Raw genomic sequence first — 49,512 nt, forward strand, 5'->3', positions numbered from 1 at the left:
GCATCTTCCGCCCATGCCAGCAGCTACGCCGCCAGAGCGTCATCCGCAGCCTGCTTGATCAGCCATTCGATGTGATTTGACCACATCTGCAACACCTCGCGCTTCTCCTTGACGTTGCTATAGAGATTGTAGATTTCGCCAATGTCTGTCAAGGACGCCGCCTTGTGATTCAGTATGTGCTCGATGACGTGTGGCAATACCTGCCGCCTGCCGAGATTTGTCGCGAGCGTCCTGCGCAGATCGTGAAGGGTCCAGTTCTCCAAAGCCACCCCGTCAGTATTGACCTTGCCGTCTAGAGCCTTCTTGCCCTTCGCGTAGCCTGAGAAGTGGCTTCTTTCGTTGCCCCTCGCAGGGAAAAAAACGTGTCATTGGTCTTCGGTACCGTCTGGGGGACCGACACCGCCAGTGTGGACAGCGGAATAAGCGTAGGCTCTTCGTTCTTCGTGCGGTCACCCGATAGTTCCATGTTCCGGCTTCAAGGTTGAGGACCAACGCATCGCGGCAACTTCCGTACGCCTCTGTCCGGTCAGAATGAGCAGCTTGACGATGGAGCCGAACGAATAGCCGATATCGCCCGGTTCGGGCTCACAGCCCGTTCATATAGCCGCCAGTTCGGCATCGTTCACCACTCGCTTGCGCTTGACGATCGGGGCCGGATCCGGATTTTCCAATCCCTCGCGGGGAAACCGCGGATGAGCCGTTGCGGCGGTTTGCGACACCAGTTGAAAAATGCCCGCATACACCAGAAGGCCGTGTTAGCCGCTTGCGGGTGACCCCCGGCGACGATCTTCTTGGTGATGTTAGCAATGTCGGTGTCGATCACATGGTGGATAGAGCGACTCCCGAGGGCAGGCACAAGATACCGGTTCAGGCTGGCCTCGACCAGTGCGGTGTTTTGAGGGTCGTTACTCGGCGGCCTGGAGGTGACCGCCATCGCCGTCCTCGGTATCGTCAGCGCTGATATGCGCCTGATCGGCAAGGAAGGCTGGCAGTTCCGATGGAGCTATGCTGGAATTTGGGTGACGAGGCTGATCAAGCGGCGCTCTGCGGCTTCGTTTCGATGACCTGGATTCCGTCCAGGAACCTGGCACCTGCGATGAGTTTCGGCAACTGATTTTGTCCTTTCAATCGTCGCCACTTCCTGGCCGCGGCCAACAGCTTGAAGACCATCAGCTGGGCGGTTTTCGAGGATAGCGAGCCCTTGGTACGCACCGTGCGATAGCGAACGGTTGCAAAGACGCTTTCGATGGGATTGGACGTTCGCAGATGATCCCAGTGTTGGGCGGGGAAATCGTAGAGCGCCAGCGACGCAATATGATCTTTCGTCAGGCAGTCGACCGCCTTGGCATACGCCTCGGCCTCCATCTCGATCGCATGCGCAAGCAATTTGCGCGCGCCGCTGCGAAGTACATCCGTCAGGGTATCATCGATTTCGTCGGGCTGACGAAGGCGAACAATGTGTTGATAGTCTCGTTCATGGCGTATCACTCTCCTTGAGAGGTACTGGCAGGCTTCATCACCCGCCTCGATACGCCGCTCTCCTCAAGCCGCCATCATCCAGTTTCCGCCATGGCTCCCCCTGATTGATCCGCTTCACCTGTGCAACTGCACAGGCTGCCCTAGCGGGGAGATTGGCCTCCAATGGCGAAAGCTTGCCGCAGGAGACCCTCCGATGACCGTGCCTATGGCGCCGCCGCTACGACAACTTGCCGACAAGCAGCGTGCGATCCACTGCCGCGCTACTGCGCCTTCAAGGGACGTCTGGATCGCGACGCAGGAGCCGATGACCGTTACGGGATCAATTCCAGGTCGCGCTGGCCGTCGCTGTGCCAGTTCGACGGTCTGGTGGCAATTTGGGCACATCTTCTGTCGCCGACAGTGGCGATGGCTGACGCTTCAACGAAACGGGGTCTTCGACGTCTGCTGCCTTCGCCGATGCTTTGCGAAGTGGCATAATGTTTCGACGCACGCAGGCGCGGGCAGGGGATGTCAGTCATGAATCTCCTGACTGGCGCGGATCAGGCCGATTGGCGGGATGAAAGATCATACGACTACACCGCTGGCCTGACGCTGCGGGAGTGGGCTTGGGAGTTCTTACGCCGCAATCCAGCGTTCCAGCGCGATCTGACCGCTGCGCGCCAGCATTGCAAGACTTGGTCTCTCCAATCCTTTCTCGATATGGTCGCGTCGGCCGGCGACCTGTCACGCTGGGGTGTTCTGTTTCGCGGAGTCTTGTGGCCGCGCTTCGGTCGTATTCTGGTGTCCGCTCTGGTGCGTCCATGTGCTGCCGGTCATTGCGGAACGGTTGCCTGCCTCGTCGCCGACACCGCCGTTCGAACTCTCGGCATTGCCCTGTCGTGCAATCGTCCTGCTGGCGCCCGACAAGAGCCAGCATGTTCTTCTTCGCAATGCGGACCACGCGCTGCAGCTCGCCGTCTCGGGCGCGAATATCCTCCACCCTGTTTGCCTGCATACGCAAGCCATCTGGCCCGCGGTGCTTTTAAAGCATCGACTGAGGGGACTGGAGTGCCTCAATGCTCTCAGTCTAGGGCAACAGTTGCCCCCCCGCTTGTTTGCGCCGGAAAAGCGCGGCGTTCGTTTGTCCTTCGTTCTTCGTGCGCTCGACGGTTCGCTCGCCGGAGCACCTCATCGCGAGCTCGCCGAAGTTCTCATCGGTCAACGGCGCGTCCATGCCGACTGGGCGGATCCTCGCGATCATCTGCGCGACCGCATCCGTCGGGCCGTCTCGCGTGGCCGCGCGCTCATGAATGGTGGCTACAGAGATTTCCTAATTTGAAAAGCGACAGTCCGCGCTGTGCGTCGGTGGATGAACGTTCGCTCGCAGCTGTACCCGTCACCAACAGTTCGCCCGCCGACAGGACTGCATGGCGCCTTGCAAGTGCGCTCTGGTCTAGCTTGTCGATGCCGAAATGAGATGGGCGAGGGTGCCAAGGCGGTGGTTCATTAGGGCCGGCCTCGACCTGGACGCACATCATTGGTCGGAAAGCGGCGTGCACCGCAATGTCGCCATAGCAGCCAAGATCCTTTGAGGCCGGACCTGCAGTCCTGTTGGACCGGCGGGTGCAACAATATGGAGGGATCTGAGGCCTCACACCGTTCCCTGGTCGACAGCTCGGTCAACATAGCACCCACCGCTTGATTATGGAAATGGTGTGCCTGGAGTGCAGCGAGTAGCGGCTTGCTGCGCACTGTCCTAAGAATAGCAGTCATGACCCGTCTGGGGTTCTGCAACACGACGATTCAACCGCTTGGGCATTGTCGCATATCCCACAATGTAGAATGCGCAACAGGGCAAAAGCTGATCCATCGGCGGTTTATCAATGCTTTTTGGCTTGGCACGGCACATGCAACGCAATCGGCAAAAGGCGCACGAACTGAGTGGCCCATCGGCCCTAGGAGCGCTGACTTATGCCCTCCCAAGGCATGTCCGGCCCGACAGCGAGCTCAGTCTCCTGCCGGGCATCCGTGTTTCAGGTCAACGGCGTTTGGAACTTCCAATTAGGTGGCGGCATTGACCGCAGGCCGCCCCCCGGTGGGGCGGAGAGACAGTGCAGCAGGTTTCAAATCCCGCCCATGCAAAGATATTTCATTTCCAGATAGTCCTCGAGGCCATGACGGGAACCCTCCCGCCCGATGCCGGATTGTTTGATCCCGCCAAACGGTGCCGCCTCCGAGGACATGCGTCCCGTGTTGATGCCAACCATGCCATATTCCAGAGCCTCTGCCACACGCCAGACCCGCTTCAGGTTTGAGGCATAGAAGTATGCGGCGAGGCCGTATATCGTGTCATTGGCCTCGCGCACGACCTGATCCGCATCGTTGAAGCGAATGATCGGCGCGAGCGGCCCGAATGTCTCCTCTTGCGCGACTGCCATGACGCTGGAAATCTCGGTGAGGACCGTGGGTTCGAAAAACGTGCCATTCTTGCCGATACGCTGGCCCCCGCATCGTATTGTGCCGCCTTTCGCAATGGCATCTGCGACGTGAGACTCGATCTTGGCCAGAGCATGCTTGTCGATGAGCGGTCCGATGTCCACTCCGGCATCGAATCCGTCGCCAACCGACAAGTGCCGGATTCTTTCCACGAATTTCTTGACGAACTCATCGTGAACGCTCGATTGGACGTAAATGCGGTTCGCGGAAACGCAGGTCTGGCCGGCATTGCGGAACTTCGCCTGGACCGCACCGTCAACAGCACCGTCAATGTCGGCATCATCGAAGATGATGAAAGGTGCATTGCCGCCGAGTTCAAGGCTGACCTTCTTGATCTGGTCAGAGCACTGACGCATCAGCAGCCGTCCGACCTCGGTCGAACCGGTGAAGCTGATCTTTCGAATCTTGGAATTGGTGCAGAGTTCACGGCCCACGCGATCACCTTCGGACGCATAGATCAGGTTGACCACGCCATCGGGAAAGCCGGCCTGATGGGCGAGGGCGAACATTGCGCCAGCCACGAGCGGCGTCTGTTCAGCGGGCTTGAGCACGATTGTGCAGCCCGCAGCCAAGGCCGGCGAGATTTTGCGCGCCACCATGGAGGCCGGGAAATTCCATGGCGTGATCGTGCCAACAACGCCGATGGGCTGCTTGATCACTAGCATTCGGCGGTCTGTCGAGGGTGCCGAGATCGTCTCGCCATAGACGCGATTGGCCTCCTCGGCATACCATTGCAGATACGCCGCCGCATGCGATACCTCTGAAATGGCTTCGGCAAGCGGCTTGCCCATTTCCGCAGTCAGAATCGCGGCGAGATCGCCTGCATGGTCGATGATCAGCTGATGCCATCGCCAAAGAACGTCGCTACGTTCTCGGGCCGTCAACGCGGCCCATCCCGACTGCGCAACATAGGCCTTGTCTACCGCAGCACGTGTCTCCTCCACGCCCATATCGGGAAGCTCTGCCAAAACTTCGCCGGTCGACGGATTGACGACCTCGAACGTCTTATTGCCAACTGGTCTGCCGAGTGCCGGCAGGCGGTCGATGGCTCCAAACAGGTGCGGGGATTTCAGACGGCGGATCATCGGCAGGCACAGGGGCAATACCGGATTCCTCCTCAACGCAGCGAACATCCAGGTCGACAGGCCGTCAGTGTGTATTCTGCACCAGTGGGTTCGTCGTAGGGCCTCGGCAAAGCAGCTGGTAGACCACGCTAGCCCGATGAAAAGACAGCAGTTTCGTTAGTTTGAGTGCCCGCGGTTCATCAATTGATGGATTAAGCAGTCGGATGTTTGCTTCATCCACCATGCCTGCTGGTGGCATGCGACTGAATTCTGCAAAAAGGCGGCATACATGCTGAGGAGCGCCATTTCGGCGAGAGGCCGCCGGACCGCCAATGCCGCGCAAGGTCGGCGAAAACGACTCCGCGCGTCTGCATGATCTGCTTGGCCCACGGGCCTCCACATTCGCTCTTCCCACGAGAAGCCCCGATGAAGAAGGAAGGTGAGATGAGTTTCTTTACTCATCCTTGCCGCCCAGCGGCGGGCCGACCACCAAAATGGCGGGCTCGGCCGAAAGCAGCTTTTTGGCCGCCGCCTTGACCTGTTTGAGCGTCACCCGACCGATGCTGCGGGCGCGACGCTGGTTGTAGTCGACGTCGGCCTTGTGAATCTGCAAATCCAGGAGCCGGTCTGCAATCGAGCGGGTCGAGCCCAGTTGGTCGATGGCATAGGCGCCGATCAGGTGCTTCTTCGACGCCTTGAGCTCGGCCCCGGTCGGTCCTTGCTGCGCCATCTGCTTTACCACATCTCGCACGATGCTCAGTGTTTGGGCAGCGCAGTCCGAGCGTGTCTCTGTCGTAACCAGAAGCGAGTCAAGGGTTAGTTCAGAGCTGACGTGATAGGCAAGGCCGCGTTTTTGACGTACCTCCTCGTAAAGGCGGGAAGTCAAGTATGAGCCGCCAAGGATGTCGTTCAGCAGCACGGCCGCGTAGAAATCCGGCGCGCTAGGCTTCACGCCAGGCCAGGCCAACGTCAGCGAAGTCTGCGGCAGGTCGTAGTTCTCCTCCACCAGTTGACCGAGTTTCGGCGCGACATCGTAGACGGGGACGAGGGTTTGTTGCTCAGGCAAATCACCAAACAGCTGGTCAAGCCTTTCCCTCAACGTGTTCGCGTCAATGTCACCCACCACGGCAATATGGAGCCCGTCGCGAGCGAAAATGGCCTGGTGGAAGGCGCGGAGGTCGGACGGCGTGATGCCGGGCAGGCTCTCTTTTGTGCCTTCTCCCAGCCTTGAACAAGGATGCGCGCCATAGATCGCGCGCAGCCATTTGCGCTGAGCGATGGCGTTAGGGTCTCGCTCGCTGCCGACGATGCGGGAGACAATCTCGGCGCGGACGCGATCGATCGGCCCCTGCTCGAAGCGCGGCGCGTTCAGCGCGAGCCGAAGCAGGCCGAACGCCGCGTCCTGCTTTTTGGAAAGCATGCACATCGATCCGTAGATGTCGTCGCTTTGCGCGTCCAAACTCATTTCGGCGCCGGCATGGTCGAGCTTCACCTGGAAGGCACCGCTGTCGTAATGGCCAGCGCCTTCGATGAACAGGCCGGCCATCAGTTTGGCCATCCCCTCCTTCCCGACCGGGTCCTGCTTGGTGCCGCCCTTGAAGGCAAAGCCGATGTTGACGATTTCCACTGTGTGGTCCTCCACCAGCCAGGCGATGATGCCCTTTTCGGACTTCACCTCCTGGATGTTCATCGCAGCATGGGGCCGAGCGCCGAGCGTCATCTCTTGATTCTCCGTCTTGGGCAAGAGATAGCCCGTGGTCGAACGGTCGAACGCGAGATAGCGGGCGGCAACTGCTTTGATTTGCTCGGGGGTAACCTTGCGGATGCGATTCGGCCGTTCCTCGACATCCTTCACGGTACCGCCGGTGGCCAGCGTCGAGCCGTAGATGCTGGCGAGCCAGTCCAGGTTGTCTTCCGCAAAGATCATATTGAGCAAATAGTGGTCCTTGGCCTTGCCTAGTTCCTCGTTGCTGACACCATCCTCGGCAATGCGGGCAACTTCGGCAGCGGCCGCCGCTTCGAGATCAGCCAGCTTGGCATCGCCGCGCGGTGCGCCATAGATGGCGAACTTGGTGTCGTCGAGCATAGTGCCCTGGAAATAGACGCGGGCGCTGGAAGCGATACCTTGCTGGACAGCGAGCGCCTGGTAGAGCCGGCCGCGGTTACCGCCGCCGAGAATTTCGGCCAGCAGGTCGAGCGCTTCGGCCTCGCCCGGCTTGGCGGTGTGGTAGGACGGCACCACCCACTGCGTCGAAAAACTGGGCACGCTGACGCGGGCGTCTGAGAGCGTGACGGTGCGCCTGGTGTTCTGCTCGGGCTCAACCGGCCGGATGCGCGGCGGCAGGTCAGGTCCGCGCGCCACCTTGCCATAGGTCTTTTCGGCCAGCGCCCGCACCGTGTCCGGTTCGACATCGCCGGCCACGATCAGCACGGAGTTGTTGGGCCAGTAGTACTTTTCATAGAAGACGGTGGCGTCGACGCGGTTCAGCTGCTCGATCTCCTGCATCCAGCCGATGATCGGGATGCGATAGGGGTGGTTCTGCCACAGCGTCGCGTCGATCTCCTCATGGAGAACGTCCTGCGGGTTGGTGTCGGTGCTTGAGCGGCGCTCCTCGATGACCACATCGCGCTCGGTCTTGACGACATCGTCGGTCAGGATGAGGTTTCGCATTCGGTCGGCCTCGAAGCTCATCATCAGCTCGAGCGCCGACGGCGCCACTGTCTGATAGAAGGCGGTGTAGTCGGAGGAGGTGAAGGCGTTGTTGGAGCCGCCGATCTCGAACACTGCGCGGTCGAATTCGCCGCCCGCATGGTTGGTCGTCGCCTTGAACATCAGATGCTCGAAGAAATGGGCGATGCCGGATTTGCCCGGCGGCTCGTCGGCGCTGCCGATCTTGTACCACACCATGTGGGTGACGATCGGCGCCCGGTGGTTGGGAATGACGACCACCTCCATGCCGTTGTCGAGCACGAAATCCCTCGCCTTGCCGTCCTCCCATGCGACGGGGATCGGAGCCGGCCCCGCGCCGACCAACTCGGACGCAACGGACGTCCTGCGAAGCCCATGAGTGCGGGGCTTGCTTGGTAGTTCTGGTAGGGAGAGTGGGGTTATGGGCTGCGTTCCTGGCAAAGTGATCTGTTCCTCATTTTGAAGGATCTATGTCTCCCGAACGCCTATTGGGAGAAAGTGGATCGGCACGCGACGCCGAGCCACATGAGCCGTCAGCGTGTTGCTGGGCCTGACGCGAGCCTCATCTTTGGATGCGTCCGGGAAACTTTCGGCATGGTGAGGCCATGGGAAGTCTGCTCGTTATCCATTGGGTGTTTGCGGATACCTGAGCATGCCCCGTGCCAAGTAAGAAAGCCCCGATTCGCAAGGTTTGATCCAACCTTGATACTTGCGATATCCGACATTGTCGGGCATCCGACAGAAAGCGCCTTTCGCCGGCGCGCCGGCTATGACGCTCGCCTCCTCCGGCGTGACGACGATCCTTTGGCGGGCGCCGCGCACACCGATCTGCCCGCCTATCAGCACCGCGACATCGAAGGACAGCGCGATCGTGACTGGATGGGTCTTACGCAAACATGCAGCAGTGCCACCGCGATCAGGACTTCATCCGCCCCACAAAGACCCGAGCGCGAGGGACGACGTGTAAGGCAACATGTCATCCTCGATAATGATGCCGCGCATAAAGAGGTAAGGTCCCTCGTCGTACCGGCGAGCCCCTTCGCTGGGTCTCGCGAGGGTCTGGTTTGCGAACGTCGACCGACAGCATCACGGCATGGGCGGCCCCATCGGTAGGCAAGCATTGACCGTGCCATCAGCGTTGAGGCAGCGCAGAGCCCAATTTCCCGGTGCCAGCCGGTACGTTGGAGCTTCAACTGTGGCCAGCCAAGCGGGCCGAGGCCGTGAAACTCCTGATACCCTGGACCGTCCGGATTGCAACGCACGACGCCTTGGTCTCGCGCCAACGTCCATTGACGCTCAGCGAAGCATCATGCGGACGAGCTGGGAAAGCTTGGCCGGGCCGGCGCCTTCCCAGGCGCATGGGACGCGCGACGACCCATGTGGACCTTGGATTTCACTACGCACTTACGCTGCTTTGGCCTTGTCAGCAGCCTGAGCATAAAGCGTGCTCAGCTTTCAGGGCGAGCCTCTTTCATGTTGATAGCATCTGTCGTCATTCAGGATCGCCCCATTTTCGCATGCCGCTTGCAGCTTTCAGACTGTTGTCAGCCAGGGCCGCCATAAAGGGTCTCGTTTAACGCATTCGGGAGGCTTCATCACTCGACCACATTAATTTCGGGCCGTTCGCCGGCGCTCCGAATGGCACTTAACACCAGATCCTCTCCAAACCCGTGATGATCCAAGAGGAAAACGAAAAATCCCTAAATCATAAAAAAGCACCGATACGGTCGGCTCCAGGCTGATGAAATTGCGGTCTCACTGGCCACGCACGATACTTGCGATGGCGATGGCCATTGCAAAGGCCGGTCAAGCACCCAAGACGCTGACAAGCACGCCTCCGACCAAAGCTCGATCGTTGGCAGCCTTTCTAGCCGTATACTTGGGGCATTTTGGGACGGCGATCCGGACGCCGATTAAAACCTGCCGGTCGTCTAAATGGAATGGTTGGTCCGGGTCCTTACTGGACCTGCGCCAACCCGATCGGGCCGGCGCACAGGGGCACCCAGACAATTGGACACGTCGCCTTTGCGCGGCGGCTTGCACTTTCTCGGATGGCCTTTTTTCTCCCCGGGCGAAATCGAGCGAGCGGTGAGGCGGAGCCTTCGATTTTGCCGATCATGTCGTGTCGCTTCGATCGAACTGCTCAGACGATGATAGCGGCATTGATTGCCGCGGCCGAAATGCGTTGTGTGAAGTACGATTTCTACGCCGTATACATACTGCCGTACAGTTCGCCCTGTCAGCAGCCTTGCCAGCAATCCGCCCTGTGTCCAACTGTCGTCGAATTCACCGGTGTCATTGAGGAATTCGTATGATCGCCTCGAAACCATCATTGCGACCGCGGGCGGGCGACGCAAGCTCTAGACTGCCACCGATCCGCTGGATAACCATGTTAGCGATATGTAGACCAAGGCCTGAGCCCGCAGCAGGAGTAGCACCACGACTAAATCGCTTTGTAAGCCCTTCGAGGTCGGGGAGGGGCACCACCGGTCCGGCGTTTGCAATAGCGATGGTTCCATCAGTTTGGACGGAAACTGTTGTCGGAACAGTGGGCAGTCCATGTATCAGCGCATTCTCGATCAGGTTACGAAGGAGGATCCCAAACGCATCGACATCCACTTTGCGCATCAAAGTGGGGCAGCCGTCGACGTTAAGATGCAGGCGTCCGGCATATTGCGGCTTTTTCCTCAGGTCATCGATTTCCAGCCGAACCGATCGGACAAGATCGATCGCGTGATCCGCCATGCCAACCCCCGATTCGGCTTGAGCGAGCTGAAGCACTTTTTCGACAAGGCGGCCAAGGCTCGACAGCGCTTGCTCGATGCCGCGCGCACGCATTTTGGCCGACCCATTGGGAAGCTCGGCCACTAATCTCTGCATCTGAGCGATTGAACCTGCGATCGGCGTGCGCAGTTCATGCGCACTGTTTGCGGCGAACTCGCGTTCGGCCTCGAGAGCCGCCCGCAGACGATCGAGAAGCCGATTGACGGATGCCGCGATTGGAGCCAACTCTGCCGGGAAATCGCCCAAGTCCATTGGTGACAGATTGCCGCCGTCGCGCGATCCGATCTGCTGTCGCAGTACCTCGATTGGCCGCAGCGAGCGCCGGATCACGATCCACCAAACAGCTAAGCTAAAGGGCAGGAGCACGAGTGTCGGAAGGAAGACAAAAAGTGCGCCCTTCGCGATTGTGGTACGGCGGCCATCAAGCGGTTCGGCCAACTGATGATACACGCCGTCTTGGATCTCCTCTGTGTAGACGCGGTAATCAGCGTTTCGCCAAAAGCCGTTACTCAGGGGAGCATCAGGGAAGGGCTGCTGACCCTCTTCCGGTTCAGAAATAAGCACTACCCCGTACTTATTAATAACCTGCTCACGATAGGTCCAGTACTTTTCATAAGTTGGCAAGTGGTTATTGTATTGATCAACGTGTTTTCCATTCAAGACCTTGATCAGCTCTGGTTCTCTGTACTCTGCGCTCCCCTGGAGCAAGTCATCCGAACTTTCGTTTACATTATTGCAAAAAATGAACGCAGCAATGGTTGGGGCGGCGATCCAAACCAGGAGCGTTGCCCCGCCTAACCACGATATCAGCTTTCTCGTCATGCTGTTCGAGTTCGTCATGTGACCACGAGCCTGTATCCGGAGCCACGCACGGTTGCTATTCTATCCCCGCCGATCTTCTTGCGGAGCCGGCTGACATAAACCTCCACTGTGTTGCTCTCGAACTCCGAATTGAATGAATAAAGCGCGTGCTCGATCCTCCCCTTTGAAACGACCGAACCGGGCCGGCGTAGAAGGCAGTCGAGCACCGCCCATTCGCGTCCAGACAGGTGGACCTCCTGCCCGTCGCGGAAGAGGCGTCGCTCGGCTGCCTGTATGGAAAGCGTCCCAACCGAAAATTGCGGCTCCGGAAAATGCCCTTGGCGACGTGCCACTGCACGGATGCGTGCCGAGAGTTCCCCCAGATCGAACGGCTTGACCAAATAGTCGTCGGCGCCAGCGTTGAGCCCCTCGATGCGATGCGAAATCCGATCGCGGGCTGTCAGAATGATGACCGGCGTTGTATCAAGCCCCTTGATCAGCTCCCGCAGATAGTCGATGCCATTGCCGTCCGGCAGGTGAACGTCGAGCAAAATAACGTCGTAGCCGGCCACAGCTGCATGACCGCGCGCTCCGGACAGGCCCTCGGCCCAGTCGACCGCGTGGCCACCAGCCACCAAATGATCGTGCACAGCACTTCTAAGGTCGTCGTCGTCTTCAATGAGCAGTATTCGCATCAGGCTGCCGAGCTCCGGTATGAGGGCAAGGCTCCTGCCTTATTGATCGAAGCTGACAGTAGGCTGAACCGGCGCCAGCGAATATCTGGGGGCTTTCAGGCTGCTGTCAGCTACAATTGCAAGAAAGGGGTCGTTAACAAAGCCAAACGAAGAGGCCTTATGAAACCCCTCCTGATCTCGGCACTTTTGCTCAATGTGACCACCGGCGGCTGTACACTGGTTGGCGGGCAATTCGACGTGGCGGTCAACGAATGGCAGCCGCGCCACGCGTCAATGTCCAGGCTTGAAACTGACAGGTGTCTTAAATACGAGGGCACCGTAGCGGGTGCCTCCAGTTATCGAACAGTGCCTAGCAGGTCAGAAGTGCACTTTGACCATAGGGGTCGTCCGTATTTTCGGCGCTCGCGAACAGAGTCGACGGTCAATCGATGCGCCACTGCCAGAGTCTGGAACGGTCAAGTGTTTGTTATCCCCCGTCCGGGCCATATTCTCTGCCGAGGACCAAGAAGGCCCTATTTTCGGTGCCCACGAACAGAGCCAACGGTCAATCGATGCGCCACTGCCAGGGTCTGGAACGGTCAAGTGTTTGTGATCCCCTGTCCCGGCCGTGTTCTCTGCCGAACTCGCCCTTGTAGTCGGCACACCAAAGATCGTTAGGGCGACAGCCGTTTGAAAGTGGTGTCCCCGTCGCCCTGTTGCGCCTGCGCTTGCGGCGCTCGACCATGCCGTGGCGGTCGAGCACGGCATGCACGGCCGAGATCGCGGGCCGGTGCACATCCGGATACAGCCGGGCCAGCCGCTCGCGTATCTTCGGCGCACCCCATGTCGGCTTGTCTTGCTTGAGGCGCACAATCAGCTTCTCGATTTGAAACGGAAGCTGATTGGCGTGGCGATAGGGCCGCCGCGATCGGTCCGTCAGCCCTCCAGGCCGCTGTCGTTGTAGCGCGTGAGGATCTTGTAGCCGGTCTTGCGCGAGATATCGAACTCCCGGCAAAGCACCGCCATCTTCTCGCGTCCAGCAGCCGGGCGACGAACTTCAGCCGCTCTTCCATGACGTTACACTCCTTCCAAGGCACCTTGCTCTCCTTGCAAAGGGCCGAAAGTGTAACCCATCTATCCGGAATGAACTGTCACCCATCTCTCGGGAAGGAAAGTCATGGCCAAGGCAACTGGAAGCCGAATTTTCTTTTAGAGTATGAATCAGCGCCGTCTGCCGAAAAGCGCGTCCACGATCTTCCCTTTTGAAACGACCGTGCAGGGCTGGGGCAGACGGTAGTCGAGCACCGCCCATCCGCGTCAAGTCAGGTAGACCTCCTGCCCGTCGCGGAAGAGGCGTCGCTCGGCTGCCTGTATGGAAAGCGTCCCAACCGAAAATTGCGGCTCCGGAAAATGCCCATGGCGACGTGCCACTGCATGGATACGCGCTGAGAGTTCCCCCAGATCGAACGGCTTGACCAAATAGTCGTCGGCTCCAGCGTTGAAGCCCTCGATGCGATGCGAAATCCGATCGCAGGCTGTCAGAATGATGACCGGTGCCGATTCAAGTTCCTTGATCAGCTCCCGCAGATAGTCGATCCCATTGCCGTCCGGCAGGTGAACGTCGAGCAAAATAAGGTCGTAGCCGACCACAGCTGCATAATCGCGCGCTTCGGACAGGTTCTTGGCCCAGTCGACCGCGTGGCCACCAGCCACCAAATGATCGTGCATAGCACTTCCAAGGTCCTTATCGTCTTCAGTGAGCAGTATTCGCATCATGCTGCCGAGCTCCGGTATGAGGGCAAGGCTCCCATCTTATTGGTCGAAGCTGACAATAGGCTGAACCGGCGGCAGCGAATTATTTGGGGAGCTTTCAGGCTGCTGTCAGCTACAACTTGCAAGAAAGGGGTCGTTAACAAAGCCAAACGAAGAGCCCCTATGAAACCCGTCCTGAACTCGGCACTTTTGCTCAATGTGACCCCCGGCGGCTGCATCAGCAAATTGATTTGGGAAACAGGCGCGCCGGTTCTAATGACCGACGCAGGCCGAGGTCTGGAGCTGGACCAGCGAACGGCGTCTTCGGTTTTTCAGGCAACAGCCACATGGAAGAATATGATTGGCTCGACCATGCGCCGAGCTTTGTCGAACGGATTGGTCGCGGGCGCACTACCACAGATTATGGCAGGTTTACGCCCTGGCCTTGACACCCGGGGTGATCGTCACCGGCGGAGCCGCGGCGTACTGATCGGATATCTAACGTCGCTGAGTCTCTCGTCGGTGCAGTGGATCTCTCGGCTTAGCCATCATGCAAAAAACGACGGTTCCGCGACACCACTTTTCAGGTCCGTGACACAGGCTTTGTGAGCCGATCTGTTGTTCTTACCCCAGGCTAATGGCTGAACAGCTCTGTCGCCGGCTCGATGCGCCAGATGGCGCGATGTTTTGAACCCTTTCACGAGGCGACGGCAGCAGCCGACCGGCTCTCCTATCGCGGCTCCCGCGATCCACACACCCAACAAGGGAATCTACCATGGTAATGAAGGCACCGGTTGCCGACGCTAGGAATGGGTCGGTAGTAGATCGGCTGGTCGGCATCGACCTCGCTCGGGGCCTGGCTGTCTTCGGGATGTATGCCGCCCATCTCGGTCCCGACCCCGGCGAAGGAGGACTAGTCGGGTTTCTGATGGAACTAACCCATGGGCGGCCGTCGGCCCTGTTTGCCGTATTGGCCGGTTTTTCAATCCTCCTGATTACAGGTCGCAAGGCGCCGAAGTCGGGGATAGCCGGTAGACAGGCCATCGCCAGAGTCGCAATTCGTGCCCTTGTTTTGCTCGCGCTTGGCTCAATCCTGGGCTGCCTCGGTACCCAGGTCGAAGTCATCCTAGAATACTACGGAATTTGCTTCTTGTTGGTATTGCCGCTCCATCGGCTCAGCGCATATCAGCTGGGCTTGATCGCTGCCGCTACGGCATTAGTTCTCCCGCAAGTCCGTTCCTCCCTTCTGTCGGTTGCCCCCAACCTCCTCGACCCGGTCTTCAACCTCATGGTCAACGGCTACTATCCCGCGGTGACCTGGGTTCCTTTCCTCATCGCTGGCATGGCCATCGCGCGCCTTAATCTTAATACGCTAGCAGCGCATTGGCGCCTTGGTCTGGCGGGGGTCGCGCTGGCCGTGTTGGGCCATGGGGGATCCTTGCTCGCGCTGAGTTCCCGCGCTTTGACTGAAACCTCCTTGTGGTGGTCTGACGTTGACGGCGCTTTTGAGCCTTCCAAGTCGTCATTTATAGTCAAGTCGTCATGGATAGCCGCACCTCATAGCGAAACGACGCTTTCGATCGTGGGCAGCACCGGTTGCGCAATGATCATCTTGGCGGCTTGCATGCTCGCTGTGGATGCGCTCCCGCGTCTGCGAAAGCTGGTCTGGCCAATAATCGCAGTCGGCTCGATGTCTTTGACGGCCTATGTGCTGCACATTGCGGGAATAGCCTATCTTATGAAGATAAACATTTTCAAAGACGAGAGCCTGTCCACGCTCTTTGGCTTCGTTGTGGTTATCAGCACTTTTGCGGTGCTTTGGCTGCGCATCTTCCAGCGAGGACCGATGGAAGTGCTGATGGGTAGGGTCGCAGATCTCGCGCGTCACATCCGCTGAGCACCGCCGCGCCCCGGCCTCCCGATCACATTACGGACAAGGTGGGGCTTTGTCCAAAGCTTGTTCGCGGCAGGGGAGGGTACTTCCTCCCAGCCTGCCGCCTTGTTGATGGAAGCTAAAACGGTCGCGCAGGCGCTAGAGTTGCATCGGCATAATCAGCTTAAACTCGCGAAGTTAAACCCGCGGTTGGTCTATCTCGGCCCGCCTCACCTGAAAGGCTAAGGTATCCGTTTCGGTCAAGGGTTTTAGGGGCCATTTTCGCTGCGCCTTGAGGAGAGCGTTTGCTAGGATGAGGAGCTTTCGCAACAAGATGATGACCTTTGCGGGTTTGCCTGCCGCCTTTAGCGCCTGGTATTTTGCCTTGAGGTCGGGGTTGAAGCGCAGGGCGAAGGGCCGGGCATGTAGAGGGCCTGGCGAACATTGGCCCGGCCGCCCCGGATGAAGGCGCGGCCGCTCCATTTTGCCGAGGCCGGCGAGGCTTGCGGCCTTTGGTTCCGAGTTCCGGCATGTCGATGGTGAGTGTGCAGGCGGTGGCATCCGATGCGCCATATGCTGGTCAGGATTTCGCGGCGCTGGACAGCGTCGGGATCGGCTTTCATGAGGGTAAGCATCGTCTGATCGATATCGCTGAGTTCACGTGGATCTGCTTCCAGCCACTCGTTGTTGTGGCGCCTGAGCAAGGCAAGCGGTCAAGGTCTGGCTCTGGTGCTGGCTGCGGTGCGATCCCCGCACGGGCCAGGTGCCGATCGTGTCGACGATCCACCTCGCCGCGACCAGAGAGCTGCTACTCTCTTCCGCTGTTCATTCTGGCCTCTTCGCAATGAATGTCATAAAATCACCTGTCGCAATTAATGGTTTTTGATTTGGCTCCTACAGCTGGCAGATATCGCCGAGAGTTCCGCAGAGAGCGTCGAAAGTTTTGGCCGCCTTCTTCCGCAGCCGCGCCTTGAGTTTTGAGCAGACCTGTCTTGATCGGGTTGAGATCGGGCGAGCATGGCGGCAGGATCAGGAGCCAGTGCCCCTTTGGCCAACCAGTGGGCGGCGCGTACCTTGCCGACAATCTGGGGTTCCGAACCCGACAGTTGGTTTTCAACCCGACAGTGGCCCGCCTCAGAGCAGGCTACCGCCCTTCGGAGCAGGCAGAAGCTAATCGAGGTTCGCGGGTTCCGGTTTGAATGTGCAGGTCGCTGCGCGCCTGATCTTTCGGTCTGGCGGCACATGACAAAAACTCTCATTTTGGCCGACGATACCCGGTCAGGAGCGGGTATCGCAGTCGAGAAGCGACCCGAGCACGTCCACAAGATGTGCCGAGTTTGCAAGGTGTGTCATTGTTTCTGTCAACGTTCGAGCGACAGCGCACGACGAAACGTCTGGCATACGCCTCGTCTGGCACGCGCCTCGCATATGTTGCAGTTGCTGCTGGAGATCAGGCGATCGAGTGGGCCTTGCAATTTTCCGATTTTGATGCGCCTAAAGTCTCGTGTACAAATCAGGCTGGCGTGAATGGCCTGCCTAAGTTGCGACTTATTACAAAGGAATGGATATGGCGACTGGAACGGTGAAGTGGTTCAACAGCACGAAGGGTTTTGGTTTTATTCAGCCTGACAACGGCGGTCAGGATGTCTTTGTCCACATTTCCGCTGTTGAACGAGCGGGCCTGTCGACCCTTAATGAGGGCCAGAAGATCAACTACGAGGTGGAACAGGATCGCCGCACGGGAAAGTCCTCTGCAGGCAGCCTCAGCAAGGCTGGCTAACGGTCCGGGAAAGCCTTGGCAAGGTTCGTCATCGCCGGAACGCATTGACGGCTCGAAACCCGGGCCGGAGCATGCAAGTTAATGCCGCGGCAGGGATTGCTGGAGCCATCATGAATTACTCTGGAAATGAGGCTCTTGGACGGGAAAGGCGGGGCTCATCCCCGCCCTTTGATTCCGCGCAGATTGGGCCAACGGCTGCTGCGCGTCCGAACGACTGTTGATACGGATTTAGGCTGCGACCTTCTTGCGGGTCCGTTTCGCCGGCGCCGTGGCTGGGGCTTCCGGCTCTTTCGGTTTGCGGCCGAGTCCCATGGTCTTGGCCAAGGCGGAGCGCGCAGCGGCGTAATTCGGCGCCACCATGGGATAATCCGACGGCAGACCCCATTTGGCGCGATATTCGTCTGGGGTCAGACCATAGTGCGTCGCCAGATGGCGCTTTAGCGATTTGAATTTCTTGCCGTCTTCAAGGCTAATGATGTAGTCCGGTTCGATCGACTTTTTGATCGGGACAGCAGGTTTTTTTACAGGCACAGGCTCTTCTGCCGGTATGAGTCCAGCCGTGCCGTTTAGAGCCCCGTGCACTTGGGCGATCAGGGCAGGAAGCTCCCCCGCCGGGACGGGGTTGTTGGAGACGTAGGCTGATACAACATCGGCAGTGAGCTCGATGAGGATGTCGGTCTTGTGGGGTTCTTCTGTCATAAACTTCTCCGGGCAGCTTGAAACACAGTTGGGCGAAGTGTCGCTTCATAGTGGCGGTTGCCGCTGAAAGCAAATGGATCGACGGGTGCGCTGCTCCTCCACCATTGAAGTCTCGGCGACGCATCCCGTCATCGTCCATCGCTAAAGGCAGCGTATTGAATTATGGGAGCGGTCGCGCCCGCCCCACCATAGCGATACAGCAAGACAATCAAAAAAGCCGGTCTTTGCTTGGCCCCAAATCTTTTCTCCTTTCGTGAACGCTGAGCTGCCAAGCTGCTACAGTTCACCTCGCGGGGCAACCGTGCACAACACAGGAGTTGCCCGAGCGATACATTCTTCACTTGCCGCTTATCAGCGCTGGTGATTGCACTTTGCAGCCTGCCTCCGGACCCGCAGCGCTCACGCTGTTGGTTTTGCGCCTGCAGGCGTCGGAAGTCGGATCGCCGCAGCTAATTTCCTCAGGCGGACGAATTCAACAAATCGATTGTTTGGATCGAAGGCATCCACACCATCGATGCCTCTAGAATATGATCCAGCTACAATCACCGTGCTGTAATGGCAGGGACGGCCAGCACAAGCGCGACACGATCCGGCGGGTCCATCGCTGCGTTACGTATTCATGGCTACTGCATCGGGCGCTCGGTCGACCGCCTTAAGCCAGGTCGCCGCATTGCGAGACGGTGACCGGCGAGGGAGAGGGCGCTCTGGCAACGAAGCGAGGCGGGTGGCCTTGCGGGTGGCCGCGTGATGTCATCCGGCTCTCCTGCCGATCTCTGCCGGCCAGATCTGGAGCAACTGTTTTGCATAGATATGGCTCTCTTCAGGGGGCCATCTATGATGGGAGCCGAGCGCGTGTTCGAGCCGGGGAACAGGCTGCGCATGCACTGTGCCCACCTATTGCGATCGTGCTAACCTTGGTTGTTCGGACTTGCCGTTAAAGGCAAGCGACAGATTGAAGTTATGCTGCACCATCTGATTGCCTGGCTCGTTTTCGAGAGCTCGCCGATACAGGGCCTGTGCCGCGTCATGCCGCCCCTCAATGTCCAAAATCACGCCCTTCGCATTCAATGCACGTACGTTTCCTGGGGCTGCAACCAAGACGCTGTCGAGCACCTCAACCGCTTCGTGCGGGCGCTTCTGGCCCACCAAGGCATTTGTAAGTCGTATCGCCGCATCAACATTGTCCGGGTGCTGCTTCACCTCATCCCGCAAAGCCCGCTCTTGAACATCCTGACCAACTTCGCGCAAAATGCGTTCGCGCATAGCCGGATCGATTTGATCGGCGCTGAGCAACTCGGGGGAAGATGTCTCCTGCACGGAAAGAGCCGGCTTTTGCCAGCTGGCGCAACCGCCCAAAGGCAGAATGGCGAGTACGGCAAAAAGAAGTGAGTTCCGGCGCAGAAACATAGGCGATGGAGAAACTGTATTACTATTCATGTTATCTCTCAGTTATCGGGGAGGCGCGTGGCGTTCAGTTAGGAAAGGTGGGACTACTCTAACAATCCGCTGTTCGATCCGTGCGGGAGTGTGACGGATCCTGCGGGGCGAATTGTAAAGTCGGAGGCGAGGTCTTGATAAGACAGCACGGCGAGATCAACCCCGTTTCGCGTCAGAAAGCCGCGGACGAAACGTCGGACATCCATCGACGTCAACAGAATAGGGCGGGTTTGACCCGGTTCTGCGTTCGAAAGGACCTGACGTATCTGTGATAGCATCGCTTCGCTTTGCCGATCCTCCAGTGCGAGATAGGGGCCTGCATCCGAATCTCGAACCGCGCCACGCATCACATCCTCGCTCTCGCGCTCGACGACCAGGGCGGACACGATGCCCTCCGTGTTGGCATGGCGGTGGCAGATCTGTCGCTTCAAACCAGAACGGACATATTCCGTCAGCAGGGCAACGTTCTGCTCACGCTCGCTCCATTCGGCCAATGCCTCCAACACGAGACGGGTGTGGCGGATTGGGATACCTTCCTCCAGGAGGCGGCGCAGAACATCGGCAATCCGAGGAATCGGCGTCGTGCGTAGCACCTCTTTCACAAGCTCAGAATATTCCTGCTCCATTCGGCCCAGGAAATGTCGGGTCTCTTGGATGCCCACCAATCGCGGTGCGTAGCGGGTCAACGCTGCATGGACGCGCAAGGCGAGGAGTTCGCCGGGAGCCCTATGCTCCGTGCCGGCGCCCGTAAGGGCCTTTGCAGGGGTATGTTCAACCGGGAGTCTGTCCGTTTTCGGCTCACGTCTAAGGGGGACACCGCTCGAGTCGACGTGCGCTACATCGGCTCGGAGCGCCATCTGGTTTGGATCTAAGGCGTCCTGTTCGACTGGCACGCCCTCGACATCAATTCGGAATTGCGATTCAGGCAGCTGCTCGTCAACCAAGACAGGGATGCGAGGAACGATAATGCCCAGATCGGCTGTGACCAGGAGCGAAACGCGCCCAATATGTTTTTGCAATTCGGCTTGATCGACCGCCTGCATAAGATCTGGCGCTAGAAAAAATGCGATCGGGAATTCCTTCGCAGGCGCGGCTTGCTTAGGCTCCGCTGCAGTTCCACCTTTCGCATCGGCAGTGCCGGCGCCCAGCACATCAGCCTTGACAATGCTTACCGCAGCGAACACTGCGGCCAGCATCAGAAAGACGGGGAGGGGAAACCCAGGAACGAACCCCATTACAACCAGGACGCCGGCCGCCAGTCGCAAGGCTCGAGTGCTGGCCGTGAGCTGACTGACCATTTCTGTACCGAGGTTGATCCTCGCCGTCCCAGTCACACGGGTGACGATGGTCGCCGCAGTAATGGAGAGCAGAAGGGCCGGAATCTGCGATATCAATGCATCGCCTATCGTCAGCAGAGTGTAGTGATGCAGTACCTCGCCGAAGGACATGCCCTTGGAGAGCAGGCCGATCGAAATTCCACCCAGCATGTTGATGCAGATAACCACCAGCCCGGCGATGGAATCGCCCTTCACAAATTTCATCGCGCCGTCCATCGCGCCATAGAGTTGGCTTTCCTTCTCCAATTCGGCGCGCCGCCGGCGGGATTCGTTGGCATCGATGTGGCCGTTGCGTAGCTCTGCGTCGACCGCCATTTGCTTGCCCGGCAGAGCATCCAGCGTGAAACGCGCCGCCACTTCTGCCACCCGTTCGGCACCCTTCGCGAGGACCATGAATTGCACCATGGTGACGACCAGAAATATGACGAAACCCACCACGATATTGCCTGAAATGACGAAATCGCCAAAAGTATGAATAATGCTGCCGGCCTCCCCCTCGGCCAGGATCAGTCGCGTCGTTGCGACCGTGAGCGCGAGACGGAATACAGTGGAAATCAAAATAACGCCGGGCAAAGAGGAAAAATCAAGTGGAGTACTGACATACAGGGCAACCATCATCAGCAGTATGGCCAACCCCATATTGAATCCTATCAGGGCGTCGACCACCACGACCGGGATAGGCATGACCATCATCGCGACAGCCAGAAGCAGCATCAACGCAACCATTAAATCCGGGCTGGCCGGCGCACGCTTGATGAAGTCACGCAGGACGTTGGCCATCGAGACACCTTTGCAATCGGTTGAGACTTACTCTGCTGTTACGCCATGAAACGTGGCTTTCGAACTCCGAAGGCGCCTCAGCCTTGGCCAGCGCGTGACCCTGCATGAGAGCCACAAGCAGGCGCGAAATGGCTGGGCAGCAAATGTTTCCAACGCAGCCAGCTTGTCAGCACCGAGCGCGACAGGATGTTTGGCTGGCCATAGAGTGCTGCTTGATGGGGCCTGCGAGCTTTCAATATTGGAGAGCAGCAATGCGGCCATTCCTGCTCAGCAGCACACGGCTGTCCTCAATACGTTCGACCACCCATCCATCAGCCAAAATGGCGCCGACAAAATACTTCTCGCTGTCGATGACAATATATGGTTGGACCCCATGCCACACAGCTTCGACCGCGATTGCGGATGGCGCCTTCTCCTCTTTGATGAGCACTCCGTTCACCAGTGTTAGAGTACCCTTGGTGCGACGATCGAACGATTGCTGAAGCTTCTGCCAACTGATGACCGATTCAGACGTGACGGTGCCTTCGGCGGTCACAACACCCTTTGCCGACCCAATCTTGACGTCGAGAAGACCCGCTCGATCGACTTCCTCCTGCAGCTCTTGGGCCGCTGCCTCCGTAAGTTCATTGTCAGCGCGGTGACTGATCGTTCTGGACGCGACTTCAGCCCGAAGTGAATTGGGGCTCGATCCACTTGCATTGCCAAGATAGGAGATCGTGCCTGAAAGCGCGCCGATCCCGAGTGAGCTGATTATGACCATGGCGAGCACACCGATCGGTAGGCGCGGTATGCCGGTCGAACCAGGCGGCTCTGCATCCTGCACGGACAAAGCAATGGACATCTCGCCTACGAGCAGGACGACAGGAAGGGGCACAACAACGGACTGGCCTGCGGCGATATTCCGGTTGCCCTCGATACTGAGTCCGGGTGCAAGCGCCTCCAGTTCGATCGACTTGCCAAGAAGAGTTACACGAAGGTGATGCGGTGCCAGTCCCTGCTCGACAAAGACCAAATCGGCATCGAAGCCGCTGCCGATTAAACACTTTTGAAGATCCGTCTTGCCGGTCAGACCGCAATAGTGCCCCGAACGCACTTCGAAACGGAGGGAAACGGCGTCATCCACAGAGCATCTCTCAAACAGGATAGAAGCCGCATGGCAATTGCCATGCGGCTCATTTCGGGACTACGTCGCGTCAATAAGGAGACGCGCTAGGGGGCAGTCTAAAACCCGCTTCCGACATTACGAAACGCGTTCGTCGGCGGCCTTCTTGATGGTCTGGAGATTGGTCGTTAGAGTGCGCAACTGGACACTCCTTTTCGTCGCCTCCAAGCTAACATTGGTTAGTTCCTGCACTTGCGCCTGAAAAGCAGTAGCATCAGCTCCGCTTGTATTGCCGGGAGTGCCACTGTTAGTTTTATCGGTATTGCCGGCGCTACTGGTATTGGTATTGCCTGATTTTTTATTATTATCAACTGCAGCCATGATCATTCCTTTTTCTGTTGGAGTTGTGCCGTCAATAACGGCCTGTATGACCTCACGCCGGATTTCCCGCGTCAGGCATCTTCTGTGTCATCCAAAGCTTCATCGGCCTCAGCCATCGCATCGTTCGCGAATTGGAACGCGAACGATCGCAGGATACTTTGGAAGGCTTCACTTTGTGCTGCAGACTGTGAGTTGTCTTGAAGTTGATCATTTGAAACGGTCCGGTTATCCGCCCGATCGTTCCCGCCAGCTGCCTTGCCATCATTCCCACCAGCTGGCTTGCCATCATTGCCATCAGCCGGCTTGCCATCACCAGAATGCTCGGATTTCGAATCCCCATGGCCCTTTCGGATCAAGGAAGTCCCGAGGTTGCCAACTCCACTCCCAATTGCTGCTATCATCAGGTACTCCGGCATTTGCCATTGGCGGCGACGTGTTAAAGGTTAGCCTCGATCAAGCTAAGGGCGGGAGCTTTCGAGAACCTGACGGCTTTTGACAAAAACCGGCCAGCGCAAAAACGTATGCTCTGCAGGATGTTGCTCTCGCATCGAACAGTCGACCACGATCTCGGCTGTTCGGCCAATCCCGCCGTCCACGCATGCCGCGACCGAATGGCAGCCGCAGCAGCTCGTTTGCATCCTCGATGCTGTGGTGTCGAACAGGAGACACGGTCCACGTGCTGCATGACCGCAATGACCGTATTCTTGCTGGCTCCACGGGCGCACGCAACGAGCAGGAACTCGGTCTTTGCATCACCATTCTCTCGCCTGCACATCACGGCCCGGCGCGGTGAGCTCATTGGCTTCGAGAAGGTCGGCGACCGTACGAACATGGGATGGTCTGCCGGCTTTGGGAGGCCGGTGCGGATCCTCTTCTCACCATATCGAAAGCTTGAAGCGGTCGGATTTTCTTGCCCTGTTCGTGAGAACTCCCATCGTCAGCTAATCGTCAGCCAAGCGGTCTATCTAGGCCGGCCGTGCCTGACCTTCGGATCCAAAGGTCCCGTCTCGACACTTTTTGTAACTATAGATCGAAATGGTCCGCGTGATACGCAACGCACACGCTTCTCTGAAGCAAATGTGTGACTTTGTCGGTGGCGAACGAGAGGAGTGACGCATCAATAAAATCGTCAGGCACGTGTCTAGGAAGGGGAGCTAGCCGAGTTGGTCTGATTTCATTCGCTGTTCCTGGAAATCGGCGGACTGAAGCGCTGATAATCTCAGGACATCGATGGCAACGTTGCGAAAGTCCTGTGAGCTCGGGCCAATCTTGGCCTGCTACTGAGAAGCACTTTGGCGGGAACATTACGCCGTCGCGGGTCTGGCTGACCGTGACGTTAACCGAAAGATGCCGCTGGTCTCGTCAGCCGCCAGCACAATAGCAGCACATTCTCGCCTACTACGGAGACGCAATATGAAGGGCATTGGCCGACCACGGAAATCGCAGGCTGAAACTGGAGCCAGCCGCGCGGGGCGGGCGAGCAGTTCCCTTTCGCAATCAAGTCTTGCTGCGGGAGAAGGTGGACAGTCATTCGATTCCGTTGTGGAGCAGATGCGCTCTGGGGACGCCGATAGGAGGCCCTCCTCCCTTCCAGTTGCGCGCGGTCCAGGCGATGCCCGCGAAAGTCTGCCAGGCGCCTCGATTGGCGAAGATCAAATCCTGAACACACCGCCACGTGGAGCCGCTGCGCCACCACGCGGAACCGTAGCGCCACGTGGCGCAGCCGCAAGGCGGCGCGGTTCTCCCTCCATGTCTGAGGGCGAAGCCATGGCGCCGGTCGGTAGCCAACTATCAACCGCGCAGGTGGAAGGCACCAGCTCATCGTCAAATAAAGATATCAGTCCGACACAGCTCAGAATGAACAGTCTTGTTCAACAACTGACTGATTGCGAGGCTGCGGCCAGGAAAACCGACGTCCCCGAGGAGGCGGTGGAGCTGATCAGTGGGGTCGTCGATGCAGCCTCAGCAATTCTGGAGTACCGCGCTAGCCTGCCTGCGGCTGAGGCGCAGACAATTATGCCAGACGACAAGGTGCGTAGATGTTGCCAGATCGTGTGCGACGCCGCGAATGAAGTAGACAAACTTGGCCTGTCGACGATCACGAAATTGGACAAAAAGACCAAGAAAGCGGCAGGTATGGTCGATAAACTCTACTCCTACTCCCAGGCGGACCGGCAGGAGCTGTTGATTTTAAATGTGGAGAACCACCATACGGCGGCAATTAAGTGGTGGGAAAAAAAGGCATGGCGCTCCGAACGGCAGCGATCCGCCTGCGCTGCCACCGCTAGCCTATCCAGTGGAACGCCCGTGATGCGGGAAGCCGAGCGGTGCGCACTGCGGCTGCGTGCCGGCTCGGTACTGAGTGTCAGGATCTGGCTGGTCCGTGAGCGGATCGGTCTTGCGCGGGCCAAGATTGAACTGCGGGCGAGCAGGTTCGAGCCAGATTTGAAGGAACTCCTCGTCGGTCGAAATGGAGTGGTGCAGCTGATGGCAAGCGCCGCTCAAGAAGCTCTTCGCGCCCTCTCTTTGGCGAAGGGCATAATGGATGATGGCAAAACACTCAACGCTCATGATTGCGCGGTTGTAGAAAAAATCATGGAGCGGCTTTCGGATTTTGGATTGGCGTTGCACGAGGTGCATACCAAGCTAAGCCATACCTACCCAGATGCCGGCCTCCCATTGAAACTGTTCGAACGGATCGTGGACGATGCATGGATCACTGCGCACGATGCCATGCACTTGTTGAACCTGCAGTCTCCGCCGTCAGCCATCATGGCGCCACAGGCCCAGGCGGGCGCTGCGATGCCGGCCAGGGCAGGCGCTGCGATACCGGCTGACACTGCTGGTACGGCTGCAGTGTCAGAAGGCACTACAGCGCGAAGGAAAGGGAAGTCAAAGCATAAGTCGGCAGCTCGCGCCGGGACTTCTGCCGCCGGGCAGCCATCAACACCAGTCGCTGCGAACGCCGGCACAGTGCCAGCAGCCAAGGTTCTCGCGCGCTCGGATCAAGTTGCGAGTACACAGGTGAGAGCGCAAGAGGTGGCTGCGAGTTCGTCGGGGGCAGGCTCGACAATCGGGGGCGCCGCGTTGTCAATGGAGGTATTGACGGAGCGGCTCAAACGATTGGACGAACTTTTGCAGTTCGATCTGGCCGGTCAGCAAAGCGTCGTCTCCCAAGTGCGCCAGATGAAGCCTGAGGAGGCCGGTAAGGTCGTGGACGATGTGGCCCAGTACCTGCGAGCCCAGGCCATTGAGATGCAAACCTGTCTCGCCGGGTTGCAGGGGCGTAATGTACGCCTGCTACTCACCTCCACCCAGCTACCCAAAGTGCACGAACGCACAGACCAGCTCAAAGGGTTGCTGAACATGGTGCTGGGACAGGCCAACGCATTGAATGAAGGAAAAGCCGGCATTACGACTGATTGCATGAAGACCTACGCATTTCCGGCGCAAAAATACCTGGAACATTTGTGCAATGCCGACGAATTGATGCCGCCGGAGGCACCGGTCGCGCTGCGTGGCGAGCCAGGAAAGCTGTTTGAGATGAAGCTGCAGCCCAAGATGCTGGTCAATGGTGCGATGCCGAGCCCGATGTGGGTGCACATCCACACGAGTCGCCCCGTCATGGCCAGAAACTTGGAAGGGCTGGCTGATTCCGAATTCACCGCTTGCCACGTTAAATCCAACGAACAGCGCGGCTACAATCGAGAGCGAGAGGAAGCCGATGCTAGGTCCGGTCGCGAGAAGGTCATAATTCATCGCGGCAAACTCACCCCCGCTTTCTGTAAGTCCTTGTTGACCTCAGGGCTTGGCCGCCAACCACGCCATTCGCGTGCCGAGCTCCCGTCGGCGCAGGCTGCATGACAGGGCACTCAGAATGCGGCCGGCCACGCTGTGAGTCAGCGAGCATTTCTCCTGGCCAAACCGCGAATGCCGCTGCGCGAGTTGCGGTCCGGCGATTGGAGTCGATCGGCTACCGTCAGGGCCGATTTGCGATGTCGCGTTACCGGCTGTTGACGTGGCGGCGTATCTTGCCTCCCATCCAACTTATCGCCGAGATCGCGCCGCCAAGATCGAGGCGGAAGGTCTTCCTGCGAGCGCGGAGCAGGCATAGCCGATCCGATCGGGATCGGCGCATCGCAACGACCCAACGGTGTGGTGGAGAAAATTGGATTCGGGAGAGCTCGGTTCCAAGAGGCGGAGTTCCGGCCCGAATACAATCCGCTCGCAAGCACCCACGATGCGCATCCGCAGTTTATTGTCTGGGAGATGGGCTGGATTGCTCGGCGGCGCTGGCGCTAAGGCGGGGCTGTCGCCGGACAATTAGCATTCACTGCCAACAGCCTTGCAACCGTCACCAGTTGCAAGGCTCGGCGGCGGGTCGACAAATCACATGAAATCGTCGTCGGACCCGCTATCGCTGCTGTCGCTATCCTCGGTTTTGTGGAGATAGAGTGGAGGTTTGCCTGCACGCTGCCACTCACCGGCACTGTTCTTCGTCCATTTGTCGGGATGCTGCGTAGGGTCAAGCACCAGGTCGCCATGATCCACTTCAACAAACCCCATCGTCTGCGCGCGCGCTTGTGCTTCCGGATTAGCCGCACGCCAATTCAGCAACGGTCGGTCGCCGTCTATCCGAAGTTGATGCTCCAGCAGAATATCGCCCGCATTTTCGACGAGCGGATGGGCGACTTGAAGATCCACTATGGAAGTGACCTCAGTTCGACCAGGAAATTGTTCCCGCCAACTTTCCGATTCGAACTCGTTCATGCTGAATCCGCCTTCCATTCTCAGCAGTCCGGCACTCCGGTCTCCCAATTGGTAACTGAAATATCGCGCGTGCTCCGTATCTCGACGGATGCCATATTGCTGAGCAACGTCCGCGGTGCGCCTGGCTCGTGACGATACGAACTCCGAATACTCTTGAGGATTGTCGGCGATGTGCGTGATTTCATCACCATGAAATTGCCTCACCTGTCTCCTGAAGGAAGTCCTGTTGATCTCCACCACAGGAGGTCGGGAATTGAGGGAGTATGCTTGGGGAGCCGCCGATGATGAGGCGCCGCTACCTTCCGATCCGGATAAGTGCATTCGGGCAAATGTGTCCGCGAACCCTTCGCTTCCTGCATCCGATTGCTCGCCGGCATTATGCGCGCGGTAACTATCGGATGAGCCACCAATTCGACCATACATGACGATTCGTACTCCTATGTTTCGCAACCGAGCTCAAGTTAGCACGGCTGTTCAACATAGGGCGCTTAGTTGACGACTAGCTGACGAGGGCATTCCAACGGCTGCACCAATCAAATCCGCACTGCCGGCCTCAAAACCTCGGACTGCGCCACGCACCGGCCAGCAGAGGCTGCAAGGTCATGCCCGGAGGACTTGCCGTAGTTGCTGGGTGGCAGATCCGAGGGGAGTGATTGCCCCAGGCCCGCGGTTGCGCGGTTGGCCTGACAGAGACACTGGGGCACGGATGGCCAGCCGACATTTGCCACTAGCATGGAGCCAGGTCAGTTTTGAACTGGGCAGTCGTGGACTTCCATGACTAGGCCAAGCCTGCGGCAAAGAATGCTTTCGCGACAGGCTGGAAATATTGCATAGGAACCGCGTGGCCGAGTTTTGTAGTGCCTATCAGCTGACGCGCTAAGACATGGTCATGGACGATCGTCAGGCGTAGTGCCCGCGCCTCGCTCAACACATGTGAAACGCGCTCACCTTCGGCACGGCAAACTAAGAACGGCACCCCGGTTTCACCGCGAACGTAACGCAGACCGATCAGGACCGCCCTTCCTGTTAAGACCAGCGTGGCGCGATGCACGCCAAGCGCAGGCTCGTCGGCCGCCTCCTCGCGGATGCGACGCTGTTCACCTTTCAACTCTGGCGCTCCTTGCTGATCCTTCGACTCGCGCGTCACTTCGGTATTGGTCATGCGCATTTCGCGCAGATACAACGCGCGCTGGAGCAGAAGATCGATCAGTCCGCCGACCAGCAGTGCGCCGGCGCCAATTCCCATCAGCAATTTTGTCTCCATAAAGATGAGGCCAACACAGCCCATGCCGCAGATCGGCAGAGGGACCATTGTCTTCCACATCCCGAGAAGGACAATGGAAAAGGTTGCGCTGAGAACCAATACCTTGAACATGGTCTTGCAGACTTCGACCATGGAACGAGCAGACCCCAAGCGCTTCAGCCCTTCAAAGGGGTCAATTTTCTTAAAGCTGAGCTTCATCGGCTCCAGAGAGAAGACAAATCCACCATTGGCTAGCAGGCTGGCCAAAATCACCGCGGCGACAAGGGTTCCAAGCAGCGGGCCAACAGCCGCGACTGTGAGTTGGACGAGCACAACCAATGCCTGCGGCACCGCGGTATCGAAAGGTAGGCTCTGCAACTTGGTGGCTAATAGGAGCGCTTCCCGGCATTTGTCCTCGATCACGCTGCCTCTTAGCCAAAGGTAGCCGAGCCCAGCGCAAGTCCCGACCGCGCGGACGAAATCGGAGCTACGTGGCAGCTGTCCTTTTTTGCGCGCTTCACTTAACTTCTTCGGGCTGGCGGCGTGTGTCTTCTCTTCACTTGTGTCGCTCATGGCAGCAATTTGTCGAACCACTCCAGCACGCCGTTGGCACGTGTGACCTCCAGTTTCATGCTCTCCACCAGATAGGCAGCGTAGGTGACCATGAGAACTGGAAAGACAATGTTCTTGATTGCCGGAGACAGTTGGCTCGCCTTAAATTGCGGGGCAAAGCGACGCAGCAGCATCATCGATATATCAATCAGTATCAGGAAGAACACGACAGGCCCCGAAACCAATAATGCCGTGCGCATTATGCTGTCGAGAAGCCCCAACAACTCCATTGCTCCTGGCCCGCTCAGTGTCGGGTGAAACTGATACACCGGCCAGATCAAGTAGCTGCGGTACAGGACACTGATCAAAGTTTCCAGGCCTCCTGATCCGACGAATATGGCAATCGCAGTGATCCCCAGAAAAACGCCCATCGCGGAAGCCTGACTGTTCGTCGCGGGATCGGCCGAAGCGGTCGGGCTGCTGATGCCGCGTTGGTTGTCGATAAGCTCCCCGGCAGCCTGAAGGCCCCAAAGCGGAATGCCAAGAAAAGTGCCAAGGAGTACACCGACAAAAACTTCCTTGAATCCGAGCAGGGTTAGCTGGATCAGGCGCGTATCAGGATCCAGCGCCGGCAATCCGCCGCTGACGTGTGCCAGGCATGGTAGTGCGAAGCCAACAGCCAAACAGCCCCGGATCAGCCCACTGATCTGCGAGCGTGTGAATACGGGAAAGATCAGCATGATGCCCATCGCGCGGGCTGCCCCAAGACCTGCCGCAACGACGAGTTCGAAAGCCGTCTGGATCAGAATTTGAATATCGGCCGATGGCGCGTCCATGGGGCGGACTAGTAGCTAAGTGTCATTGCGGGAAACTCGGTGAAGATCTGATCGGCTAGCTCTATGAGCGGGGCGCTTAGCACAGGAGCAAACAGCCCAATCACCGCGACAACGACCAGAAGCTTCACGGTGAGCGGCAAGCTTTCATCCTGGATCTGCGTCGCCGCCTGGAGGATGCCGATGACGAGGCCGACAACCACTGATGCAATGAGCGGCGGTAGAATCCAGATCATGAAAACCACCAGTGATTGGCTCATAAGAGTAATGATGCTGGATTCAGTGATGATCAGCCTCCCGGTAACGTATAACTCAGCACAAGCCCATGCATCAATTTTGACCAACCATCAATGGCAACAAACAAGAAGATCTTGAACGGAACAGATATAACAGTTGGTGAGACCATCGACATACCCATTGCCATCAAGATAGTTGTCACTATCAGATCTATAACAATAAAAGGCAGATAAAGTAGAAATCCTATCTCAAATCCGCGCTTCAATTCTGATAGCAAGAAAGATGGTACAAGTATTGCAAAGTCATCAGGCGTGGCTGCAGCGTGCATTTCCTCTGGCCAGACCTTTTCTGTCGAAGATAGGAAAAATCGCCGCTGCTCTTCATTTGTGAATTTCTTGAGATGCTCGCGCAAGGGCTCACTTCCGGCTTTAGCGGCGCTTACCCAGTCGTCGAATGTCTGATAGTGGAGCTTGGGATCCGACATGCGGTCATAGGTCTGCTCAGCAACGGGCGCACTAACGAACATAGTGAGGATCATCGCCGCGGCGTACAGCACCACATTGGGTGGTATGGTCTGGGTCCCGAGCGCATTGCGGACGAGGAAAAGAACAATTGATACCTTTACAAAGGCCGTTGTCGTGGCAACTGCTAAAACCAGCAGACCGAGTCCGGCGGTAACCGCAAGAAGCGCCAGGATTGTCGGCTGAGCTTCACTCATTGCATGCAAACCCGCCACGGAGCCTGATGCCCAGCTCTTCTCCGATGCGGACAATGTCGCCACGCCCGATACGCTGACCATTGGCCACTATGTCGACCGGGCCGTCGATCGGCCATCCAAGTTCAAAAATATGCCCTTCGCCGGCACTTCTTAATTCCCCAAGAGAAATAGGCCAGCGGCCGCATTCAAAGACAAGCACGATCTCGACATCGTCGAGATCCTTAGTAAGCTCCAGTTGCGATCCGGGTTGTGTCATATGCGCACTCTCCAAAGGACACGGTCGCGGGCGGAAAGGCCCCCGCAAGATTAATTCATCGCCGTCAAGATCCGCCTCGGCGCACAACTGGCCGACAGCTAGGGTGATCTGGCCGCGGCCGAACGGCGCAATATCGGGCAACAATGCATCACCGACACATGCGCTTCGAAGAAGCGCCGCAGGAAGGCGAAGCGTGCCGACCTCTCCTGCAACAATGAGCGGGAGCTCTGGAGGCAGCCCGCCCAGCTGCCGCGGCAACTGGGCAAGCAGTTCGCCTAGCGCGCGAAACGCAGGCGGTACTAAGCCGTCAAGTGGCGTGAACAGGAATAGACGGCCCTTGCCCTTGACCGCGCCGAAAATGATGTCGAGTTCAAGATGAGGAGCCAGCATCGTGGCTTCGCATACCCGCACGAGTTGCACGTTCAGACGCGTCGTCTCCTCCAGTCGAGTGACAAGCGGCTCCAGAGCGAGTTCGAGAATTAGCGAAGCAGTTGGCTCGGAAGGGAAGGCCAAGCCGTTCTGCACTGTCGTGATGAACTCCTCTACGAGCGGGCGCGACAGTGACAAGATGACCGTTTCGGCTCCCACTCTCCAGACGCAGTCAAGCATCGGAATGGCAGCAGGTTCCTGCTGCCAGACAAGCCCTGCCGTTCGCACCGATAGCGGCACCTCGTTGATCCGGCTTTGAAACGGCGTGCGCGGCGCTGCTGTATCATTGAGCCACGAGACAACCGTGTGGGACAGTTTCAGAACTGGTTCGAACATGGCGGGTGTGACCGCAGCGCCTATCAAAGACTGCACGGTCGTGTCATTCGGACGACCTCTTGCGACCGTCGGATCCGGTTGCGCGGCATTTAGGCAAGCGACCCCCTCGCATATTTCAGCAGTATCTCATCGTCGGCCTCGATCTCGGCTGCGGCCTCCGAATGAGTCTCGACGGCGCGCCGCACGTCGTCCTCGATTTGTTGCCATTTGTCCCTTGCCGCCGAACATATGACCCATAGCTCCCTCGTCCTGGACGCCGCCATCTCAGCCTCCTCTTGAGCGATTTGGGTATCATCAAGCATCTGCCGTCTGGAATTGATCTCAGCGGCAAGTTGTTCAGTGTGAAGGCGGTGACGGTCGAGCGCTGCGCTAGACAAGTTGTCGAGTGACATCAGATGCTGATAGAGCGCTGCTTCTTTTCTTGAACAATGTTGCTGTATCATTGCAAGCTCCCTAGAGGCATTTTGTACGGCTGAGGCGGCCACATCGCGCTGGGCTTCCTTCTTGGACAGCTCGCCAAGGGCACGACGCTCTTGCATTTCCTTCAGAAGCCGTATACTCGAAGACTGAATCCAGTTTACGCGGTCAGACGCGACATCCATGCGACCGTCTCCTCGAAATCTGACGCGTCATCTTCGCTCTGGCGCAGAAACTCCCTCAGTTCGTCGATTGACGCGACAGCCCGGTCAGTCAGGGGATCTCCACCTGGCTTGTATTCGCCAACATTGATCAAGAACTCGGTCTCGGCATAGCGCGACAGGAGCTCGCGGAAAATGGATGCTGCCTTGCGATGTGTCCCCGAAACGACTGCATCCATGACGCGGCTGCGACTCTGCAGCACATCAATAGCGGGGAAATGCGATCGCGCCGCAATAGCGCGTGAGAGGATGACATGGCCATCGAGAATACCACGCGATTCCTCGGCGATTGGATCACCCGTGCCATCACCCTCTACAAGCACCGTATAGAAGGCCGTGATTGAGCCCCGCTCACCCATGCCGGCGCGCTCGAGCAGGCCTGGCAGCATGCCAAAAACGGAAGGAGGAAAGCCCCGTCGCGTCGGCGGCTCACCCGCAGCAAGGCCTATTTCGCGCATAGCGCGGCAGAAGCGCGTCAGCGAATCCAGCATGAGAGCAACGCGTAGGCCTTGATCGCGGAAATATTCCGCGAGCGCAGTCGCCATTGGAGCGCATTGCGCACGCTCTACCGCCGAGCGGTCGGATGTTTCAACCACGACGACCGTACGGAGAAGGCCCTCTTCACCAAGATTCCTTTCGATGAATTCACGAACTTCCCGTCCACGTTCGCCTATGAGCGCCACTATGACGACGTCAGCGGCGGCACCCTTTACGATCTGTGACAACAGCGTCGACTTGCCACCACCTGGCTCGCCATAAATCCCGATCCGCTGGCCCTCGCCGCACGTCAGCAGACCATCGAGGACACGGACCCCAAGCGGGAATGGCCGCTCAATCATGCGCCTCGTCATCGGATTGGGGGCTCTGCCATGCAGGGGCCGAGTTTCGACGGTCTTGATTTCGCCTTTGCCGTCCAATGGGCGGCAACGACTGTCGATCACGCGACCGAGCAAATCGCCGCCGACGGGCACCTCACGCATTCGGCCAGTGGCCACGACCTCTGCGCGGCTGGATAGGCCCACCAAGTCCCCGATCGGTGTCAGCAATACACCATCACCCGACAGGCCGATCACCTCGGCCTCGAGCGACAGCCCGGTTCGCGGGTCCTCTAGGAGGCAAAGTTCCCCAATACGAGTGTCTGGCAAGACGGCATGAACCAGTGTGCCGATAGCCCGCGTGATCCGACCGCGCACCGCACGCGTGTCAATTCGCTTGGCCGCAGCCCTCAAAGACGAGATTGCTGGAACGAGAGCTCGAGTGTGGGCGTCAGCGTTATGTTCTGGGACGGGCTTTCTCATAGCTCGCCTTTCTCACAGAGCGTCCCGAAACCAAGGCGCAGCGCGCGCATCTGGGCGTCAAGTCCAAGGTCAACATTGCCGTACTCGCTCCACAGCACGCAGCGTTGCGGCGACAATGTCGGGTCGGGCTCGATCCGCACCCTTGGTCGACCATCCTGGCCGTCGCATCGAGCAAACTCTCGTGCAAGCATGTCGACTTGCATGGGAGAAACATGAAGGCAAACGTCGGCGCCGCTGTATTGACACTCTATGGCGTGACGAACAGCCCTCACCAATAGCTCGCCCGGATCGAAAGCGCCGATAAGATCGCTCAATATTTCCATCACGAGCTGCGGCAATTCCTGCTCCAGAGCCGCCTTTCGTCGCGCGATTTCGGAGATTGTCTCCGCAATCAACCCTGCCATCTCCTCGGTGCCTGCATTCGAGCCCTCCATGTGGCCGCGCGCCCACGCCCGCTGGTAAACCGCGCGTGCCCAGTTTCGAACGCGCTGCCGATGCCGTTCTGCCGCGGCAAGGGCTTGCGCGGCGCTGTGCCAGGTTTCGAGCTCGCTCGCGGGTATCAGTGGTCCGACTGGACGCATCTGCGGCGCTATTGGCCCCTCGGAAAGTTCGACTGTCATTTCACCGGGGTCTCTGTCTCAAAATGAGCTACTACAAGTGAAAGCAATTGGCCGGCGGCGGTCCAATGCTCATGTGCTGGAGTCTCCGCGGCAGTCCCCTCGGGCAATCGAAGAAGCACGCGGTTACGCTCGGTCGCTGAACTGTCCTGGAGCCAAGCTCCAAGACATGCGTGTCCATCGTATTCGATTTGCTGAGCGAGTTTTTCTGGGTCCGAGATCAGTCTTTTGTCAACAGCATGCAGCAGGTGTCGGATTCCGAATGCGTGTGCATCCACGCCGATGCGTTTAACAAGGATGGCAAGCTCAGGCTGAGAGACAAACGCGACCAGCGAACGGGCATGCCAGATACTACCAGCAAGAAGGGTCGCTCGATATGGATCATGCCCGCGTAGAAGGTCCGGCCTGCAGCCGATGTGGTTCAGATCCACGTCATCGTTGCCCAGCAATTCTGCCAGCCTTGGATGCAGTCTGGAACACTTCTGCAACTTCACTAACGTTTCGGCCGATAACGCTGGATCAAGACGCGCCGCAAGACGGGTTGGATGGGCCGAAGCCGCAAGCTCGCTCGCGCCCGGAAAGTGCGGACCATCAGGTCGGGCGGTCTGTATAGGCATTGGCAATGAGATGTCACCCACGTCCAATTGCAGGCATTCTTTTGCGAATGGCCTCGACAGCAGAAGCATCCCGGCGCCCCTCGACCTTGGAAACGCCGGTTGATTGCTTGCGCCGACGCGTAACAACGCCGATCAAGAGATAACAGGCCACGGCGAATACGGCTGCGGCAAAACCTGTTACGGTCGCCAGAAGTGGCGCAGGAAGAGGTAGTGATGCTTGTGGCAAAACAGCAGTCGGATCGGGCCGTTGCTCGTGTGCGGAACGTTCTACCGGCACCAAAACCACTTCCACCTTATCGTAGGACAGGCCTTCGATGCTGTCGGCTACAAGCATCTTTATCTTTGGCAGCAGAGCCGCGACATTTGTTTTTGCGTCGTGCCTGATAAACACCGAGGCCGAGGATGGCGTGGCACCGGCTCGCACAAGGTCGTTATGCGGCAGCACGACGTGAACACGTACAGAAAAAACGCCATCGATATCGCTGATCGTCCGCGACAACTCTTCGCTCAGGGCATACACGTAACGGGCACGCTCTTCGGTCGGCGAGGCAATCAGGCCTGATCCTTGGAATATCTCACCGAGGTTCTTGAAGGATTGGCGCGGCAGCCCCTTGGCGTTCAGAAGGTTGATTGAGAAGGCGAGCAGCTTTTCGTCAACCTGGATCGTGCTGGTTCCATCCTTGGCGACCACCCGGATCGCGGCGACCCCGTTGTCTTCAAGAAGTGCGAGCATTTCATTTGCCTCACGCTCTTGCAATTGCGTGTAGAGGTCGGCTTTGCAAGCAGTGAGGGCGACGAGAACTGGCAGCATGACAAGTCTAACCGACCGCCACCCTGACAGGCCACGCATGATTTCGCCCTCGGCCAAGCCAATCATGCGCGCGGTTCAGCCTTCCTTCAAAAGTTTATTCACGGATGATGTGACGCCGCTGACGCCTTTGGAGATAAGCGCCACCTGGGTGACGCCGTTGTAAACATCCCGAAGACCAGCCATCATCGTTTCGAAGTCTTGCCCTTGTTGGGGAATGCCCGAGATTCCGGTTCCCGCCTCACCTGGAACGGGAAGCTTCTGCGCCGGTCCCGGTAGAGCGCCCTTCGAAAGGGCTATGTCATGGTCGAGCGCGGGGAAGGAAACAGTGTTGTGTGGATATAGGGAGGAAATCGTCTGCAACACGCGATCGCCCATGCCGCTCGTCGGCGCAGCCGCGCGCTGAACATCCATCGCCGCAGCAACTGGCGCCGCACTCGCTGGCCCCGCGGCGGCATCGTTTTTCAGCGAGTCGGCTGCATGCCCTAAGGCGCGCTCAAACTGGGCCTGCTCGACAATCGACGGTGATCCGACCCTGGGGAGGCCAGCCGTTAGAGTGGCAGAGATCGACGTGACAGGCATCATCATGTAAGGACTCGGTTGCTCTCTCTGACCGGGCGAGCCCCGCCCATTCATCACCCGGTGTCGGCGCAACACTCCTAGGGGGGCAAGCTGACAACAAGCTGACTAACGGCGGCGTCATTTCGACAATCTAAAATCTCTTCGGCAATTTAGTCACTTGTGATGATTTCAGCGTTTGGTTTATCAGTGCGACATGCCGAGAACGCTTATCCAACCCGTCACCCTGCATGTTTTGAGACTTCTTTGTGCCGGGTTTTTTCTGTCCACCGGGATTCACCCGGCGCATGCAGTCCCGCTGTCCCTTCCGGCGACACCCTATAGATACACGGTTCTGGATCAGGAGCTCGCTGCAGCGTTGCAGGAATTCGGCAACAACCTGAATATCAGGGTCAACATCAGTCCTGCGGTGAAGGGGCGAATTCGCGGACGTATGCCTGATTTGCCACCGCGCGCGTTCCTCGACCGCTTGACGAACCTTTACGGTCTACAATGGTACTATGACGGCCTTGTGCTCTATGTGTCTGCTGCACAAGAATCGCAAACTCGAATGCTTTTGATGACGTCGATTCGCTTCGATGCGTTCAAGGGGGCTCTCGACAAGCTTGATATCTCCGACGAGCGCTATGTGGTCAAACCCGTGCCAGGCAATGGCCTCGTCTTCGTTTCCGGTCCACCGCGCTTCGTCGCACTCGTGGAGCAGACCTTTAACGGCTTGGTGGCGCAGGCGCAGGCGCAGACTCACATAGCGGCAACGCCAAAGGAATCAGTGCTGATCTTGTTTCGCGGCTCCTCCACTACGGTCGTTCGCGACGGACGACCGGATGCTTCTTATTCTTCTGACATCCCACAACAGGATAGCGTTGGCGGGAAGCCTGAGCTGGGCAAGAAATGAACATTGAGGATTTCCCGCAGCTCTGAAGAACATGACTGCGGCTACCCCTTTGTGAACTCTTCGCAAACTCGTCAGTTTCTCGAAAGCTAATCCGCTCATGATGAGTCCCGGCAGCTCTCGCGGTGACTCCGGCCATTGTGTTGGACCGAACCTTGGAGCCGGCCCGGAACACAGCAATTGAAGGCAGGGCAGGCGCATTCGTGACCTGCCGACGCTTGGAATTGTCGAATTTTGTGAAACGCAAGGGATCTTCTGTCGGGGTCTCTTGTGGGGATTTCAACGTCACGTCTGAGGATGCATAATGTCGGCCAGTAATCTTTCAACTTTCTACCGCTCAAATTCGCTACAGTCCGCAAGGGGTTGGCCGGGCCTGAAAGTTTCCCATTTTGCGACCCAGCATCAGCAAAGTGCATCGTGCTTCGAAGCGATGCTGTCCACTTGTGTGCTGGCAGACAAGCCCGGCTCTTTCGCGCAAGGGGATCTGCCAGCGTCGAATCTTGATTCGACAATGGATAAATTGCGGCAGGACCCTTTGGGCCATCTGGCACCGGATGTCTTGACATTGAATGGCTTGGAGCAACACCCACTGGATCTGCTGCCGCCAAATATGAGGGCGGCTCTCAAGGAGGACCAATCGCAACGCTCCAAGGCGACTGAAGCCCAACATCTGCTCGGCGTCACTCCGAAGATCGAGCCGGCTCCCAGGCCGAGCCCCGGAATCACGTGGAACGGTGGGTCGCTGACCACGGCTGAGTTGCAGATTGTTGCGGTACTCAACCGTCACAAGGACCAATGCCCGCTTACTTGGAAGTCGTTGACCGACAAAGCCAATGATCCCTCTACGCCACCGGATCTGAAAGCGGCGATCCAGGGACTGCAGCAGGATTCGGGACTTTTTTATGCGATTGGCTCGCAGGGCGACGGCCGCTGTGGAGGCAAGATCAACGCCAAGGACTTGGCCGGATTTTCAAACCACCACCCACAAGTTGCTGCATTTCAGGAAGCCCAAGCGCGAAGCTACGAGCAGAACTACATACCATCCGACGGCAGCGGAGGTTTGCAGCCTTCGGTCATGACCTTGAGCGATGCCTTGCGGGAGTTTTACCGGTACTCCGAAAATCTGTCCAAGGACCTGAGTCTGGATGAGTTCAAGAAAATGGTCGGCGGCGAATCGAAAAACGGCAAATTTCCGCCCCAGGTCATTGCGGCGGCGCAATATTTCCTCGATCACCCCGATGCTTGGAACCAGTTGTGCGGTGGCTCGAAAGGGAAGATGCACAAAGAGGATTTCCTGCAAGTCGCCTCATCGTCGATGAGCCTCACGCAAACTGAGCTGAATACGGTCGAGATGATCAAGGACCATCAGGACACGTTCTTTGGAAGCGGTGTTCTGACTCGCGACAAACTGGCGAAAATGAAAGACGACAAGAGCCTTGATCCGAAAGTGCGGGAAGCAGCCTCTCAGCTCCTTTCAGATCCTCTTTTGTTTGGCCTCCTGAACAATTCGATCACGGGCTATAAGACCCATCATAAATTCTTCGACTTTGGCGGCGGGCATACGGTTGATTCCGGCAATATCAGCAAAAAAGACTTTGCCCATTTTTGCACAAACATGTCGTCTGCGAACCGCAACGTTCAGCAGCCAATCACCCACGGCGCCCAAACCGCAGAAGAGCAGAATGCCGTCGCGGACATGAAGATGGGCCTGATGGACCAGCCTGACATTAAGTCAGCCAAAAAGAACGGCGGGGCCGTCATGCACGTCGTCGACTCCGTGCTCAAAATCGAGACGAAAGTGCTCGACTTGGCGGCAACGGCGGTGGGACTGCTCAGCTTCATTCCGGGCCTCGGACAAGTAGCCGATCTTGCCTCGATGGTTCTCGAGGCTGAGTCGCAAGCAGCCAATCTCCTGCGTACGGCCATTAACGGAGGCGATATGAAGCGAGCGCTGGAGGAAGCTGGCCTCAATATGGCCGCGCAGGCGATCGGCCTTATCGCAGGCCCCGAGGTCAAGCTGGCCATTCGAAATGGGCTCGTAAAGCACCTGATGGAAGAGGCCTTGGCGGCAGGCATTGATCTTTCGGTCTCGACGGCGCAGGACTACGCAGAAGGCTATGTGAATAACCTCAAAGCGCGCCTTGCAGGCGGCCCTGAGCAAAGCCTAGGCCTTCCGAGCATGCCATCATTCCAGAGTGTGGCAAGCAATGTGCCCTTCGTCGGCATTGCCTTATCCTAGCCGTCGCCTTGCGCGGAAGCTTTGGCTCGCGCGCTGACATAAGGGTCATTGTGGCACAAGCAGGGGTTCATCCGCATCAACGCAAGCGGTGTTCCTGACGCCATCTGGATCGGACTGTGAGGGGGATGTCCGAAGTCTGTGAAGACTTCGGTATATGACGACTTCAGAGTTACGCTGAGCCCAGCCATCTCGAGCCGGTGCGCCGGGTCGAGGTTTTCACGGGCGCCGGCCGGTAGCGGGAATGGTCTCCGGAAGGCACGGCGCGGATGGTGGCGGAGCGGCGCAGCCGAAGGAACGGCTGTCGCGCGCCCAGGGCGGCCTCCCGAACAGCAGACGATGATCTCCTGCCTTGGGCCTATATCCTCGTGCCACGCTCAAGGCAGTCGGCTGAAAACAGCGCTGATTTAAAACAGCATTATCCTGCACTGCACCCTCGATCCTTGCGCTCACCGATCGCTCGTCGACACGCACGCGGTCAAGTCGTTATCGGCGCTATGCCGATGGGCTTCGAGAGCAAGGTGGACGCTGAGCGGTGCGTCAGCCTCAGGGCGCGGCTGGCCAGCTTTGGGTCTCACGCTCTATGACGGCAACACCCGGCTGATCCACTTGGCCTGTTCGCGGGCTCCCGGCAGCGGCGCGGAAGCCACGGTCCGCCTTCCTCGGCTTCAGGCCAAAGATACCGCAGCATGCTCCAGAGCTATGTCTGCCGCCTTCGCCCCATCGTCGCTGGTCATGTGGAAAGGACAAGCAGGCTACGCACCCTATAATCCCGTCGGGCAGGATTCGACAGTCGACGGCGAGACATTCGCCAAACCTCCCCCTTGATTCTCAGCAACGTTAAAAAAAATTCACATAATGTTCGTGAGTGTAGTCTCCTGTCAGGTGGTACATTAGCCCCAATATCTGGCGTCTTAGTCGTAGAAAGGACTGTGATCTATCTTCCATTAGCATCCATACCAGCGGATTTACAGCAAATGACGAGAGAGGTCTCATGCGGATTGATGGGGATAGAAGGGCTAGCGGCTTGCTGCATCCCGTCCGGGTTGATGCTAACCAATGTTGACACTGGTAAATCGCCTAAGGACGGCAGCGCATCTTGATCGCCTTCGAATCCTGGGCCTTTGCGCGCATGCGGATCTAACCGTCGGCGAGCTGGCCGATATTACCGGTCTGCCTCGCGAGCAGGTTCGACGCCACGTTCGGCGGCTGGTCAGAGCCAACTTTCTTTGCTGCAACGAACAACGTCCGCAGTCTTCGTACCATATGCAAGCAGGAGGCAAGGATGGCGAGCTGGCTCAATTGGTGGTCGATCTCCTGCCCCACGATGATGGCCATCATAAAAGAGACCTACAACGCCTGGAAGCAATACAAGACGCGCGGTTGAAGGGACCGCCTGCTTGATCGTGAAATAGATCAGTCCAAATGGAGCGCGACTACCATGGATAACTCCGCCGGCGGCGCCATCGCGCAGCCCGACACTTACGGGCGGCCTCACTTAGCCGCCGTCGACTCCCGCGTTCACGAACTGCTTCTAAGACAGGAGCGTCAGGAGCGGACAACTCTCAAACTGATCGCCTCCGAGAACTTTGCCTCCTCGGCGGTGTTGGAAGCGACCGGGTCGATTTTCACCAACAAGTATGCCGAGGGATACCCCGGTGCGCGCTACTACGCCGGAAACGAGATCGTCGATGAGCTTGAGACCCTCGCGATCGAGCGCCTGAAAGCGCTATTTGGCAGTGAACATGCCAACGTCCAGCCTTATTCAGGCTCGCCAGCCAACCAGGCTGTCTATCGCGCGCTTTTGAGCCCCCGTGACAAAGTCATGGGCTTGCCTTTACCCGAAGGCGGCCATCTGACTCACGGTTGGTCCGTCAATTTTTCCGGCAGCGATTATCAGCGCGTCCCGTACAGGCTGCACGAAAAGACACAGCAAATTGACTATGACCACTTGCGCGAGACCGCCAAGCGGGAACGCCCGAAGCTAATTTGGGTCGGCGGAACTGCTTATCCGCGTATTTTTGACTACGCGGCAATGGCCGAAATTGCTTCGGAGGTGAACTCGTATCTGGTGGCTGACATCGCCCACATCTGCGGCCTGGTTGTCGCAGGAGTGCATCCGAACCCCGTGTCCCATTGCGATGTGGTCACCAGCACCTCTCACAAGTCGATCCGCGGTCCCCGGGGTGGCTTCATTTTATCAAGGAATGAAGACCGTTATCAGCCCCTCCATCATCCGAAGAGCAAACACAATCTGGCCAAACGTATAGACCGCGCCGTGTTCCCTCTTCTGCAAGGCGGACCGCATATGAATACTATCGCCGCGCTTGCCGTCGCTTTGCAGGAAGCAGCGAACTCGTCCTTTCGTGTCTACGGTCAGCAGATCGTCCACAACGCCAAGGCTCTGGCCCAGGCACTTCTGGAGCGAGGTTATGAACTCGTCACCGGGGGCACTGACAATCACATGCTGATCCTTGATCTTCGGGACCGGTCGCTGTCAGGCAAAGCCTATGCGGAGCGCTTATCGCGTGCAGGCATCATTGCGAATTTCAATATGGTCCCGGGCGACCGGCGGCATCCGGCGCTGACAAGCGGCATCCGCTTAGGGACACCAGCGGTGACGTCCATGGGCATGCGCGAAACGGAGATGGTGCAGATCGCCGCTTTCATCGACTCGGTCTGCCGCCAGCCCGATGACCAGGAAGTTCATGCGAGCGTACGAAGAGACGTTGCCGACTTCTGCACTGCGTTCGATGTTCCCGGCATCCCCGACCGATAAGCCACCCCAATCCAGAAACTCCTCACTAACTCCAGCACTTGAAGCGAGGGCATTTTTATGACCAGGCAGTTCGTGTTCTCTTCCGAATCCGTCGGCGCGGGACACCCCGATAAGATGGCAGACAACATCTCCGATGCCATTCTCGATGCGGTCCTGCGCACCGATCCGAAGGCGCGCGTCGCCTGTGAAGTGTTGGTGAAGACGGGGATGGTCGTTGTGGCTGGCGAGATCACCAGCCATGCCCACATCGATTACAGCCAAGTCGCCCGCGATACGATACTCGATATTGGCTACGACGATGATGCGATTGGCTTTGATGGTCGACGTTGCGCCGTCGTTCTGGCCCTCACCGAGCAGTCGCCCGACATAAGCCAGGGCGTTGATGAAGGACGAGGGCAGGATCTCGGGCAAGGGGCAGGGGATCAGGGCATCATGTTTGGATTCGCATGCAACGAGACGGATACATTGATGCCCCTGCCGATCCAACTCGCTCACCATTTGACGAAAAGACAGGCCGAGGTCCGGAAAGCGGGACAGCTTGGCTGGCTGCGTCCGGACGTGAAATCTCAAGTGTCGGTACGCTACGAAGGGCTCCGCCCGGTGGCGCTGGATACCATAGTCCTGTCAACGCAGCATGACGAAGCGGTCTCACAAGCCACGGTCCGCGAAGGCGTCATTGAGGAGATCATAAAACCGGTCCTGCCGGCCCACCTGGATACTTCGGGGATCAGATTTCTGGTCAACCCAACAGGGCGGTTCGTGGTCGGTGGGCCTGCCGGCGACTGCGGCCTCACAGGACGGAAGATCATCGTCGATTCCTACGGTGGGACCGGGCGTCACGGCGGCGGTGCCTTTTCGGGCAAGGACCCATCCAAGGTTGACCGCTCGGCGGCCTATGCCGCCCGGTATGTCGCGAAGAACATCGTTGCCAGCGGCCTTGCGGAGGTCTGCGAGGTTCAGCTTGCCTACGCGATCGGCGTGGCCAGTCCGGTTTCTGTCATGGTCAATACCTTCGGAACCGCAAGGATCGAGGAAAAAAGGATCGAGCGCCTTGTTCTCGAGGTTTTCAATCTCCGACCGAAAGGCATCATCAAGATGCTTGATCTCTTACGGCCGATATACCGCAAGACGGCGACATACGGACACTTCGGGCGTGAAGAGCCTGAGTTCACTTGGGAGAAGACGGACAAAGCTGACGATTTGCTGCGTGAAGCCGGACCGGCAGCTGCGTGAGGGCGGCTGGATCAAGCGCATGCGGCAACCCATTTCAACTCGCGAGACCACGCCCGGCCGGCGTGGCAAGAAGCCGGCTCGGGTTTTGGCGGAGATTTTGATGCCGGATTATGACGTGCTTTGCATCGGCAATGCCATTGTCGACATCATCGCCCAGTGCGACGAGGAATTCCTCGAGACCAACGGCATCATCAAGGGCGCGATGAACCTCATCGACACACAACGCGCCGAACTGCTCTACAGCCGCATGGGCCCGGCGATCGAAGCGTCCGGCGGCAGCGCCGGCAACACGGCGGCCGGCGTCGCCAGCTTTGGCGGCCGCGCGGCCTTCTTCGGCAAGGTCTCCAACGATGCGCTGGGCGAAATCTACGCCCACGACATCCATGCGCAGGGCGTCGCCTTCGGCACCACGCCGCTCAAGGGTGAGCCGCCGACGGCGCGCTCGATGATCTTCGTCACGCCCGACGGCGAGCGCTCGATGAACACCTATCTCGGCGCCTGCGTCGAGCTTGGCCCTGAGGATGTCGAAGCCGACAAGGCGTCCGGCGCCAAGGTCACCTATTTCGAAGGCTATCTGTGGGACCCGCCGCGCGCCAAGGAGGCAATCCGCCAGACGGCGAAGCTGGCGCACGCGGCAGGCCGAGAAGTGTCGATGACGCTGTCGGATTCGTTCTGCGTCGACCGCTACCGCGACGAATTCCTCGACCTGGTGCGCTCGGGCACGGTCGACATCGTCTTTGCCAACAGCCACGAGATCAAGTCGCTCTACCAGACATCGTCGTTCGACGAGGCGCTGGCCCAGATCCGCAAGGATTGCCGGATCGCCGCCGTCACCCGCTCGGAAAAAGGCTCGGTGATCGTGCGCGGCGACGAGACCGTGGTGATCAAGGCGACCGCCATCAAGGAACTGGTCGACACGACGGGCGCCGGCGATCTCTATGCCGCCGGCTTCCTGCATGGCTACACGCAAGGCCGCGACCTGCAGACTTGCGGCGACCTTGGCTCACTGGCAGCCGGATTGGTGATCCAGCAGATCGGCCCCAGGCCCCGTCAGAATTTGCGCCGCGAGGCTGAGCAGGCGGGGCTGACCATTCCGGACGTTCAAACGAGTTAGTGGCCTACCTTCCCGTTGTGCAGGCTATCTCGCCAGAAGCGCAATCACGGAATAGGGAAATCCTGATGTCGAACATGATGAAGGCGCTTGTGAAGGCCAAGGCCGAACCGGGCATCTGGATGGAAGAGGTGCCGGTGCCGGAAATCGGCCCCAACGACGTGCTGATCAAGATCAAGAAGACGGCGATCTGCGGCACCGACGTGCACATCTACAATTGGGACCAGTGGGCGCAGAAGACGGTGCCGGTGCCGATGGTGACGGGCCATGAATTCGTCGGCACCGTTGCCGATTTCGGCGCAGCGGTCACCGAATACAAGGTCGGCCAGCGTGTATCGGGCGAAGGCCACATCGTCTGCGGCCATTGCCGCAACTGTCGCGCCGGGCGAGGGCATCTGTGCCGCAACACGCTCGGCGTCGGCGTCAACCGTCCAGGCGCCTTCGGCGAGTATCTGGCGATCCCGCAGCACAATGTCGTGCCGATCCCCGACGATGTGCCCGATGAGATTGCCGCGATCTTCGATCCCTTGGGCAATGCCGTCCACACCGCATTGTCCTTCGATCTGGTCGGCGAGGACGTGCTGGTGACTGGCGCCGGGCCGATCGGCATCATGGGCGCGCTCGTCGCCCAATGCGTCGGCGCGCGCAAAGTGGTCATCACTGACATCAACCCGGTGCGGCTGGCGCTAGCCAAGAAACTCGGCGTCCAGCATGTCGTCGACGCCTCGAAGGAGAAGCTGCGCGACGTCATGCCGGTGCTCGGCATGACCGAGGGGTTCGACGTCGGCCTCGAAATGTCAGGCGCCGCCCCCGCTTTCCGCGACATGATCGACACCATGAACAATGGCGGCAAGATCGCCATTCTGGGCATCGCGCCGACCGGCTTCGAGATCGACTGGAACAAGGTCATCTTCAAGATGCTGCATCTCAAAGGCATCTACGGCCGCGAGATGTTCGAAACCTGGTACAAGATGATCGCGCTTGTGCAGGGTCCGCTGGATGTCTCCGGCCTGATCACCCACCGCATCGGCATCGACGATTTTCAGATCGGTTTCGATGCGATGAAGAGCGGCAGTTCCGGCAAGGTGGTGATGGACTGGTAGGGATTGCCTTGGCCGCTATTCAGGAAAAGCTGACGACAGCACCTCTGGTCCGCCGGACATTTTCCAACTAGGGGAACATGGCTGGGTGGAGAGCTATGGCTCCGCTACGTGCGCTCGCTAATCATATACGGCGACGTATCGCGGCCCACCCGGTGACGGTCGATGGGGCAATTCGCTTCAGTCGATGACGGAAACCCGGTGAACCGATGCTGAGGCCCCGACGCGATCGTCTATTTCCTATGATCTGCGATTGAGGTCGAGGTGTTGCCGCTTTCAGCGGGTAAGATGCGATAGACGACTTCCGGTACCCTTCCGGTCAGCGAAAAGGAAGGCAACGAGCCGCATTGCCTCAAGCAAAATGTTACCAATAGTGTCCTGTTCCAAAGGGGATGGACAGGTCGTGCCATTCCGGTTCGGGGGAAGGATGGCGCGGCTCAGCATGGCGACACGGTGAAGCGGCGATCGTGGAGCTTTATTGCGGCGTTGACAAGCGGCGCATTCTGGATGAGTTCGAGGCGGTAACCGGCTATTATTCGCAAGCGCGCGATCCGTCTTATGAACCGTCGTGAGCAGAGGCCGTCTGCGGGCAAGAGCCGCAGCCGCTGTTACGGCAGCGATGTCCGCGACGCGCTCATCGTGTTGTGGGAGGATTCGGAGCGGCTGGGTCCGCATCGACGCTCGCGGCGGCCAGCGCCGCCGGGCAGGAATGAGTTCGCAGTTCGCCGCTCGGTGCCAGCCCGCACCTTCGGCGATTGGAAAGATCCGCCGCCCGGCTTTGTTGAGCGCATTCGGGCACGTCTTCGTCAGGGAGCTTCGTGCAGACGATGGTGCTGACCGGATTGCCGCCGGCTGGACCGATTGCATTCCGCTCCGCACGCGCGACAGCGGCAATGTGATCATGGCGATCAAGCAGGCCCGCTCCCGGTTTCGCTGACCCTGTGCTGCTGTTTGCCGGCATCCGCCCGCACAGGAAGAGCTTGTAAAAGTGCGGAAATCGAGGAGCCGTTGGTCGTCGATCTTCAGCCTGAACGCGGTCGTTTGCTGGTGCCGCAAATCGGCTGTTGCATGTACATCCCTGTCAGACGTCAGTTTTCCTCGCCTATTTTGGTGTCGAGCGCGAAGTGCTCCAACCAGATTGCAAGGCTTTTTGGAAATGAGAGCGGCTTTGCGCAGGGCGCTCCGTTGTTGAGCATTCAAGCTACCAAGCCAATGACGCGCAGGTTCCACCAGGCTCGCCAGCCTTGAAGGACAGCGAAAAAAGCAGAGCACGACAGACACAACAGTGCATCAGGACGCCGCAGTCGTTGAAGATGGTGCGCTGCATCCATACCGTGGATGCATTCGATCCAAATAATCGATTTGTTCAATCAGTTTCTCGAAAGCTAACCCTACCCTCTGTGGGAATCGGGCTCTGAGCCGCGACGCTGCCTTGCGAGCGCAGGGGCTGCACGTAGGAGAGATGATGCAACGAGAAATCGCACGCGGGTTGCTGGCCTCGTGGGTTCGCCGACCGGCGTATTTGAGCCCGTCAGTTGGTCCTCACCCGCGCCTATTGCCACCGAGCGACTTGCATGTCCCTCCGACTCGGACCAGTTCCGAGAGCTGCGACGAGTTGCGCGCCGTGTGCTCCGATCAGATGGCCGCCGGTGACGCGTTCGATGGGCCGTCCCTCTTCGAGAGGAGATGAAATGCGAACGCTGCTCGTGGATCATCATGCGGATCTTGCGCGCGCCATGCGACTTGCGCTCGGGGATGGCGGCTTCGTCGTTGATGTCGTTGGTACTCTGGAACTGGCTTCGAGTGCATTTTCTTGCGCCAGCTATGAAATTCTCCTGCTGGAATTGGCTCTGCCAGATGGCGATGGCTTGGGTTGGCTGAGGCAGTTGAGGACCCACGGGCATTCAGTTCCTGCCGTCATTATGAGCAGCCTTAACGATCTCGATAAGCGAATTGCGATCTTCAACGGTGGTGCGGACGACTTTCTGCTCAAACCCATCTCTACCGATGAGCTTATTGCCAGAATGAGAGCCATTCTGCGCCGGGCGACACAGATGACCGACCTGAGGCTCGTATTTGGCAATCTCGACTTTGATCCGGTCGCCCGCCAGGTTTTCGTTGATGGGCACCCAATGATGATCGCACGTCGCGAACTCTGTGTTCTAGAGCACCTGCTTAACCGGGCAGGCCGCATCGTGCCCCGTGCGCAATTGGAAGATCACCTCTATTCATTCAACGACGACGTGTCTGCCAACGCGCTTGAAGTCGGAATTTATCGTTTACGGGGACATCTGACCAGATCAGGTGCAACGCCACGGATCAAGACCATCCGAGGCATTGGTTACATCCTAGAATTGACTGACGCCTCGTCCGCATAGTTTGTCGAATCGAAAGAAGATCTATTTTGCTGATCCTTCAACATCCTTGCGCTGCGCTCAATTGGCGGGCGATCGCCAACAAGGTTACAAGACCTGCAGTGCCCCGTTACCTGGGCCATCTCCTCTGCGCGCTTATTGTGACTTTCCCACTTGGTGTCGCGGCGCAAAACAAGCAGGACAAAGGCCCGCCGCATGCGGCTTCGAATAGCATCAACGCCACGCTGACCCTTTCCTCTTCGCTCGGGGAGACCGTTCATCTGCCCGGGCCAGCCACGACCATCTTTGTTGCTGACCCCACGATCGCGGATTTTCAGGCGCCATCGAGCAAAACAATCTTCGTCTTTGGCAAGAAATCGGGGCGGACCAGCCTATTCGCCTTGGATGGCAATGGCGAGCCTCTCGCCGAATTGCGTATCGTTGTCACGCAACCGATCGGGGATTTACGCGCCATGTTGCGGGAGCAGGTCGGCGACTATCCCATCCGCGTCAACTATACGCCGCGCGGCGCAATCCTTAGCGGGACGGCGCCCGACGCAGAGGTCGCCGACACCGCAAAAAGAGTCACTGAGCAATATCTGGGCGACGGAGCGCAAGTCGTCAACAACATCAAGGTCGCTGGATCCCTGCAAGTTAACCTCAGCGTGCGCGTAGCCGAAGTCTCACGCAGCGCCATGAAGTCACTCGGCGTCAACTTGTCCGCCTTCGGTCAAATCGGCAATTTCAAAGTGGGCGTTCTAAGCGGAAG

Annotated in this window: 38 protein-coding genes and 3 pseudogenes; 14 read left to right on the forward strand and 27 right to left on the reverse strand. The window is 58.4% G+C overall.

The genetic code is table 11. The features are described from left to right. Positions 1-23: 23 nt before the first annotated feature. Entirely contained in the window at positions 24-152 is a 129-nt protein-coding gene (locus EN993_RS38295; RefSeq protein ID WP_135907184.1) for a hypothetical protein, read from the reverse strand. 880 nt (positions 153-1,032) lie between these two features. Further along, a complete protein-coding gene (locus EN993_RS03465; protein ID WP_256748481.1) occupies positions 1,033-1,488 on the reverse strand; it encodes a transposase in 456 nt (151 codons plus the stop codon). A gap of 793 nt (positions 1,489-2,281) precedes the next feature. On the opposite strand from EN993_RS03465, the gene EN993_RS03470 reads away from it, so the two are divergent. Then, entirely contained in the window at positions 2,282-2,797 is a 516-nt protein-coding gene (locus tag EN993_RS03470; RefSeq protein ID WP_224570032.1) for a DUF2285 domain-containing protein, read from the forward strand. A 784-nt stretch (positions 2,798-3,581) separates the two neighbouring features. Here EN993_RS03470 and EN993_RS03475 read toward each other — a convergent pair. From EN993_RS03475 to EN993_RS03510, 7 genes and pseudogenes are all read right to left on the reverse strand, one after another. Continuing rightward, entirely contained in the window at positions 3,582-5,057 is a 1,476-nt protein-coding gene (locus EN993_RS03475; protein WP_095769043.1) for an NAD-dependent succinate-semialdehyde dehydrogenase, read from the reverse strand. Between the two features lie 415 nt (positions 5,058-5,472). Continuing rightward, positions 5,473-6,738: a pitrilysin family protein gene (locus EN993_RS03480; RefSeq protein WP_128311092.1), complete on the reverse strand. Its 1,266-nt coding sequence runs from the start codon at positions 6,736-6,738 to the stop codon at positions 5,473-5,475. A 9-nt stretch (positions 6,739-6,747) separates the two neighbouring features. Beyond that, positions 6,748-8,052, reverse strand: a pseudogene (locus tag EN993_RS03485) (pitrilysin family protein); the annotation flags it as partial. Positions 8,053-10,002: 1,950 nt separating this feature from the next. Continuing rightward, the gene (locus EN993_RS03495; RefSeq protein ID WP_063169275.1) at positions 10,003-11,331 is read right to left on the reverse strand and encodes a HAMP domain-containing sensor histidine kinase; all 1,329 of its coding nucleotides are present in this window, start codon (positions 11,329-11,331) and stop codon (positions 10,003-10,005) included. Further along, complete coding sequence (locus EN993_RS03500; protein WP_024505389.1) at positions 11,328-11,987, reverse strand: response regulator transcription factor; 660 nt, start codon at positions 11,985-11,987, stop codon at positions 11,328-11,330. The genes EN993_RS03495 and EN993_RS03500 overlap by 4 nt, the downstream gene beginning before the upstream one ends. Before the next feature lie 619 nt (positions 11,988-12,606). Then, positions 12,607-13,039: pseudogene (locus tag EN993_RS03505) on the reverse strand (helix-turn-helix domain-containing protein); the annotation flags it as partial. Between the two features lie 244 nt (positions 13,040-13,283). Continuing rightward, positions 13,284-13,742 (reverse strand): response regulator transcription factor, encoded by a 459-nt coding sequence (locus EN993_RS03510; protein WP_224570033.1) that lies wholly within the window; start codon positions 13,740-13,742, stop codon positions 13,284-13,286. 751 nt (positions 13,743-14,493) lie between these two features. Between EN993_RS03510 and EN993_RS03515 the strand changes: the two genes are divergently transcribed. Both EN993_RS03515 and EN993_RS03520 read left to right on the forward strand, forming a co-directional pair. Then, the gene (locus EN993_RS03515; protein ID WP_063169274.1) at positions 14,494-15,615 is read left to right on the forward strand and encodes a DUF418 domain-containing protein; all 1,122 of its coding nucleotides are present in this window, start codon (positions 14,494-14,496) and stop codon (positions 15,613-15,615) included. 1,543 nt (positions 15,616-17,158) lie between these two features. After that, positions 17,159-17,371, forward strand: a complete 213-nt coding sequence (locus EN993_RS03520; RefSeq protein ID WP_008874821.1) for a cold-shock protein — start codon at positions 17,159-17,161, stop codon at positions 17,369-17,371. 228 nt (positions 17,372-17,599) lie between these two features. Here EN993_RS03520 and EN993_RS03525 read toward each other — a convergent pair whose 3' ends face one another. The 6 genes from EN993_RS03525 to EN993_RS03550 form a co-directional block, all read right to left on the reverse strand. Then, a complete protein-coding gene (locus EN993_RS03525; protein WP_024505385.1) occupies positions 17,600-18,070 on the reverse strand; it encodes a MucR family transcriptional regulator in 471 nt (156 codons plus the stop codon). An 894-nt stretch (positions 18,071-18,964) separates the two neighbouring features. Next, complete coding sequence (locus EN993_RS03530) at positions 18,965-19,507, reverse strand: tetratricopeptide repeat protein (protein ID WP_082826568.1); 543 nt, start codon at positions 19,505-19,507, stop codon at positions 18,965-18,967. 53 nt (positions 19,508-19,560) lie between these two features. Further along, positions 19,561-21,624 (reverse strand): type III secretion system export apparatus subunit SctV, encoded by a 2,064-nt coding sequence (gene sctV, locus EN993_RS03535; protein WP_063169272.1) that lies wholly within the window; start codon positions 21,622-21,624, stop codon positions 19,561-19,563. A 232-nt stretch (positions 21,625-21,856) separates the two neighbouring features. Beyond that, positions 21,857-22,747 (reverse strand): hypothetical protein, encoded by an 891-nt coding sequence (locus tag EN993_RS03540; protein ID WP_024505382.1) that lies wholly within the window; start codon positions 22,745-22,747, stop codon positions 21,857-21,859. A gap of 117 nt (positions 22,748-22,864) precedes the next feature. Further along, entirely contained in the window at positions 22,865-23,107 is a 243-nt protein-coding gene (locus EN993_RS37630; RefSeq protein ID WP_224570034.1) for a nodulation protein NopA, read from the reverse strand. Between the two features lie 71 nt (positions 23,108-23,178). Continuing rightward, a complete protein-coding gene (locus EN993_RS03550; protein WP_081714433.1) occupies positions 23,179-23,508 on the reverse strand; it encodes a hypothetical protein in 330 nt (109 codons plus the stop codon). A 1,348-nt stretch (positions 23,509-24,856) separates the two neighbouring features. Here EN993_RS03550 and EN993_RS03555 point away from each other — a divergent pair. Beyond that, positions 24,857-26,971: a hypothetical protein gene (locus EN993_RS03555; RefSeq protein WP_224570035.1), complete on the forward strand. Its 2,115-nt coding sequence runs from the start codon at positions 24,857-24,859 to the stop codon at positions 26,969-26,971. 525 nt (positions 26,972-27,496) lie between these two features. Here EN993_RS03555 and EN993_RS03560 read toward each other — a convergent pair. The 12 genes from EN993_RS03560 to EN993_RS03615 all read right to left on the reverse strand — a co-directional run bounded on the left by EN993_RS03560 (position 27,497) and on the right by EN993_RS03615 (position 37,047). Then, positions 27,497-28,300, reverse strand: a complete 804-nt coding sequence (locus EN993_RS03560; RefSeq protein WP_024505378.1) for a hypothetical protein — start codon at positions 28,298-28,300, stop codon at positions 27,497-27,499. Positions 28,301-28,655: 355 nt separating this feature from the next. After that, positions 28,656-29,693 carry an EscU/YscU/HrcU family type III secretion system export apparatus switch protein gene (locus EN993_RS03565; protein WP_024505377.1) on the reverse strand — a complete coding sequence of 346 codons (1,038 nt, stop codon included), beginning with the start codon at positions 29,691-29,693 and terminating at the stop codon, positions 28,656-28,658. After that, positions 29,690-30,508: a type III secretion system export apparatus subunit SctT gene (gene sctT, locus EN993_RS03570; protein WP_063169270.1), complete on the reverse strand. Its 819-nt coding sequence runs from the start codon at positions 30,506-30,508 to the stop codon at positions 29,690-29,692. The genes EN993_RS03565 and sctT overlap by 4 nt, the downstream gene beginning before the upstream one ends. A gap of 8 nt (positions 30,509-30,516) precedes the next feature. Further along, positions 30,517-30,765, reverse strand: a complete 249-nt coding sequence (locus EN993_RS03575; protein ID WP_081714428.1) for an EscS/YscS/HrcS family type III secretion system export apparatus protein — start codon at positions 30,763-30,765, stop codon at positions 30,517-30,519. A gap of 29 nt (positions 30,766-30,794) precedes the next feature. Further along, complete coding sequence (gene sctR / locus EN993_RS03580; protein WP_029354851.1) at positions 30,795-31,460, reverse strand: type III secretion system export apparatus subunit SctR; 666 nt, start codon at positions 31,458-31,460, stop codon at positions 30,795-30,797. Continuing rightward, positions 31,453-32,481, reverse strand: a complete 1,029-nt coding sequence (sctQ, locus tag EN993_RS03585) for a type III secretion system cytoplasmic ring protein SctQ (RefSeq protein WP_095769044.1) — start codon at positions 32,479-32,481, stop codon at positions 31,453-31,455. The genes sctR and sctQ overlap by 8 nt, the downstream gene beginning before the upstream one ends. A gap of 89 nt (positions 32,482-32,570) precedes the next feature. Continuing rightward, on the reverse strand, positions 32,571-33,083 hold the full coding sequence (locus EN993_RS03590; RefSeq protein ID WP_063169269.1) for a hypothetical protein: 513 nt from the start codon (positions 33,081-33,083) through the stop codon (positions 32,571-32,573). After that, on the reverse strand, positions 33,059-34,417 hold the full coding sequence (gene sctN, locus EN993_RS03595) for a type III secretion system ATPase SctN (protein WP_063169268.1): 1,359 nt from the start codon (positions 34,415-34,417) through the stop codon (positions 33,059-33,061). Before sctN ends, EN993_RS03590 begins: the two co-directional genes overlap by 25 nt. Next, positions 34,414-35,037 (reverse strand): type III secretion system stator protein SctL, encoded by a 624-nt coding sequence (gene sctL / locus EN993_RS03600; RefSeq protein WP_024505371.1) that lies wholly within the window; start codon positions 35,035-35,037, stop codon positions 34,414-34,416. Before sctL ends, sctN begins: the two co-directional genes overlap by 4 nt. Next, entirely contained in the window at positions 35,034-35,672 is a 639-nt protein-coding gene (locus EN993_RS03605) for a nodulation protein NolU (RefSeq protein WP_306462320.1), read from the reverse strand. Before EN993_RS03605 ends, sctL begins: the two co-directional genes overlap by 4 nt. Beyond that, positions 35,665-36,528, reverse strand: coding sequence for a type III secretion inner membrane ring lipoprotein SctJ (sctJ, locus tag EN993_RS03610; protein WP_024505369.1), 864 nt, complete (start codon positions 36,526-36,528; stop codon positions 35,665-35,667). Before sctJ ends, EN993_RS03605 begins: the two co-directional genes overlap by 8 nt. 9 nt (positions 36,529-36,537) lie before the next feature. After that, entirely contained in the window at positions 36,538-37,047 is a 510-nt protein-coding gene (locus EN993_RS03615; protein WP_024505368.1) for a nodulation protein NolB, read from the reverse strand. Between the two features lie 187 nt (positions 37,048-37,234). On the opposite strand from EN993_RS03615, the gene EN993_RS03620 reads away from it, so the two are divergent. From EN993_RS03620 to EN993_RS03665, 10 genes and pseudogenes are all read left to right on the forward strand, one after another. Continuing rightward, positions 37,235-37,933, forward strand: a complete 699-nt coding sequence (locus EN993_RS03620) for a secretin N-terminal domain-containing protein (protein WP_024505367.1) — start codon at positions 37,235-37,237, stop codon at positions 37,931-37,933. Positions 37,934-38,234: 301 nt separating this feature from the next. Continuing rightward, the gene (locus EN993_RS03625) at positions 38,235-40,169 is read left to right on the forward strand and encodes an HrpF/NolX family T3SS translocon protein (RefSeq protein WP_024505366.1); all 1,935 of its coding nucleotides are present in this window, start codon (positions 38,235-38,237) and stop codon (positions 40,167-40,169) included. A gap of 1,056 nt (positions 40,170-41,225) precedes the next feature. Then, on the forward strand, positions 41,226-41,570 hold the full coding sequence (locus EN993_RS03630; RefSeq protein WP_082826567.1) for a helix-turn-helix domain-containing protein: 345 nt from the start codon (positions 41,226-41,228) through the stop codon (positions 41,568-41,570). Positions 41,571-41,607: 37 nt separating this feature from the next. Beyond that, positions 41,608-42,945, forward strand: a complete 1,338-nt coding sequence (gene glyA, locus EN993_RS03635) for a serine hydroxymethyltransferase (protein WP_063169266.1) — start codon at positions 41,608-41,610, stop codon at positions 42,943-42,945. Between the two features lie 57 nt (positions 42,946-43,002). Continuing rightward, positions 43,003-44,178, forward strand: a complete 1,176-nt coding sequence (metK, locus tag EN993_RS03640) for a methionine adenosyltransferase (RefSeq protein WP_063169265.1) — start codon at positions 43,003-43,005, stop codon at positions 44,176-44,178. A 100-nt stretch (positions 44,179-44,278) separates the two neighbouring features. Then, positions 44,279-45,292, forward strand: a complete 1,014-nt coding sequence (locus tag EN993_RS03645) for an adenosine kinase (RefSeq protein WP_063170366.1) — start codon at positions 44,279-44,281, stop codon at positions 45,290-45,292. 65 nt (positions 45,293-45,357) lie between these two features. Beyond that, positions 45,358-46,392, forward strand: coding sequence for an L-threonine 3-dehydrogenase (tdh, locus tag EN993_RS03650; RefSeq protein WP_063169264.1), 1,035 nt, complete (start codon positions 45,358-45,360; stop codon positions 46,390-46,392). Between the two features lie 714 nt (positions 46,393-47,106). Beyond that, positions 47,107-47,275: pseudogene (locus EN993_RS37635) on the forward strand (transposase); the annotation flags it as partial. 805 nt (positions 47,276-48,080) lie between these two features. After that, positions 48,081-48,767 (forward strand): response regulator transcription factor, encoded by a 687-nt coding sequence (locus tag EN993_RS03660; protein ID WP_063169262.1) that lies wholly within the window; start codon positions 48,081-48,083, stop codon positions 48,765-48,767. 71 nt (positions 48,768-48,838) lie between these two features. Further along, positions 48,839-49,512 (forward strand): pilus assembly protein N-terminal domain-containing protein (locus tag EN993_RS03665; RefSeq protein WP_245468619.1); only part of this gene is annotated, 674 nt, incomplete at its 3' end.

It is taken from the genome of Mesorhizobium sp. M7D.F.Ca.US.004.01.2.1 (assembly GCF_003997785.1).
GTDB classification, from domain to species: Bacteria; Pseudomonadota; Alphaproteobacteria; order Rhizobiales; family Rhizobiaceae; genus Mesorhizobium; species Mesorhizobium loti.

Excerpts from the sequence above, each read along its gene's own strand:
- EN993_RS03555 (WP_224570035.1), top strand. The coding sequence starts at position 24,857 with ATGTCTGAGGGCGAAGCCATGGCGCCGGTCGGTAGCCAACTATCAACC.
- EN993_RS03560 (WP_024505378.1), bottom strand. The coding sequence starts at position 28,300 with ATGTATGGTCGAATTGGTGGCTCATCCGATAGTTACCGCGCGCATAAT.
- EN993_RS03550 (WP_081714433.1), bottom strand. The coding sequence starts at position 23,508 with ATGATAGCAGCAATTGGGAGTGGAGTTGGCAACCTCGGGACTTCCTTG.
- EN993_RS03630 (WP_082826567.1), top strand. The coding sequence starts at position 41,226 with ATGTTGACACTGGTAAATCGCCTAAGGACGGCAGCGCATCTTGATCGC.
- sctL (WP_024505371.1), bottom strand. The coding sequence starts at position 35,037 with ATGACAGTCGAACTTTCCGAGGGGCCAATAGCGCCGCAGATGCGTCCA.
- EN993_RS03515 (WP_063169274.1), top strand. The coding sequence starts at position 14,494 with ATGGTAATGAAGGCACCGGTTGCCGACGCTAGGAATGGGTCGGTAGTA.
- metK (WP_063169265.1), top strand. The coding sequence starts at position 43,003 with ATGACCAGGCAGTTCGTGTTCTCTTCCGAATCCGTCGGCGCGGGACAC.
- EN993_RS03525 (WP_024505385.1), bottom strand. The coding sequence starts at position 18,070 with ATGACAGAAGAACCCCACAAGACCGACATCCTCATCGAGCTCACTGCC.
- sctN (WP_063169268.1), bottom strand. The coding sequence starts at position 34,417 with ATGAGAAAGCCCGTCCCAGAACATAACGCTGACGCCCACACTCGAGCT.
- EN993_RS03565 (WP_024505377.1), bottom strand. The coding sequence starts at position 29,693 with ATGAGCGACACAAGTGAAGAGAAGACACACGCCGCCAGCCCGAAGAAG.
- EN993_RS03615 (WP_024505368.1), bottom strand. The coding sequence starts at position 37,047 with ATGATGATGCCTGTCACGTCGATCTCTGCCACTCTAACGGCTGGCCTC.
- sctQ (WP_095769044.1), bottom strand. The coding sequence starts at position 32,481 with ATGTTCGAACCAGTTCTGAAACTGTCCCACACGGTTGTCTCGTGGCTC.
- EN993_RS03510 (WP_224570033.1), bottom strand. The coding sequence starts at position 13,742 with ATGATGCGAATACTGCTCACTGAAGACGATAAGGACCTTGGAAGTGCT.
- EN993_RS03590 (WP_063169269.1), bottom strand. The coding sequence starts at position 33,083 with ATGGATGTCGCGTCTGACCGCGTAAACTGGATTCAGTCTTCGAGTATA.
- sctR (WP_029354851.1), bottom strand. The coding sequence starts at position 31,460 with ATGAGTGAAGCTCAGCCGACAATCCTGGCGCTTCTTGCGGTTACCGCC.
- EN993_RS03660 (WP_063169262.1), top strand. The coding sequence starts at position 48,081 with ATGCGAACGCTGCTCGTGGATCATCATGCGGATCTTGCGCGCGCCATG.
- EN993_RS03645 (WP_063170366.1), top strand. The coding sequence starts at position 44,279 with ATGCCGGATTATGACGTGCTTTGCATCGGCAATGCCATTGTCGACATC.
- EN993_RS03625 (WP_024505366.1), top strand. The coding sequence starts at position 38,235 with ATGTCGGCCAGTAATCTTTCAACTTTCTACCGCTCAAATTCGCTACAG.
- EN993_RS03620 (WP_024505367.1), top strand. The coding sequence starts at position 37,235 with ATGCCGAGAACGCTTATCCAACCCGTCACCCTGCATGTTTTGAGACTT.
- sctT (WP_063169270.1), bottom strand. The coding sequence starts at position 30,508 with ATGGACGCGCCATCGGCCGATATTCAAATTCTGATCCAGACGGCTTTC.
- tdh (WP_063169264.1), top strand. The coding sequence starts at position 45,358 with ATGTCGAACATGATGAAGGCGCTTGTGAAGGCCAAGGCCGAACCGGGC.
- EN993_RS03520 (WP_008874821.1), top strand. The coding sequence starts at position 17,159 with ATGGCGACTGGAACGGTGAAGTGGTTCAACAGCACGAAGGGTTTTGGT.
- EN993_RS03530 (WP_082826568.1), bottom strand. The coding sequence starts at position 19,507 with ATGAATAGTAATACAGTTTCTCCATCGCCTATGTTTCTGCGCCGGAAC.
- EN993_RS03495 (WP_063169275.1), bottom strand. The coding sequence starts at position 11,331 with ATGACGAACTCGAACAGCATGACGAGAAAGCTGATATCGTGGTTAGGC.
- EN993_RS03480 (WP_128311092.1), bottom strand. The coding sequence starts at position 6,738 with ATGACGCTCGGCGCTCGGCCCCATGCTGCGATGAACATCCAGGAGGTG.
- EN993_RS03500 (WP_024505389.1), bottom strand. The coding sequence starts at position 11,987 with ATGCGAATACTGCTCATTGAAGACGACGACGACCTTAGAAGTGCTGTG.
- sctJ (WP_024505369.1), bottom strand. The coding sequence starts at position 36,528 with ATGATTGGCTTGGCCGAGGGCGAAATCATGCGTGGCCTGTCAGGGTGG.
- EN993_RS37630 (WP_224570034.1), bottom strand. The coding sequence starts at position 23,107 with ATGGCTGCAGTTGATAATAATAAAAAATCAGGCAATACCAATACCAGT.
- glyA (WP_063169266.1), top strand. The coding sequence starts at position 41,608 with ATGGATAACTCCGCCGGCGGCGCCATCGCGCAGCCCGACACTTACGGG.
- sctV (WP_063169272.1), bottom strand. The coding sequence starts at position 21,624 with ATGGCCAACGTCCTGCGTGACTTCATCAAGCGTGCGCCGGCCAGCCCG.
- EN993_RS03575 (WP_081714428.1), bottom strand. The coding sequence starts at position 30,765 with ATGAGCCAATCACTGGTGGTTTTCATGATCTGGATTCTACCGCCGCTC.